53 protein-coding genes, 1 pseudogene and 2 riboswitches (1 of these 56 cut by a window edge) are annotated in these 56,347 nt (G+C 72.5%); of the genes and pseudogenes, 32 read left to right on the top strand and 22 right to left on the bottom strand.

What is annotated here, in order from left to right; genetic code table 11:
- Together ACYF6T_RS32285 and ACYF6T_RS32290 are read left to right on the top strand one after the other, a co-directional pair.
- Positions 1-592, top strand: a pseudogene (locus tag ACYF6T_RS32285) (anthranilate phosphoribosyltransferase); the annotation flags it as partial.
- Between the two features lie 75 nt (positions 593-667).
- Positions 668-784: riboswitch (SAM riboswitch) on the top strand.
- Positions 785-935: 151 nt separating this feature from the next.
- Positions 936-2,297, top strand: a complete 1,362-nt coding sequence (locus ACYF6T_RS32290; protein WP_461700915.1) for an aminotransferase class V-fold PLP-dependent enzyme — start codon at positions 936-938, stop codon at positions 2,295-2,297.
- 294 nt (positions 2,298-2,591) lie between these two features.
- On the opposite strand, the gene ACYF6T_RS32295 is transcribed toward ACYF6T_RS32290, so the two are convergent.
- Both ACYF6T_RS32295 and ACYF6T_RS32300 read right to left on the bottom strand, forming a co-directional pair.
- A complete protein-coding gene (locus tag ACYF6T_RS32295) occupies positions 2,592-2,873 on the bottom strand; it encodes an Lrp/AsnC family transcriptional regulator (protein WP_089101146.1) in 282 nt (93 codons plus the stop codon).
- Entirely contained in the window at positions 2,870-3,604 is a 735-nt protein-coding gene (locus tag ACYF6T_RS32300; RefSeq protein WP_461700916.1) for a rhomboid family intramembrane serine protease, read from the bottom strand. The genes ACYF6T_RS32295 and ACYF6T_RS32300 overlap by 4 nt, the downstream gene beginning before the upstream one ends.
- A 156-nt stretch (positions 3,605-3,760) precedes the next feature.
- Between ACYF6T_RS32300 and ACYF6T_RS32305 the strand changes: the two genes are divergently transcribed.
- The 5 genes from ACYF6T_RS32305 to ACYF6T_RS32325 all read left to right on the top strand — a co-directional run bounded on the left by ACYF6T_RS32305 (position 3,761) and on the right by ACYF6T_RS32325 (position 9,089).
- Positions 3,761-4,000 carry a hypothetical protein gene (locus ACYF6T_RS32305; RefSeq protein WP_037719539.1) on the top strand — a complete coding sequence of 80 codons (240 nt, stop codon included), beginning with the start codon at positions 3,761-3,763 and terminating at the stop codon, positions 3,998-4,000.
- 36 nt (positions 4,001-4,036) lie between these two features.
- Positions 4,037-5,380, top strand: coding sequence for an NYN domain-containing protein (locus ACYF6T_RS32310; RefSeq protein ID WP_461700919.1), 1,344 nt, complete (start codon positions 4,037-4,039; stop codon positions 5,378-5,380).
- A 209-nt stretch (positions 5,381-5,589) separates the two neighbouring features.
- Entirely contained in the window at positions 5,590-6,624 is a 1,035-nt protein-coding gene (locus tag ACYF6T_RS32315; RefSeq protein ID WP_461700920.1) for a C40 family peptidase, read from the top strand.
- 226 nt (positions 6,625-6,850) lie between these two features.
- Positions 6,851-7,867, top strand: coding sequence for a C40 family peptidase (locus ACYF6T_RS32320; protein ID WP_461700921.1), 1,017 nt, complete (start codon positions 6,851-6,853; stop codon positions 7,865-7,867).
- A gap of 31 nt (positions 7,868-7,898) precedes the next feature.
- Positions 7,899-9,089, top strand: a complete 1,191-nt coding sequence (locus ACYF6T_RS32325) for a hypothetical protein (RefSeq protein ID WP_461700923.1) — start codon at positions 7,899-7,901, stop codon at positions 9,087-9,089.
- Here the strand turns inward: ACYF6T_RS32325 and ACYF6T_RS32330 are convergent.
- On the bottom strand, positions 9,077-9,607 hold the full coding sequence (locus tag ACYF6T_RS32330; protein ID WP_461700924.1) for a PadR family transcriptional regulator: 531 nt from the start codon (positions 9,605-9,607) through the stop codon (positions 9,077-9,079). The genes ACYF6T_RS32325 and ACYF6T_RS32330 overlap by 13 nt on opposite strands.
- Before the next feature lie 87 nt (positions 9,608-9,694).
- Here ACYF6T_RS32330 and ACYF6T_RS32335 point away from each other — a divergent pair, with 87 nt between their 5' ends.
- Positions 9,695-10,999, top strand: a complete 1,305-nt coding sequence (locus ACYF6T_RS32335) for an MATE family efflux transporter (RefSeq protein WP_461700925.1) — start codon at positions 9,695-9,697, stop codon at positions 10,997-10,999.
- Here ACYF6T_RS32335 and ACYF6T_RS32340 read toward each other — a convergent pair.
- The gene (locus ACYF6T_RS32340) at positions 10,960-12,195 is read right to left on the bottom strand and encodes a glycosyltransferase 87 family protein (protein WP_461700926.1); all 1,236 of its coding nucleotides are present in this window, start codon (positions 12,193-12,195) and stop codon (positions 10,960-10,962) included. The two genes, ACYF6T_RS32335 and ACYF6T_RS32340, sit on opposite strands and share 40 nt — an antisense overlap.
- Before the next feature lie 119 nt (positions 12,196-12,314).
- Between ACYF6T_RS32340 and ACYF6T_RS32345 the strand changes: the two genes are divergently transcribed.
- Positions 12,315-13,457 carry a glycosyltransferase family 4 protein gene (locus ACYF6T_RS32345; protein WP_461700927.1) on the top strand — a complete coding sequence of 381 codons (1,143 nt, stop codon included), beginning with the start codon at positions 12,315-12,317 and terminating at the stop codon, positions 13,455-13,457.
- A 47-nt stretch (positions 13,458-13,504) separates the two neighbouring features.
- Positions 13,505-15,124 carry a GMC oxidoreductase gene (locus ACYF6T_RS32350; RefSeq protein ID WP_461701006.1) on the top strand — a complete coding sequence of 540 codons (1,620 nt, stop codon included), beginning with the start codon at positions 13,505-13,507 and terminating at the stop codon, positions 15,122-15,124.
- A 13-nt stretch (positions 15,125-15,137) separates the two neighbouring features.
- On the opposite strand, the gene ACYF6T_RS32355 is transcribed toward ACYF6T_RS32350, so the two are convergent.
- Entirely contained in the window at positions 15,138-16,934 is a 1,797-nt protein-coding gene (locus ACYF6T_RS32355) for an AMP-dependent synthetase/ligase (RefSeq protein WP_461700928.1), read from the bottom strand.
- A gap of 298 nt (positions 16,935-17,232) precedes the next feature.
- On the opposite strand from ACYF6T_RS32355, the gene ACYF6T_RS32360 reads away from it, so the two are divergent.
- The 6 genes from ACYF6T_RS32360 (at position 17,233) to ACYF6T_RS32385 (ending at position 22,140) form a co-directional block, all read left to right on the top strand.
- Entirely contained in the window at positions 17,233-18,030 is a 798-nt protein-coding gene (locus ACYF6T_RS32360) for a metallophosphoesterase family protein (protein ID WP_461700929.1), read from the top strand.
- An 83-nt stretch (positions 18,031-18,113) separates the two neighbouring features.
- Positions 18,114-18,557: an SRPBCC family protein gene (locus ACYF6T_RS32365; protein ID WP_461700930.1), complete on the top strand. Its 444-nt coding sequence runs from the start codon at positions 18,114-18,116 to the stop codon at positions 18,555-18,557.
- A gap of 55 nt (positions 18,558-18,612) precedes the next feature.
- Positions 18,613-19,770 (top strand): ArsA family ATPase, encoded by a 1,158-nt coding sequence (locus ACYF6T_RS32370; RefSeq protein ID WP_461700931.1) that lies wholly within the window; start codon positions 18,613-18,615, stop codon positions 19,768-19,770.
- Between the two features lie 57 nt (positions 19,771-19,827).
- A complete protein-coding gene (locus tag ACYF6T_RS32375) occupies positions 19,828-20,337 on the top strand; it encodes a DUF5304 domain-containing protein (RefSeq protein ID WP_461700933.1) in 510 nt (169 codons plus the stop codon).
- A 55-nt stretch (positions 20,338-20,392) separates the two neighbouring features.
- Positions 20,393-21,346 carry an ROK family glucokinase gene (locus ACYF6T_RS32380; protein ID WP_461700934.1) on the top strand — a complete coding sequence of 318 codons (954 nt, stop codon included), beginning with the start codon at positions 20,393-20,395 and terminating at the stop codon, positions 21,344-21,346.
- 86 nt (positions 21,347-21,432) lie between these two features.
- Complete coding sequence (locus tag ACYF6T_RS32385) at positions 21,433-22,140, top strand: endonuclease/exonuclease/phosphatase family protein (protein WP_461700935.1); 708 nt, start codon at positions 21,433-21,435, stop codon at positions 22,138-22,140.
- A gap of 10 nt (positions 22,141-22,150) precedes the next feature.
- Here the strand turns inward: ACYF6T_RS32385 and ACYF6T_RS32390 are convergent, their stop codons facing one another.
- Positions 22,151-22,774: a hypothetical protein gene (locus ACYF6T_RS32390; RefSeq protein WP_461700936.1), complete on the bottom strand. Its 624-nt coding sequence runs from the start codon at positions 22,772-22,774 to the stop codon at positions 22,151-22,153.
- Positions 22,767-23,546: an alpha/beta hydrolase gene (locus ACYF6T_RS32395; RefSeq protein ID WP_461700937.1), complete on the bottom strand. Its 780-nt coding sequence runs from the start codon at positions 23,544-23,546 to the stop codon at positions 22,767-22,769. The genes ACYF6T_RS32390 and ACYF6T_RS32395 overlap by 8 nt, the downstream gene beginning before the upstream one ends.
- A gap of 170 nt (positions 23,547-23,716) precedes the next feature.
- Between ACYF6T_RS32395 and ACYF6T_RS32400 the strand changes: the two genes are divergently transcribed.
- From ACYF6T_RS32400 to ACYF6T_RS32420, 5 genes are all read left to right on the top strand, one after another.
- Complete coding sequence (locus ACYF6T_RS32400; RefSeq protein ID WP_461700938.1) at positions 23,717-24,487, top strand: lysophospholipid acyltransferase family protein; 771 nt, start codon at positions 23,717-23,719, stop codon at positions 24,485-24,487.
- Positions 24,488-24,511: 24 nt separating this feature from the next.
- A complete protein-coding gene (gene macS / locus ACYF6T_RS32405; protein WP_461700940.1) occupies positions 24,512-25,720 on the top strand; it encodes a MacS family sensor histidine kinase in 1,209 nt (402 codons plus the stop codon).
- Positions 25,717-26,394 (top strand): response regulator, encoded by a 678-nt coding sequence (locus ACYF6T_RS32410; RefSeq protein ID WP_461700941.1) that lies wholly within the window; start codon positions 25,717-25,719, stop codon positions 26,392-26,394. The genes macS and ACYF6T_RS32410 overlap by 4 nt, the downstream gene beginning before the upstream one ends.
- Before the next feature lie 108 nt (positions 26,395-26,502).
- On the top strand, positions 26,503-27,531 hold the full coding sequence (locus ACYF6T_RS32415) for a 6-phosphofructokinase (RefSeq protein WP_461700942.1): 1,029 nt from the start codon (positions 26,503-26,505) through the stop codon (positions 27,529-27,531).
- A gap of 64 nt (positions 27,532-27,595) precedes the next feature.
- Positions 27,596-28,591, top strand: coding sequence for a 2-hydroxyacid dehydrogenase (locus tag ACYF6T_RS32420; RefSeq protein ID WP_461700944.1), 996 nt, complete (start codon positions 27,596-27,598; stop codon positions 28,589-28,591).
- On the opposite strand, the gene ACYF6T_RS32425 is transcribed toward ACYF6T_RS32420, so the two are convergent.
- Together ACYF6T_RS32425 and ACYF6T_RS32430 are read right to left on the bottom strand one after the other, a co-directional pair.
- Entirely contained in the window at positions 28,543-30,423 is a 1,881-nt protein-coding gene (locus ACYF6T_RS32425) for an anthranilate synthase family protein (RefSeq protein ID WP_461700945.1), read from the bottom strand. The two genes, ACYF6T_RS32420 and ACYF6T_RS32425, sit on opposite strands and share 49 nt — an antisense overlap.
- 98 nt (positions 30,424-30,521) lie before the next feature.
- A complete protein-coding gene (locus tag ACYF6T_RS32430) occupies positions 30,522-30,578 on the bottom strand; it encodes a trp operon leader peptide (RefSeq protein ID WP_076973970.1) in 57 nt (18 codons plus the stop codon).
- Between the two features lie 96 nt (positions 30,579-30,674).
- Here ACYF6T_RS32430 and ACYF6T_RS32435 point away from each other — a divergent pair, with 96 nt between their 5' ends.
- Both ACYF6T_RS32435 and ACYF6T_RS32440 read left to right on the top strand, forming a co-directional pair.
- Entirely contained in the window at positions 30,675-32,027 is a 1,353-nt protein-coding gene (locus tag ACYF6T_RS32435; RefSeq protein WP_461700947.1) for a class II 3-deoxy-7-phosphoheptulonate synthase, read from the top strand.
- 149 nt (positions 32,028-32,176) lie between these two features.
- On the top strand, positions 32,177-32,428 hold the full coding sequence (locus ACYF6T_RS32440) for a (2Fe-2S)-binding protein (protein ID WP_461700948.1): 252 nt from the start codon (positions 32,177-32,179) through the stop codon (positions 32,426-32,428).
- Here ACYF6T_RS32440 and bfr read toward each other — a convergent pair.
- On the bottom strand, positions 32,425-32,904 hold the full coding sequence (gene bfr / locus ACYF6T_RS32445; RefSeq protein ID WP_461700949.1) for a bacterioferritin: 480 nt from the start codon (positions 32,902-32,904) through the stop codon (positions 32,425-32,427). The genes ACYF6T_RS32440 and bfr overlap by 4 nt on opposite strands.
- Positions 32,905-33,060: 156 nt before the next feature.
- Here bfr and ACYF6T_RS32450 point away from each other — a divergent pair, with 156 nt between their 5' ends.
- The gene (locus ACYF6T_RS32450) at positions 33,061-33,702 is read left to right on the top strand and encodes a sulfite oxidase-like oxidoreductase (RefSeq protein WP_461700951.1); all 642 of its coding nucleotides are present in this window, start codon (positions 33,061-33,063) and stop codon (positions 33,700-33,702) included.
- A 21-nt stretch (positions 33,703-33,723) separates the two neighbouring features.
- Here the strand turns inward: ACYF6T_RS32450 and ACYF6T_RS32455 are convergent, their stop codons facing one another.
- From ACYF6T_RS32455 to thiO, 6 genes are all read right to left on the bottom strand, one after another.
- On the bottom strand, positions 33,724-34,218 hold the full coding sequence (locus ACYF6T_RS32455) for a DUF4396 domain-containing protein (protein WP_461700952.1): 495 nt from the start codon (positions 34,216-34,218) through the stop codon (positions 33,724-33,726).
- Between the two features lie 76 nt (positions 34,219-34,294).
- Positions 34,295-35,164: a deoxyribonuclease IV gene (locus ACYF6T_RS32460; RefSeq protein ID WP_461700953.1), complete on the bottom strand. Its 870-nt coding sequence runs from the start codon at positions 35,162-35,164 to the stop codon at positions 34,295-34,297.
- A 34-nt stretch (positions 35,165-35,198) separates the two neighbouring features.
- The gene (gene pknB / locus ACYF6T_RS32465; protein WP_461700955.1) at positions 35,199-37,124 is read right to left on the bottom strand and encodes a Stk1 family PASTA domain-containing Ser/Thr kinase; all 1,926 of its coding nucleotides are present in this window, start codon (positions 37,122-37,124) and stop codon (positions 35,199-35,201) included.
- Positions 37,125-37,225: 101 nt separating this feature from the next.
- Positions 37,226-38,023 carry a thiazole synthase gene (locus tag ACYF6T_RS32470; RefSeq protein ID WP_461700956.1) on the bottom strand — a complete coding sequence of 266 codons (798 nt, stop codon included), beginning with the start codon at positions 38,021-38,023 and terminating at the stop codon, positions 37,226-37,228.
- 3 nt (positions 38,024-38,026) lie between these two features.
- Positions 38,027-38,239 carry a sulfur carrier protein ThiS gene (gene thiS, locus ACYF6T_RS32475; protein WP_461700957.1) on the bottom strand — a complete coding sequence of 71 codons (213 nt, stop codon included), beginning with the start codon at positions 38,237-38,239 and terminating at the stop codon, positions 38,027-38,029.
- Complete coding sequence (gene thiO, locus ACYF6T_RS32480; protein ID WP_461700958.1) at positions 38,236-39,390, bottom strand: glycine oxidase ThiO; 1,155 nt, start codon at positions 39,388-39,390, stop codon at positions 38,236-38,238. Before thiO ends, thiS begins: the two co-directional genes overlap by 4 nt.
- A riboswitch (TPP riboswitch) is annotated at positions 39,388-39,499 on the bottom strand. (Overlaps the previous gene by 3 nt.)
- 136 nt (positions 39,500-39,635) lie before the next feature.
- Between thiO and ACYF6T_RS32485 the strand changes: the two genes are divergently transcribed.
- From ACYF6T_RS32485 to ACYF6T_RS32505, 5 genes are all read left to right on the top strand, one after another.
- The gene (locus tag ACYF6T_RS32485) at positions 39,636-40,865 is read left to right on the top strand and encodes an NAD(P)/FAD-dependent oxidoreductase (protein WP_461700960.1); all 1,230 of its coding nucleotides are present in this window, start codon (positions 39,636-39,638) and stop codon (positions 40,863-40,865) included.
- Between the two features lie 64 nt (positions 40,866-40,929).
- Positions 40,930-41,295 carry an Rv2175c family DNA-binding protein gene (locus ACYF6T_RS32490; protein ID WP_086171562.1) on the top strand — a complete coding sequence of 122 codons (366 nt, stop codon included), beginning with the start codon at positions 40,930-40,932 and terminating at the stop codon, positions 41,293-41,295.
- A gap of 234 nt (positions 41,296-41,529) precedes the next feature.
- The gene (gene thiE, locus ACYF6T_RS32495; RefSeq protein ID WP_461700962.1) at positions 41,530-42,180 is read left to right on the top strand and encodes a thiamine phosphate synthase; all 651 of its coding nucleotides are present in this window, start codon (positions 41,530-41,532) and stop codon (positions 42,178-42,180) included.
- Between the two features lie 101 nt (positions 42,181-42,281).
- Positions 42,282-43,205 carry a methylenetetrahydrofolate reductase [NAD(P)H] gene (metF, locus tag ACYF6T_RS32500; protein WP_461700964.1) on the top strand — a complete coding sequence of 308 codons (924 nt, stop codon included), beginning with the start codon at positions 42,282-42,284 and terminating at the stop codon, positions 43,203-43,205.
- 56 nt (positions 43,206-43,261) lie between these two features.
- A complete protein-coding gene (locus ACYF6T_RS32505; RefSeq protein WP_461700966.1) occupies positions 43,262-44,224 on the top strand; it encodes an SCO2102 family sporulation regulator in 963 nt (320 codons plus the stop codon).
- 30 nt (positions 44,225-44,254) lie between these two features.
- Here the strand turns inward: ACYF6T_RS32505 and ACYF6T_RS32510 are convergent, their stop codons facing one another.
- The 5 genes from ACYF6T_RS32510 to ACYF6T_RS32530 form a co-directional block, all read right to left on the bottom strand.
- Positions 44,255-45,757, bottom strand: coding sequence for a phytoene desaturase family protein (locus ACYF6T_RS32510; RefSeq protein ID WP_461700967.1), 1,503 nt, complete (start codon positions 45,755-45,757; stop codon positions 44,255-44,257).
- Positions 45,758-45,787: 30 nt separating this feature from the next.
- On the bottom strand, positions 45,788-46,405 hold the full coding sequence (locus ACYF6T_RS32515) for a DUF4126 domain-containing protein (RefSeq protein WP_461700968.1): 618 nt from the start codon (positions 46,403-46,405) through the stop codon (positions 45,788-45,790).
- A gap of 416 nt (positions 46,406-46,821) precedes the next feature.
- Positions 46,822-47,457: a TetR/AcrR family transcriptional regulator gene (locus ACYF6T_RS32520; protein ID WP_461700970.1), complete on the bottom strand. Its 636-nt coding sequence runs from the start codon at positions 47,455-47,457 to the stop codon at positions 46,822-46,824.
- A 47-nt stretch (positions 47,458-47,504) separates the two neighbouring features.
- Complete coding sequence (locus ACYF6T_RS32525; protein WP_461700971.1) at positions 47,505-49,589, bottom strand: YhgE/Pip family protein; 2,085 nt, start codon at positions 49,587-49,589, stop codon at positions 47,505-47,507.
- The gene (locus tag ACYF6T_RS32530; protein WP_461700973.1) at positions 49,561-50,298 is read right to left on the bottom strand and encodes an ATP-binding cassette domain-containing protein; all 738 of its coding nucleotides are present in this window, start codon (positions 50,296-50,298) and stop codon (positions 49,561-49,563) included. The genes ACYF6T_RS32525 and ACYF6T_RS32530 overlap by 29 nt, the downstream gene beginning before the upstream one ends.
- A gap of 184 nt (positions 50,299-50,482) precedes the next feature.
- Here ACYF6T_RS32530 and ACYF6T_RS32535 point away from each other — a divergent pair, with 184 nt between their 5' ends.
- From ACYF6T_RS32535 to ACYF6T_RS32545, 3 genes are all read left to right on the top strand, one after another.
- Complete coding sequence (locus ACYF6T_RS32535; RefSeq protein WP_461700974.1) at positions 50,483-51,049, top strand: SAV_6107 family HEPN domain-containing protein; 567 nt, start codon at positions 50,483-50,485, stop codon at positions 51,047-51,049.
- Positions 51,050-51,661: 612 nt separating this feature from the next.
- Entirely contained in the window at positions 51,662-52,432 is a 771-nt protein-coding gene (locus tag ACYF6T_RS32540) for a methyltransferase (RefSeq protein ID WP_461700975.1), read from the top strand.
- A gap of 275 nt (positions 52,433-52,707) precedes the next feature.
- Positions 52,708-53,097, top strand: coding sequence for a DUF3040 domain-containing protein (locus ACYF6T_RS32545; RefSeq protein WP_461700976.1), 390 nt, complete (start codon positions 52,708-52,710; stop codon positions 53,095-53,097).
- 804 nt (positions 53,098-53,901) lie between these two features.
- On the opposite strand, the gene ACYF6T_RS32550 is transcribed toward ACYF6T_RS32545, so the two are convergent.
- Positions 53,902-56,347 carry the 3' portion of a transglutaminase TgpA family protein gene (locus tag ACYF6T_RS32550; RefSeq protein ID WP_461700978.1) on the bottom strand. Its footprint extends 53 nt past the window's final position, so the window shows 2,446 of its 2,499 coding nt (coding positions 54-2,499); its start codon lies off the right edge, out of view — the gene reads right to left on this strand; the stop codon is at positions 53,902-53,904.

Below are 56,347 nucleotides of genomic sequence, written 5' to 3' on the forward strand. Positions count from 1 at the left end.
GGCCGGGATCACCTTCTGCTTCGCCATCAAGTTCCACCCGGCGCTGCGTCATGTCGGCGCCGCGCGCGGCCAGTTGGGCATCCGCACGGTGTTCAACGCGCTCGGCCCGCTCACCAACCCGGCCAAGGTGCGCGCGCAGGCGGTCGGTGTCGCCGACCCGCGCATGGCGCCGATCGTGGCCGGCGTCTTCGCCGAACGCGGCAACTCCTCCCTCGTCTTCCGCGGCGACGACGGCCTCGACGAACTGACGACCACCGCCACCTCCCGGGTCTGGGTCGTGCGCGACGGCAAGGTCACCGAGGAGACCTTCGACCCCCGCGACGTCGGCCTCGACCTCGTCCCGGTGGAGGCCCTGCGCGGCGGCGACCCGTCGTACAACGCGGAGGTCGCCCGCCGCCTCCTGGACGGCGAGCCGGGCCCCGTCCGGGACGCCGTCCTGCTGAACTCGGCGGCGGCCCTGGTCGCCCTGGAGCCGACCGGGGCCCCGCTCGCCGAGCAGATCCGCGCCGGCATGGCGAAGGCGGCCCACTCCATCGACTCCGGCGCGGCCAAGCGGGCGCTGGAACGCTGGGTCGCGGCCAGCAACGCGTGATTCGAAGGCAGCGCGGTCCCGTCATCCGGACACGGGTTGCGGGACCGCGATCACTTCACGTACGTTCCTGTACCAGGTCATGAGTGACAGTCATGAGGCCCCGGCCGACTGTCCGGCAACCCTCCGTCCGTGGCGGGGTGCCCCGGGTGAAGACCAGGCCGTAGGCAGCGAGGTCCACGGCAAGCGCGGATCCCTCACCACCAGGGATCCTGGTCATCGAGGGAGCCTTCCGTGAGCAAGCGAATGCGATAGGGCCGCAGAGCCCCGCCTCCGCACACCCCTTTTCTCTCTTCTTTTCTCTCTTCCCGCATGCACGCGCATGCCCTCTCACGGGAGTTCCGTCATGTCCGTCTCCACCGCTGCCTCCGCCCGGACCGTTTGTGCCCCGCTGCCCGTTCTGGGCCGGGATGTCACCGTCCCGCTCGTGACGGGCGGCGAGGTCACCTACGCGGCCCTCGACTACGCGGCCAGCGCCCCCGCCCTCCAGCGCGTCTGGGACGACGTGGCGGCGTACGCGCCCTACTACGGCAGCGTCCACCGCGGCGCCGGCTACCTCTCCCAGCTGTCCACGGACCTCTTCGAGAACGCCCGCGGGACGGTCGCCGAGTTCCTCGACTGCCGCCCCGAGGACCAGCTCGTCTTCACCCGCTCGACCACCGACTCGCTCAACCTCCTCGCCCGCGCCCTGCCCGCCGGCTGCGAGGTCTTCGTCTTCGAGACCGAGCACCACGCGAGCCTGCTGCCCTGGACCGGCGCCCGGGTCACCTACCTCGACGCCCCGCGCACCCCGCGGCAGGCCGTCGAGACCCTGGAGCGCGCCCTCGCCGACCGGGACCCGCACGGGCCCGCGCTGGTCTGCGTCACCGGCGCCTCCAACGTCACCGGCGAGCTCTGGCCGGTCCGTGAGCTCGCCGCCACCGCCCACGCCCACGGCGCCCGCATCGTCCTCGACGCCGCCCAGCTCGCCCCGCACCACCCGGTCTCGGTGCGCGACCTGGACGTCGACTGGGTCGCCTTCTCCGGCCACAAGCTGTACGCCCCCTTCGGCTCCGGCGTCCTGGCCGGCCGCGCCGACTGGCTGCGCGCGGCCGACCCGTACCTGGCCGGCGGCGGCGCCAGCCGCAAGGTCACCCGGCGCGAGGACGGGGGAGTGGACGTGGAGTGGCACGACGGCGCCGCCCGCCACGAGGCCGGCTCCCCGAACGTGATCGGCGCCTACTCCATCGCCTCCGCCTGCAAGGCCCTCACGGAGGCCGGCTGGGACACGCTGGTCGCCCGCGAGCGGTACCTGATCGAGAAGGTGCGGGCGGGCCTGGCCGGGGTCCCGCAGGTGCGCGTGCTGTCCCTGTTCGGCGACGACGCCCCCCGCGTGGGCGTGCTCAGCTTCGTCGTCGAGGGCTGGAACAGCTCCCACTTCGCCGCCGCCCTCTCCGCCGAGTACGGCATCGGCGTGCGCGACGGCCTGTTCTGCGCCCACCCCCTGGTCCGCACCCTCCTGGGCTCCGACCCGCAGACCCAGGGCGAGTGCGGCGCCCCCGAGGCCGCGCCCGGCGAGAAGTCCCTCAACGCCATCCGCGTCAGCTTCGGCGCGGGCACCCCGGACGAGCACGTCGAGCGCTTCGTGACCGCCGTCAGGGAGCTGGTGAGCAACGGCGCGAAGTGGAACTACCGCACCCAGGACGGCCGTTGCGTCCCGGCCGTGTAACCGTCCGGCGCGCCTCCCGGCCGCGCCCGGTGAGCCGACGTCGTCCGGTCCCCTCGGGCAACTCCTCACGGCGCCCGCCGGACGCCCCCGTCCGCGCCTGCTCGGTGGGGCGCCGGTGTATCCGTACGAGAGGGGGCTGCCGACCGCGCCGGCCGCCCGGTCCCGCCGCCGGGAGCAGCCGACGTGCCGGTGCTCCATCCTGGACCTGACCCTACGGCGGACGAGGAGGACGGCTGGGGCGCGCTGGTCACCCTGGGGGAGAGGGTGCGCCCGGCTGGTCCGTAGGGTGGGACGTCAGGAGTCCAGGCCGATGGCGAAGGCCGCCTCCAGGTCGTGCTGCGAGTAGGTGCGGAAGGCGACGTGCGTGTCCGTGGCCTCGACCCCGGGGATCTTGCTGATCGAGCCGGGGATGACCTCCGCCAGGTCCTCGTGCTGCTTGACCCGCACCATGGCGATCAGGTCGTAGGTGCCCGTGACCGAGAAGACCTCGCTCACGGAGTCCAGGGCGGCGATCCGCTCGGCGATCTCCGGGATCCGGTCCACGCTGGTCTTGATCAGAACGATCGCGGTGATCACGGCTGGTTCTCTCCCTCGGTGGCCGCAGCTGGGGCGGCCCTCACTCTAGTCGTACGGCGGAAACGGGCCCACGCGCAGCCGAAGCCCAGCCCGAAGCCCACCAGGTGCGCCAGGTACGCCACCCCCGGCCCCTCGGTCGCCCGGCCCGCCGCCAGCCACTGCAACGCCGCCCAGAAGGGCAGCACGACCCACGCCGGGAAGCGCAGCGGCAGGAAGAACAGGAACGGCAGGAGACTGGTCACCCGCGCGCCGGGGAAAAGGTAGAGAAAGGCCCCCAGGACGGCCGAGATGGCCCCGGACGCGCCGACCAGGGACTGCTCGGAGGCGGAGTTGGCGGCCGCGTACCCCAGCAGGGCCAGGTAGCCGCAGCCGACGTAGAAGAGCGTGAACTGCACGCGGCCCATCCGCTCCTCGGCCATCACCCCGAACACGTAGAGGAAGAGCATGTTGCCCAGCAGGTGCACCCAGCTGCCGTGCACGAACAGGGCGGTGGCCGGGGTCAGCGCGGCCCGTGGCGAGCCCTGGAAGAGCTCGGCCGGGACCACGCCCCAGCGGTGGAAGTAGGCGCGTTGCGCGGCGAGCAGCGCGTCTCCGGAGCCGTAGGCCGGATTCAGCCCCGCCGCGGGGCCGGCCACGAAGAGCAGACAGCACAGGCCGATCAGCCCGTACGTCACCGGTGCCGACGGTTGCCGCAGCACTCTGCCGACGGTCACGTTCCAGTTGCCGATCATGAACACAGAGCATGACGTAACGGGACGCAGCCGCCCAGACCGCCTCGCCGCCGTGGACGGACCAGCGAGGGGCCGTCGGCAGGCCGTAGGGTTACGGCCACACGCTCCAGGGAAGCTGGGGCGTCACGGAGACTAGAAGGAAAGCGAACAGTCACGATGACGGTTCCCCTGCCGACCGCCTCGACGCGGTGGCGCTGCACGCTCTGCGGCAACCTCACCCGGTTCGACGTGACCCGCTCGTCGAAGGTCGTCGAGTACGTCCACCTCGACCTGGCCGGTGAGCCGAAGGTCGAGGAGCGCGAGGTGGTCAGTGAGACCATCGAGTCGGTGCGCTGCCGGTGGTGCAACGCCGTGGACCAGGTGGAACTCGTCGACAGGCCGGGCGCCGGTTCCTGACCGGGAGCGGCCCCGCACAGTGATGGGGTGTGACGGATGGTGGAGACACAAGGCGGGGGGCCGGGCGACGGCGCCGCCGAGGTGCTCGACCGTCCGCTGCCCGACGGGGTGCGCCGCCGGGTCGTGCAGATCGTCTCGGACGGGTTCGGCGGGCTGACCGTCGGGGAGCTGCCCGCCCAGCTCAGGCAGTACGCGCGGTTCGCGCCGAACCGGCGGGCCAAGTTCGCCGGGAACGCGATGGCGGCGGCGCTGGAGACCGATCCGCTGTTCCGCCAGCGGATCGGGGAGAAGCTGAGAGAGGCCCAGCCGGAGCTCGCCGGCGCTCTGGACGCCGGCTCCCCGCCCCCGGCCGCGGACCCGCTCGACGTGGCGGCCGCGGCCTATGTTCTGCGACCCACCGGCTGGGTCAAGCTCGTCACCGCGGCCGGCGAGGAGGCCCAGCGGGCGGATGCCGAACGGGCCGACGAGGAGAGCCGGGCGGAGCTGGAGCGGCTGCGCGAGGAACTCGCCGCCGCCCGCGACCAGACCCGCGCCGAGACCGAACGGCTGCGCGCGGAGCTGGACACCGCCAGGAAGGAAGCCGAATCGCTTCACCGCAAGCTGCGCGCCGCCCTCAGCGACGTCAAGCGCGGCGAGGCCGCCCTGCGCAAGGTCCAGGGCGAGATGGAGGCCGTACGCGCCGAGGGACAGGCGCAGGTCTCCGCCGCCGAGAGCGAGGCGCGGCGGCTTAAGGCGCGGCTCGGGGAGGCCGAGGCCGCCCTCGAAGCCACGCGCAGAGCAGCGCGGGAGGGGCGCAGTGTCGAGGACATGCGCGTGCGTCTGCTTCTGGACACCGTTCTGGACGCCGCCCAGGGGCTGCGCCGCGAACTGGCGCTGCCGCCCGTGTCCGTGCGGCCCGCGGAAACGGTCGATGCGGTCGAACCGGGACGGATGACCCCGAAGGACATCGCCGCGCGGGCCCTGTCCGAGCACGATCCGGCCATCCTGGACCAGCTTCTCGCCCTGCCCCAGGCGCACCTGGTGGTCGACGGCTACAACGTCACCAAGACCGGCTATCCCCAGATGCCCCTGGAGAAGCAGCGGCTGCGGCTGCTCGGGCAGCTCTCGCAGCTCGCCGCGCAGACCGGCGCCGAGGTGACCTGTGTCTTCGACGGGGCCGAGCTGGCCGCGCCGGTGCTGCTGGCGCCGCCGCGCGGGGTGCGGGTGCTGTTCTCCAAACCGGGCGTGACCGCCGACGAGTTGATCCGCCAGCTGGTGCGCGCCGAGCCGCCCGGCCGGCCGGTGATCGTCGCCTCCACCGACCGCGAGGTCGCCGACGGGGTGGCCCGGGCGGGTGCCCGGCCGGTGGCTTCTGCGGTGCTTCTCAAGCGGCTGTCCTAAACATCAAAGTCCAGGTTTAATGCCCGAATTGGCGGTATCGTCACGCAACGTAGCGTCAACCGGGCATCACGGCACGTGAGTTGTGTGTAAAGAATGCATGGCGTGACGGGATTTTGCTTCCGAGGATTTGAACTGATCACAGGAAGGTCACTAGGGTCTGGGCTCGAACCTCCGAGCGGGTGATCACTCAAAAGAAGGAGTTCACCTCCGTGGCGTCCCACCGTCGACCCAAGCAGCCGAGCCGAGCCCGCGTGACCGTGCTCACCACCGCTGCTGCCGCCGCCGTCGCCTTCAGCGCCCAGGCCGCCAGTGCCGCGCCGAGCGAGAAGCCCACCAAGGACGAGGTCAAGGCGAAGGTCGACAAGCTCTACGAGGAGGCCGAGCAGGCCACCGAGAAGCTGGACGGCGCCAAGGAGAAGCAGCAGAAGCTGCAGAAGGAGATCTCCACCATCCAGGACAACGTCGCCCGCGGCCAGGAGGAGCTCAACGAGCTGCGCGACTCCATAGGCCTGGCGGCGGCCGCCCAGTACCGCACCGGCACCATCGACTCCTCCGTCCAGCTGTTCCTGTCGTCCGACCCGGACGACTACCTGGACAAGGCGTCCACCATGGACCAGCTCAGCGCCCAGCAGGTGGAGGCGCTGAAGAAGATCCAGGAGAAGCAGCGCGAACTGGCCCAGGAGCGCGCCGAGGCCTCCGAGAAGCTCAAGGACCTCGCCTCCACCCGCACCGAGCTGGCCAAGAAGAAGAAGGAAGTCCAGGGCAAGCTCGCCGAGGCGCAGAAGCTGCTCAACTCCCTGACCGCCGCCGAGAAGGCGGCCCTCGCCGCCGAGCAGGAGCGCGCCAGCCGCAGCTCCAGCGCCCGCGTCGACCTCGGCAACTCCACCTCCGCCTCCAGCCGTGCCGCCGCCGCCTTCGCCGCCGCGCAGAGCAAGCTCGGCTCGCCCTACGTCTACGGCGCCTCCGGCCCCTCCTCCTTCGACTGCTCGGGCCTGACCTCCTGGGCCTACGCCCAGGCCGGCGTCACCATCCCGCGCACCTCCCAGGCGCAGGCCAACGCCGGCACCCGCATCTACAGCCAGAGCGACCTCAAGGTCGGCGACCTCGTCATCTTCTACGGCGACTACCACCACGTCGGCCTGTACGCGGGCAACGGCCAGGTGCTGCACGCCCCGTACACCGGCGCCGTCGTCCGCTACGAGTCGATCGGCAACATGCCCTTCCAGTTCGGCGTCCGCATCTGACGCTCCGGCGTCCGCGGCCGACACCACGGCTCCGCCCGAACGGGCGAATTCCGCCGACGCGAACTGACCCCACGCCCCGCCGATGACCTGCGTCAGAGGCGGGGCGTCACTGTGCGTGCCCGTGGAGGTCTTTGGCCGGGGCCCCGCCGCGCGGCTACTGTCTGCCGCGTTTCCCCGCCGTCCGGGGAGGCAGTCCCTGTCGCCAACGGAGGGAGCGCGGGTTCGCGTGGGGTCCCATCGCCGCCTTGCACCGTCGTCCGGGTTCAACCGGGGCGCCGGCGCCGCCCTGTGCGTGCTGTCCGCCGCGACCGCCGCCCTCGGCGCCGTACCGGCGACCGCCGCGCCGCACACCGACACCAGGGCCGAGGTGGACCGCCTCTACGAGGAGGCCGAGCAGGCGACCCAGGCCTTCGACAAGGCCGACGAGCGCGCCGACGCCCTGCGCCGGCAGGTGAGCACCGCCCAGGACCGGATCGCCCGGCAGCAGGAGCGCATCAACGACATGCGGGAGGCGCTGGGCGAGCTCGCCGGCGCCCAGTACCGCTCCGGCGGCATCGACCCCTCCCTCGCGCTGCTGTTCTCCGACGACCCCGACGACTACCTCGACAAGGCCGCCGCCCTCGACCGGATCGGCGCCCACCAGGCCGGCCAGCTCAAGGAGTTGCAGTCGGCCATGCGCGAGCTCGCCCAGGAGCGGGCCGAGGCGGCCGGGAAACTCGCCGAGCTGGAGCGCAGCCGCAGGGCCGTCGTCCGGCACAAGAAGACGGTCGAGAAGAAGCTCGCCAAGGCCCGCGCGCTGCTCAACTCCCTGTCGTACGCGGAGCGCGCCGCCTACGACCGCGCCTCCCGTTACGGCCGCGCCGACATCCCCGACCTCGGCGGCGCCGTCCCGCCCGACGCCCGCGCGGCCGCCGCCCTCGCCGCCGCCCGCTCCGCCCTCGGCAAGCCCTACGTGTGGGGTGCCAACGGCCCCTCCGGCTTCGACTGTTCGGGCCTGATGCAGTGGTCGTACGCCCACGCCGGCGTCCATCTGCCGCGCACCTCGCAGGCCCAGCGGTTCGCCGGCCGCCAGGTCCCGCTCTCCCAGGCGCAGCCCGGCGACCTGGTCACCTACCGCTCCGACGCCAGCCACGTCGCCATGTACGTGGGCAACGGCCAGGTCATCCACGCCCCCTATCCCGGCGCGCCGGTGCGCTACGACCGGGTCGACATGATGCCGGTGTCCTCCGTCACGAGGGTCTGACCGCACGCCCTCGCGGCCTTACGATCGGGAAGTGGCTGGTCGAGGGCGGGCGTGGGGATGTCAGGTCGTCGCGCTCGTTCTGCTGCTCGTCTCCCTGGTGGCCTGCGGCGGCCGGCCCGCCACCGACAGCGCCCGCTCCGACCTGCAACGGCTGCTGGACCGGCGGGCCACCGCCGTCCTCGACCGGGACCGGGCCGCGTTCACCCGGACGGGTGCCCTGAGCTGGTTCGAGAACCTGCGCGGGGTGCCCCTGTCGACCTGGTCCTACAAGGTCACCGCCCTGCACGGCACGGGCGGCGAGGCCACCGCCGACGTCGAGCTGCGCTACGGCCTCCTCGGCTACGACAGGGCCCCGGTCGTCGCCGGCCGCACCCTGACGCTGTCCCGCACGGCCGGCGGGCAGTGGTACGTCGACGCCGAGACGCCCGCCGAGAAGTCCGCCCAGCAGCTGTGGGACCAGGGCGAGGTGACCGTCGTGCGCGGCAGGCGGGACATCGTGCTGGGCGTCGGCCAGTCCAGCGAGGCACTGCACCGCTACGCCGACCTCGCCGACCGCGCGGTGCCGGCCGTGACGGGGGTCTGGGGCACCGGCTGGGCCCGGCACGTGGTCGTCCTGGTGCCCAGGTCGCTGCAGGGCATGGCGGGCCTGCTCGGCTCGCCCGCCTCCTCCTACCGCGGGATCGCGGCGGTCACCACGGGCGAGGTGGGCGGTCCCCCGGACGCGCCCGCGGACCGGATCATCGTCAACCCGGACGCGTACGCCCTCCTCGGCGACGTCGGCAAACAGGTCGTGCTCACCCACGAGACCACCCATGTCGCCACCCGCGCCCACACCACCGCCGCCACCCCGCTGTGGCTGTCGGAGGGGTACGCCGACTGGATCGGCTACCACGGCACCGGCCGCACCCCGCAGCAGGCCGCGCCCGAGCTGGCGCGCTCGGTGGCCGACGGGGACGTGCCGCGGGAGCTGCCGGCGGACAAGGACTTCGGCTTCAGCGGTGACGCGAACGAGCTCGCGCAGGCCTACGAGGGCGGCTGGATGGCGTGCCGGCTGATCGCCGAGCGGTGGGGCGAGGCGAAGCTCGGCGCGTTCTACCGGGCCGTGGGCGACCACCGGACGCGGGCGGGCTCGGTCGAGGGCGCGATGAAGACGGTTCTGGGGACCACGCCGCAGGAGTTCACCGCCGACTGGCGGGACTACCTGAAGGCTCAACTCGCCTGATCCAGCAGGGCGATGGCCTCCCGCAGCCAGGCCCGCTCCGCCTCGCCGGTCGCCCGCGCGACCCGCAGCATCCCCTGCCGGAACAGGTCCGGCTCCTGCTCCGCGCGCACCGGCTGCCCGCCGTCGTAGAAGAAGCTCGTCGGCGTCTCCAGGAACTCCAGGCGGCGGCGGAGCACGGCGACCTGCTCGCGGCGGTCGGGCAGGTGCCGCAGGAAGGCCAGGACCGTGTTGAAGCGCACGTGGTCGGTGATGTCGGCCTGTCCGGGCCGGCGCAGCCGCTCCAGCAGGTCCTCGCGGCCGAGGTCGGTCAGGGACAGGATCCGGCGCGGGGCCGCGCTCGCGCCCGGCTCGGTGCGCTGGTCCAGCTTGCCGGCGGCGACCAGGCGGGTGAGGGCCGGGTAGAGGGCGCCGTCGCTGACCGGGCGGACGTGACCGCTGAGCGCCTTGATGCGTTCCTTCAACTCGTAGCCGTGCAGCGGCTCGTCGGCCAGGAACCCCAGGATCGACAGCTCCAGCACTGGTCCTCCCTTGCGGATGTGATGAGCCGATGGTACCTCTTATCAAGCTACATCTAATCGAGGTAGCTCGTTTCGAGGGGAGATCCCGTGAACGCCCACCGCAGACAGCTCGTCGCGCTCGCCCGCCCCGTCTACTTCTCGCTTCTGGCCTCGGTGGCCGCCGGCGTCATCAACACCGTCTGGGTCTCCCGGCTCGGCGGCCCGGCGGTGGCGGCCGTCGCCGTGGCCACCAACGCCGAGAACGTGCTGCTCGGCGTCGCCCTGGTCTTCGCCTCCGGTACGACCGTGCGGGTCGCCCACGCCCGGGGCGCGCGTGATCCCGGGGCGCTGCGGGCGGCCGTGCGCGGCGGCTGGACGGTGTTCGGGGTGATCACGCCGGTGGTGGTGGCGGCCGGGTACCTGCTGCGCGAGCCGCTGGCCCGGCTGGTGCTGGGCGACGGCGAGGAGGCCGCGCTGCCGCTCGCGACCGGCTACTTCGCCCTCTCCATGCCCGGCATCGCCGTCTTCTTCGCCCAGCAGCTCGTCGACGCGATCCTCAAGGGTCTCGGCGACACCAGGACGCCGATGCGGCTCGCGCTGCTCGCCAACGGGCTGATCCTCGGCTGCGACCCGCTCCTCATCCACGTCTACGGTGTCCGCGGCGCCGCCGCCTCGACGGTGCTGTGCCGCTGCGTCGCCCTGGCGGCCGGTCTGGTCGCCCTGCGCAGGAGCGCGCTGCCGCCCGCGGTCGCCGGGGCCGGGGTCGCCTTCCGGCGGGTGCTGCGCACCGGGCTGCCCATGTCCGCCGACTTCACCGTGCGCCAGACCGGCGCGCTGGCGCTGGTCGCCGTCGTGGCGCGGCTCGGGGTGACGGCGGTGGCCGCGTACGCGATCGCCTACAAGGTCATGTACGTCGCCACCATGGCGTTCTACTCGGTGCGCCAGGCGGCCTCGATCCACACCGCGCACACCCGGGGCGCGGGACGGGACGCCCGGCGGGCGATCGGGCGGGAGGCGGTGCTGGTGTCCGGGGCGGTCGCGGTGGCGGCCGTCGCGCTGCTGGCCGGCACCGCCCCGTGGATCATGGCCGCCTTCGGCGCCGGACCCGACGTCGCCCGCGCGGGAGTGCTGTTCCTGCGCTGCATCGGCCCCTACCTGCTGCTGATGGCCTGCTTCATCGCCCTCGGCGGAGTCTTCGAGGGCAGCGGGGGAGCGCCGGCCCTGCTGCGGGTGACGCTGCTCGGCACGGCGGTCCAGCTCCCGCTGGCGTACGCCCTGTCGGGGCTCGGCCTGCCGGGGGTGTGCCTGGCGCTGGCGCTCGCGATGGCGGTGCAGTGCGCGGCGGTGGCGGTGCTGTTCCGGCGTCGGGCGTCCTACGAGGAGGCCGAGGTCTCCCTGGTGCGGGCGGCCTGAGGCGGGACGGCCGGGACGGGCTCGGGGGCGACCGCCGACCGCCACACCTCCAGGGCGGCGAGCACGGCGGCGACCACCAGGAGGCCGTTGCGCAGCAGCAGGAGGCAGACGCCGAGGGTGTCGCCGGCGACCACGTGGGCGAACCAGACCGGGAACTCCAGCACCGTCACGAAGGAGGCGGCCAGCACCAGGCCGGCCGGCAGGCCCATCCGGCTGCCGCGGAAGCACAGGCAGACCGCGGCCGTGCCGATCAGCCACACCAGGTACTGGGGGCTGATCACGCGACTGGTCGTGGTGAACAGCAGCACCGCCGTGAAGGCCGCCTCGGCGAGCGTGTGCGGCAGGAAGCGGTTGGCCATCAGCCGCCACAGCAGCAGCCAGCCGAAGGCGACGCCGGTGAGGAACAGGGCCGCCGAGCTGACGTAGTGCACGTACGGGCCGAGGAACTCCACCGAGCCGTAGTTCAGCAGGACCTCGCCCCGCCAGCCGAAGTGCCGGGCCACGTGGAAGACGAGCGAGCCCAGCGACTCCACCTCGGTGCCGCGGTCGCGCTGGAAGGTCAGGAAGGCGAAGGCGCCCGGCATCGCCACCGCGAACACGGCCGCCAGCGCCCCCACGGTCACCGCCGCCGCGCCCCAGGCCCGCCGCTTGCGGGCGCCGGCCAGCAGCAGCACCGGCCACACCTTGAGCATCGCCCCGAGGCCGACCAGCGTGCCCATCACCCGCGGATGCCGGGCGCCCGCGAGCAGCGCGGCCACCGCGACCGCCGTCACCATCAGGTCGTAGCGGGCGTACACGGTCGGCCCGAGCAGCGGCACGCCCGCCACCCACACCCACGCCCCGCGCAGCCGCTTGCCGGGGCGCAGACCGGCGTACAGCAGCAGGCACAGCACGGCCAGGTCGGCGAGGCAGGCGAGGACGAAGAAGGCGGAGGCGTAGTCGAGGAAGCCCAGCAGCGCGGGGGAGAGGATCGCCAGGGCGGCGGCGGGCGGGTACTGCCAGGTGACGTCGTCCAGCGGGAAGGCGCCGTGGCGCAGCACCTCGTACCAGCCCTGGTAGATGACGGAGACGTCGGTGGTGACGTCCGGGCCCGGGAAGACCCACACCCCGAACACGAACAGCAGCAGCACCAGCCGGGTCAGACCCCAGGTCCCCAGCAGCCCGGCCAGGGACCGCCTCGCGCCCGTAATGTCCACGTGAGCCCCTGTTCGCCCGTTCCTCCTTGAGGGGGCCATGATGACCTGCCGAGCTGTGTGCGTGCCATCAACGCGGCCGTGCCGAGCTGTGCGGCCACCCTTCGGTAGGGTCGGCGGCGATGCACAAGACCCTGATCGTGACCAACGACTTCCCGCCCCGCCCGGGCGGCATCCAGGCGTTCCTGCACAACATGGCGCTGCGCCTGGACCCCGAGCGCCTGGTCGTCTACGCCTCCACCTGGAAGCGTGGCCGCGAGGGCACCGAGGCCACCGCCGCCTTCGACGCCGAGCAGCCCTTCACCGTCGTACGCGACCGTACGACGATGCTGCTGCCGACGCCCGCCGCCACCCGTACGGCCGTACGACTGCTGCGGGAGCACGGGTGTACGTCGGTGTGGTTCGGGGCGGCGGCGCCGCTCGGGCTGATGGCGCCGGCGCTGCGCAGGGCCGGCGCCGAGCGGCTGGTGGCCACCACCCACGGACACGAGGCGGGGTGGGCGCAGCTGCCCGCCGCGCGGCAGCTGCTGCGCCGGATCGGGGAGGCGACGGACACGGTCACCTACCTCGGCGAGTACACCCGCTCGCGGATCGCCGGCGCGCTGACGCCGGAGGCGGCCGGGCGGATGGTGCAGCTGCCGCCGGGGGTCGACGAGAAGACGTTCCATCCGGGCTCGGGCGGCGACGCGGTGCGGGCGCGGCTGGGGCTGACCGACCGGCCGGTGGTGGTGTGCGTCTCCCGGCTGGTGCCGCGCAAGGGGCAGGACACGCTCATCCGCGCCATGCCCCGCATCCTCGCCGCCGAGCCGGAGGCGGTGCTGCTGATCGTCGGCGGCGGCCCGTACGAGGGCGACCTGCGCCGGCTCGCCCGCGAGACCGGCGTGGCCGGCTCGGTGCGCTTCACCGGCGCCGTGCCCTGGTCCGAGCTGCCCGCGCACTACGGCGCCGGGGACGTGTTCGCCATGCCGTGCCGGACCCGCCGGGGCGGGCTGGACGTGGAGGGCCTCGGGATCGTCTACCTGGAGGCCTCGGCGACCGGGCTGCCGGTCGTCGCGGGCGACTCCGGCGGCGCGCCGGACGCCGTGCTCGACGGCGAGACCGGCTGGGTGGTGCGCGGCGGCTCGCCCGAGGAGGCCGCCGAGCGCGTCACCGTCCTGCTCGGCGACGCGGCACTGCGGCGGCGGATGGGGGAGCGGGGACGGGAGTGGGTGGAGGAGAAGTGGCGGTGGGACTTGTTGGCGGAAAAGTTGAAGACGCTGCTATAGCCGGAACCCGATAATCCGCCCATGCTGCGCGCATGACAGCAAAACTGATGCAGCGTCAGCTGACGAGACGTCAAATCCTGGGCATGGCAGCCCTCCAGACCGCCGCAGCGGCCGGTCTCACCCGCATCGGTCTCCAGTCCGCCCACGCCGCCGAGGAGGCGGCCGCCGTCGACAACGCCCCCGCGATCGTGGTCGGTTCGGGCTACGGCGGCGCCGTCGCCGCCCTCCGCCTCGGCCAGGCCGGCATCCGCACCCTGGTGCTGGAGATGGGCCGGCTGTGGAACACCCCCGGCGCCGACGGCAAGGTGTTCTGCAACACCGCCAACCCGGACCAGCGCTCCATGTGGTTCCGCTCCCGCACCGAGGCCCCGCTGGCCACCTTCCTGTGGCTGGACGTCGTCAACAAGGACATCACCCCGTACCCCGGCGTCCTCGACCGCGTCCACTACGACGCCATGTCCGTCTACGTCGGCCGCGGCGTCGGCGGCGGCTCCCTGGTCAACGGCGGCATGGCGGTCACCCCGCTCCAGTCGTACTTCACCGAGCAGTTCCCCACCGTGGACGCGACGGAGATGTACGGCACGTACTTCCCGCGCGCCCGCTCCATGCTCGGCGTCAACACGATCGACGCGAGCTGGTTCGAGTCGACCGAGTGGTACCAGTTCACCCGGACCTCCCGGAAGGCCGCCGGCAACACCGGACTGAAGACCACCTTCGTGCCCAACGTCTACGACTTCGGCTACATGCAGCGCGAGGCGGCCGGCACGGCGACCAGGTCCGCACTCGCACAGGAGGTCATCTACGGCAACAACTACGGCAAGCGCAGCCTGGACAAGACCTACCTGGCCTCCGCGCTCGGCACCGGGAACGTCACCATCAACACCCTGGAGCGGGTGAAGGCCATCAGCCGGGCGGGCGACGGGAGCTGGCTGCTGACCGCCGACCGCATCGACACCACCGGCGCGGTCGTCGCGACCAAGCAGTACAGCTGCACGTACCTCTTCCTCGGCGGCGGCAGCCTCGGCACCACCGAACTGCTCGTCCGGGCGCGGGAGACGGGCGCGCTGCCCGCGCTGAACTCCAGCGTGGGCGCGGGCTGGGGCACCAACGGCAACACCATGCTGGGGCGCGCCAACCACATCTGGGACACCACCGGCGCCAACCAGTCGACCATGCCCGTGATGGGCATCGACGACTGGGCCAACACCGACAACCCGGTCTTCGCCGAGATCGCCCCGCTGCCCATCGGCTTCGAGACCTGGGTCAGCCTCTACCTGGCGATCACCAAGAACCCGGAACGGGCGAGCTTCACGTACGACTCCGCCACCGGCGGGGTCAAGCTGGGCTGGACGGCGGCCCAGAGCGCGGTCTCGGTGGCCATGGCCAAGAAGCTGTTCGACCGGATCAACGCGGCCAACGCCACCATCTACCGCTACGACCTGTTCGGGTCGTCCGGCAAGGTCTTCGCCGACGACTTCTGCTACCACCCGCTGGGCGGCTGCGTGCTGGGCAAGGCGACCGACGACTACGGCCGGGTGAAGGGGTACCCGAAGCTGTACGTCACCGACGGCTCGCTCGTGCCCGGATCCATCGGGGTGAACCCGTTCGTCACCATCACCGCGCTCGCCGAACGCACGATGGCACGGGTCCTCGCCGAGGACACCTGAGCCGCCGCGCCGTCTACTTCCGGTAGATGGCCTCGATCTCGTCCGCGTAGTCCTTCGCCACCACGTTCCGCTTCAGCTTCAGCGACGGCGTCAGGTGGCCCGACTCCTCCGTGAACTGGGAGGACAGAATGCGGAACTTCCGCACCGATTCCGCCTTCGACACCGCGGCGTTGCCGTCGTCGACCGCCGCCTGGATCGCCGCGATCAGATCCGGGTCCTGACGCAGCGACGCCGCGGTGGAACCCGCCGGCTTGCCGTGCTCCGCGCACCAGCGGCCCAGGAACTCCTCGTCGATGGTGACCAGCGCGCCCACGAACGGCCGCCCGTCACCGACCACCATGCACTCCGCGACCAGCGCGTGCGCCCGGATGCGGTCCTCGATCACGGCCGGGGCGACGTTCTTGCCGCCCGCGGTGACGATGATCTCCTTCTTCCGGCCGGTGATCCGCAGGTAGCCGTCCTCGTCGAGGGTGCCGATGTCACCGGTGTGGAACCAGCCGTCGGCCAGCGCCTCCGCGGTCGCCGCCTCGTTGTTCCAGTACCCCTTGAACAGGTGCTCGCCGTGCAGCAGCACCTCGCCGTCGTCCGCGATCCGGATCACCGAGCCGGGCAGCGGCTGGCCGACCGTGCCGATCTTCTGCCGGTCCCAGGGGTTGAACGCGGTCGCCGCGCAGGACTCGGTCAGGCCGTAGCCCTCCAGCACCGTGAAGCCGATGCCGCGGAAGAAGTGGCCCAGGCGCTCGCCCAGCGGGGCGCCGCCGGAGATGGCGTACTCGCCCCGGCCGCCGAGCACCGCGCGCAGCTTGCTGTAGACGAGCTTGTCGAACGTCCGGTGCTTGATCTTCAGGCCCAGCGACGGGCCCGAGGGGGTGTCCAGCGCCTTGCTGTACGCGATCGCGGTGTCCGCCGCCTTGTCGAAGATCCTGCCCTTGCCGTCCGCCTGCGCCTTGGCGCGCGCCGAGTTGTAGACCTTCTCGAAGACCCGCGGGACGCCCAGGATCAACGTCGGCCGGTAGGCGGCCAGTTCGTCGGTGAGGTTCTTGATGTCCGGGACGTTGCCCAGCTTGATCGGGGCCATCATCGGCGCGATCTGCACCAGACGGCCGAAGACGTGGGCCAGCGGGAGGAAGAGCAGGACGGAGCACTCGCCGGTCCTGAACAGCGGACGCAGCCGCTCCACGATGTTCCCGCACTCCGCGAAGAAGCTGCGGTGGGTGAGCACACAGCCCTTGGGCCGGCCGGTGGTGCCGGACGTGTAGACGATGGTCGCCGGGTCGTCGGCCTTCGCCAGCGAGCTGCGGTCCTCGACCATCGCGTCGGTGACGTCCCCGCCGAGGTCGCGCAGCTCCTCCAGCGCGCCCGCCTCGATCTGCCAGACGTGCTTGAGGGCGGGCAGCCGGTCCCGCACCGACTCGACGGCGGCGGCGTGGTTGCCGAGCTCCACGACGCACGCCGTGGCGCCCGAGTCGCTCAGGATCCACTCCACCTGCTCCGGCGAGCTGGTCTCGTACACCGGCACGGTGATCGCGCCCGCGCTCCAGATCGCGAAGTCCAGCAGCGTCCACTCGTAGCGCGTGCGGGACATCAGGCCGACCCGGTCGCCCGGCTGGACGCCGGCGGCGATGAAGCCCTTGGCGGCGGCGTGCACCTCGGCCAGGAAGGCCCGCGCCGTCACGTCCTGCCAGGTGCCGCCCACCTTGCGGGCGATGACGGCGACGTCGGGATGCTGCGCGGCGTTTCTGCGGACGATGTCGGTCAGATTGCCGTCCGCAGGGACCTCGTACAAAGCCGGAAGGCTGAACTCGCGCAAGACTGCTGCTCCTCATAGGGCGCCGGCGCCACGACGTTGTGTGATGCGACGGTGCGGTCCAAGGCTCGGGCAGGTGCCCGGGCAACCTCGCTGGTTGAAATTCCGAGCACGACTGGACTGCCCGGACGTTACCCGCCGGTATGGCTTCTTCGACAGGGGGTCCCGGCGAGATGTTCGCTGCGTCACACAGATGGGTGTTCCTTCGCGTACGGTAGTCCACCCCCTTCCTGACTGGCCAGTAACCGCAGGTCCCGACGGCACTGTTCACGTTTGCCGCACACGCCTACCCTTGATCGTCATGGCACCCACACCGGCCGGAAACCGAAGGCACCGCGTTCACGTGGTCAGTGACGTGCACGGCAACGCCCGCGACCTGGCCCGCGCCGGCGAGGGCGCGGACGCCCTGATCTGCCTGGGCGACCTGGTCCTCTTCCTCGACTACGCCGACCACTCGCGCGGCATCTTCCCCGACCTGTTCGGCAAGGAGAACGCCGACCGCATCGTGGAGCTGCGCACCGCCCGCCGCTACGAGGAGGCGCGGGAGTTCGGGGCCCGGCTGTGGGGCGGCATCGGCACGGACCGGGCGGCGGCCATCGAGAAGGCGGTGCGCAGACAGTACGCCGAGATGTTCGCCGCGTTCCCGACGCCGACGTACGCCACCTACGGCAATGTCGACATGCCGCCGCTGTGGCCGGAGTACGCCGGGCCGGGCACCACCGTGCTCGACGGCGAGCGCGTCGAGATCGGCGGCTGGACCTTCGGCTTCGTCGGCGGCGGCCTGAAGTCGCCGATGCGGACGCCGTACGAGATCAGCGACGAGGAGTACGCGGCGAAGCTCGAAGCGGTCGGCGAGGTCGACGTGCTGTGCACGCACATCCCGCCGGAGGTGCCGGAGCTGGTGTACGACACCGTGGCGCGGCGCTTCGAGCGGGGGAGCGTGGCACTGCTGGAGACGATCCGGCGGACGCGGCCCCGGTACGCGCTCTTCGGCCACGTCCACCAGCCGCTGGTGCGCAGGATGCGGATCGGGGCGACGGAGTGCGTGAACGTGGGGCACTTCGCGGGAACCGGCAAGCCATGGGCGCTTCAGTGGTGACCCCGCCCGCGCGGTAGCCTTCACGCTGCACAGACGTGCGTACCACCCTTCCTCACCGGACCGTACCTGGAGGAGCCACGGCGATGGCGGAACACACCAGTTCGAGCATCACGATCGAAGCTGCGCCGGCCGACGTCATGGCCGTGATCGCCGACTTCGCCCGCTACCCGGACTGGACGGGCGAGGTGAAGCAGGCCGAGGTGCTGACCACGGACGCCGCCGGGCGGGCCGAGCAGGTGCGGCTCGTGATGGACGCGGGGGCGATCAAGGACGACCAGGTGCTGGGCTACACCTGGACCGGGGACAACGAGGTGTCCTGGACGCTGGTGAAGTCCCAGATGCTGCGCTCCCTGGACGGCTCGTACCTGCTGAAGCCGGCGGGCGAGAAGGCCACCGAGGTCACCTACCAGCTGACCGTGGACGTCAAGATCCCGATGCTCGGGATGATCAAGCGCAAGGCCGAGAAGGTCATCATCGACCGGGCGCTGGCCGGACTGAAGAAGCGGGTGGAGTCCGGGGAGAAGTAGGGGGAGAAGCAGCGGCGGCGTTTGGGACAAGCGCACGAAGGTACCGTTCACCCTCATGCGCACCCTCCTGATCACCGGGCCCGGCGGGGCCGGCCGTACGACCGTCGCGGCCGCCACCGCCCTCGCCGCCGCCCGCGAGGGCCACCGCACCCTCGTCCTCAGCGCCGACCGCACGGACACGCTCGGCGCCGTGCTGGGGACCGCGACGGGCGGTGCCCCCGTCGAGGCCGCCGCCCATCTCGTCGCCTGGCGCCCCGACGCCGCCGCCGGGTTCCGCGACGACCTCGCCGCCTTCCAGGAGCGCGCCGCCAACGTGCTGGACCTTCTCGGGGCCGCGCGACTGGACGCGGAGGAGGTCACACCGCTTCCCGGGGCCGAGGAACTGACCGTGCTGCGGGCGGTGCGGGACGCCGTGCTGTCGGAGCGGTTCGACGTGCTCGTCGTCGACCTGCCGCCCGTCCCGCAGGCCCTCGCCCTGCTCTCGCTGCCCGAGGAACTGCGCCGCTACCTGCGCCGGCTCCTGCCGCCCGAACGGCAGGCGGCCCGCGCCCTGCGCCCGGTCCTGGGACGGCTGGCCGGCGTGCCCATGCCCTCGGAGTGGCTGTACGAGACCGCCGCCCGCTGGGACACCGAACTGGCCGCCGTCGAGGCCGTCCTCGCCGACCCCGGCACCGTCGTACGGCTGGTCGCCGAACCCGGACCGGCCGGCGCCGACGCCGTGCGCACCGCCGCCCTCGGCCTCGCCCTGCGCGGACTGCGCCCCGACGTCCTGCTCGCCAGCCGCGCCGTACCGGAGGACTGGCCGGCCCCCCTCGTCGCCCAGCAGCGCAAGACCCTGGAGGAGTGGCGGGAGTCGTACGACGTCCTCGCCGTCCCCCACCTCGGCCGCGACCCGCGCGGCACCGACGACCTCGCCGCCCTGCCCGTCCCCGGCGTCAACGGCGCGACCTCCACCGTCGAGTGGCCCGTCACCGACCGGCTCGCCGACGACGGCGTCCTCGTCTGGCACCTCCCGCTGCCCGGCGCCCTGCGCGACGACCTCGACCTGATCCGGCGCGGCGACGAACTCGTCCTCGCGGCGGGCCCGTTCCGCCGGATCGTGCCCCTGCCCTCGGCCCTGCGCCGCTGCACCGTCGACGGGGCCGGACTGCGCGAGGGCGAGCTGCGCATCCGGTTCACGCCGGATCCGGATCTCTGGCCCGACAGGCCGTGAACGACGTACGCCCATTCGGGTAACGTCGTAGGGACGAACCGTAGTCAGGAGTCCGTCATGAGCGAAGAGCTCCCCCCGTCGGATGCCGGTGACCGCGAGGCCGTCGACGAGGTGCGGGCCACCGACGCCGACGCCTGGGCGACGGCGTGCGCCGAGGACCTCGCGGCGGAGAAGGCCCGCCGCCGCGCCCAGTACGGCCCGCCCGCGGGCTCGGCCGCCGAGGAACTGCGCAAGCTCGTCGACGCGGTGTCGGAGAAGCTGTCGTCGTTCCAGTCGCCGCTGCTCGGCGCGGTCGCGGGGCCGGCCGCCCAGCAGGTGGTCCGGCAGGTCGTGCAGCAGGCGAAGGCCGCCGTCGAGCCGGTCATCGAGCGCAACCCGGACGTCTTCGACCACCTGGCCGCGGCCGGCGGCGAACTCCTCGCCGCGTACCGCTCCGCGGTCCAGGCCCAGGAACAGCGCTGGACCACCCGCACCAGGGACCTGGACGAGGGCCGTGGCGAGGGGCGCGGCGAGGGCCGGGACAAGGACGAGGGCACCGGCCCCGGCGAACGCATCGACTTGGACTGACGGCCCCCTCGGGTACGGTTGGCCGTAGCGGGGCTCGACCGAAACTGAGGGATTCATGGGACTCACCATCGGCGTCGACATCGGCGGCACGAAGATCGCGGCCGGCGTGGTCGACGAGGAAGGCAACATCCTCTCGACCTTCAAGGTGCCGACCCCGGGCACGCCCGACGGCATCGTGGACGCCATCGCCTCCGCCGTCGAGGGCGCACGCGCCGGGCACGAGATCGTCGGCGTGGGCATCGGTGCCGCCGGTTACGTCAACCGGCAGCGCTCCATGGTGTACTTCGCGCCGAACATCGACTGGCGCCAGGAGCCGCTGAAGGAGAAGGTCGAGGGCCGCGTCGGCCTCCCGGTCGTCGTGGAGAACGACGCCAACGCGGCCGCGTGGGGCGAGTACAAGTTCGGCGCCGGCAAGGGCCACCGCAACGTCATCTGCATCACGCTCGGCACCGGCCTGGGCGGCGGCATCATCATCGGCAACAAGCTGCGCCGCGGCCACTTCGGCGTCGCCGCCGAGTTCGGCCACATCCGGATGGTCCCGGACGGGCTGCTGTGCGGCTGCGGCTCGCAGGGCTGCTGGGAGCAGTACGCCTCCGGGCGCGCCCTCGTCAGATACGCCAAGCAGCGCGCCAACGCCACCCCCGAGCGGGCCGACACCCTGCTCGCGCTCGGCGACGGCACCCCCGACGGCATCGAGGGCAAGCACATCTCCATCGCCGCCCGCCAGGGCGACCCGGTGGCCGTCGACTCCTACCGCGAGCTGGCCCGCTGGGTCGGCGCCGGCCTCGCCGACCTCGCCTCGCTCTTCGACCCCTCCGCCTTCATCGTCGGCGGCGGACTCTCCGACGAGGGCGAGCTGGTCCTCGACCCGATCCGCAAGTCCTACAAGCGCTGGCTGGTGGGCGGCAACTGGCGCCCCGTGGCCGACGTCATCGCCGCCCAACTGGGCAACAAGGCGGGCCTGGTGGGCGCGGCGGACCTGGCGCGGGAGCCCGACCCGATCATGTAGCCGACGTGCCGTGGACGCCTTCAGGGGCGCGGGGCCGTGCCCGTGCACGCCTCGCGCCCCGGGCTCCTGGGCGTACATTGATCCACATGGCCCTCGTCAGAGTCCTGAGCTACAACATCCGCTCGATGCGGGACGACACAGCCGCGCTCGCCCGGGTCATCACGGCCTGCGCCCCCGACCTGGTCCTGATCCAGGAAGCCCCCCGCTTCTTCCGCTGGCGCAAGAAGCTGGCCCGCCTGGCCAGTGCGACGGACCTCGTCATCCTCACCGGCGGCGGCACCGCCGCGGGCCCCGCCATCCTCTGCGACCTCCGCGTCACCGTCGAGCGCACCGAGGACGTCCTGCTCCCCCTCACCCCGGGACAGCACCGCCGCGGTTTCGCCACCGCCGTGGTCCGCGTCGGCGGCGCCCGCGTGGGCGTCCTGTCCTGCCACCTCAGCCTGCACAAGGACGAGCGCTACGACCAGGCGGGCATGCTCCTGGACCGGCTGGCCGGCCTGGGTGTGGAGCACGCGATCGCCGGCGGCGACCTCAACGACCGCCCGGACGGCGCCGCCTTCACCCGGATCGCGGCCGGCCTCCAGGACTGCTGGGCCGTGGCCCCCGCGGGCGGCGAGCACACCTGGACCCGCGACGAGCCCCACCGCCGTATCGACGCGATCTTCGCCACGAAGGGCATCAAGGTGCTCGGCTGCGGAGTCCCCCTCGACCAGCCGGGCATCACGCCGGCGGACCTGGGAGCGGCCACGGACCACCTCCCGGTCCTGGCCACCCTCGACGTACCCGCCGCCTAGCACCCGTCGGTCAGACGACCGCGCCCCGCCCCGGGTCGCCCTCGTCCTCGTCGTCCGTGCGCATCCGCATCACCAGCGTGGCGAAGCCGCCGAGGAAGCCGCCGATGCCCAGCGTCGCCAGCCACCAGGTCATGTCCCAGCCCAGGACCACGGCGAGCAGCAGCAGGACCGGGCCGCCGACCACCGCCAGCCAGGCGAACTTCGCGGTCGTGTCGGCGGTGGGCAGCGGCGGCGGCTCCGGCGGCACGAAGTGGCCCTCGTCGTCCTCGTCGAAGTCGTCCTCGGAGGGCTCGGGGGCGGTGTAGTCCCGCGGGCCCACGCCCGGCGCGAAGGAGACCGAGCCGCCCAGCGGCTTGGCCGGCTTCGTCCTGCCCGGCTTCGGCGGCGCGTCGCCGGCGTTCCCGTCGTCCGCCTTGCCGTCGCCGGTCTTGCCGTCGGCCGTCTTCTCGTCGTTCGTCTCGAAGGACTCCAGCAGGGCCAGGTCCTCGATCGACTTGAACGGCTTGGTGCCCGGCGGGTCCGGCGGCTCCTCGCCGTACCCGGCGACGATCGCGGCCCAGGCGGCCTCCTCGTCGAACGGCACACCCTGCTCGTCCGGCTCGCGGTCCTCCCGGTCGGAGTCGTGCTCAGCCACCTGCGGCCGTCCCTTCTTTGCCGAGACTGGGTGCGAGCCGGCCGATGAACGCGAGGCTCTCCTCGAAGATCCGGTCCGCGTCGTAGTCCAACGTCGCGACGTGGTGGCTCTGTTCCAGCACGACCTCCCGTACGTCCGTGGAGGACACCCGGCTCAACACGCGCGCGGAGTCGACCGCCGGCACGACATGGTCCTCGGCGCTGCGCAGCACCAGCAGTGGCTGGGTGACCTGCGGCAGCTCACCGTCGACCCGGCGGAAGAAGGTGCGCAGGGAGTGGGCCGCGTGCAGCGGCACCCGGTCGTAGCCCACCTCGGCGGCGCCGGGCTTGGCGATGTCGCTGGCGATGCCCTTCGTCGTGCGCACGAGGTGCCGGGCCACGGGGAGGGCGTACGCCGACAGGCCGTGCACCTTGTTCGCCGGGTTGACGACCACCACACCGGCGACGGCGTCCCCGTGCTTGGCGGCCAGCCGCAGGGCCAGCGAGCCGCCCATGGACAGCCCGGCCACGAACACCGGGGAGCAGCGCTCGGTGAGGGCGCGCAGCTCGCGGTCCACCTCCGCGTACCAGTCCTGCCAGCCGGTGAGCTGCATGTCCTCCCAGCGGGTGCCGTGCCCGGGCAGCAGCGGCAGCGAGACGGTCAGGCCGCGGGCGGCCAGGTACTCCGCCCAGGGGCGCAGCGACTGGGGGGAACCGGTGAAGCCGTGGCAGAGGAGGACCCCGACCTCCCCGCCTTCGTGGCGGTACGGCTCGGCTCCAGGAAGGACCGGCACCTTTCGGTCTCCTGTTCGTGAGAGGGACGGATCGTGAGAGACGGTCGTGAGAGTGACGTTCATGAGAACCGCGTGAAGCCCAGGAGCCTCACCGTACGCGACCGCACTGACACCGACCAGGGTCGTCGGCGCCTTTGACGGCGCTCCGGGTTAAGGTCTGATCGACGGACATGGGAGGCACTGGGTTGTTGTACGGCGCGATGAAGGTGGCTATCGGGGGACCGCTGAAGGTCACCTTCAGGCCCTGGGTGGAGGGACTGGAGAACGTCCCGGCCGAGGGTCCCGCGATCCTGGCCAGCAACCACCTCTCCTTCTCCGACTCCTTCTTCCTGCCGGCGGTGCTGGACCGCAAGGTCACCTTCATCGCCAAGGCGGAGTACTTCACCACCCCCGGCGTCAAGGGCCGCCTGACGGCCGCCTTCTTCAAGGGCGTCGGCCAGCTCCCGGTGGACCGCTCCGGCGCGCGCGGCGCGGGCGAGGCGGCGGTCAAGAGCGGCATCGAGGTGCTGGAGCGCGGCGAGCTGTTCGGGATCTACCCGGAGGGCACGCGCTCGCCCGACGGCCGGCTCTACCGCGGCAAGCCCGGCGGTCTGGCGCGCGTGGCGCTCGCCACCGGCGCCCCGGTCGTCCCGGTCGCCATGATCGACACGGAGAAGATCCAGCCGCCGGGCAAGGTGATGCCGAAGCTCATGCGGCCCGGCATCCGCATCGGCAGGGCCCTGGACTTCAGCCGCTACCAGGGCATGGAGCACGACCGGTTCGTGCTGCGCGCGGTGACCGACGAGGTCATGTACGAGATCATGAAGCTCTCCGGCCAGGAGTACGTCGACATGTACGCGACGGCCGCCAAGCGGCGGATCGCCGACGCGGCGAAGGCCGAGAAGGAGCACGCGAAGGAACAGGCCCGGGAACAGGCCAAGAAGGAGAAGTCCGGGGCCTAGGCTGTCGGGCGAGGGGGTGGGGGCATGCCCGAGCGCGAGCGTGTCATGAGGATGTCGGTCGAGCAGCCGCTGTGGCGCGCGCTCACCGCCTACCGGGTGCTGACCATGCTGTACGCGGTCGGCCTGTTCGCCACGGCGTACGACGAGTACGACCACGCGGGCATCGCCGTCGGCTACTACGCCGTCCTGTTCGTGTGGACGCTCGCCACCCTGCCCCGCGTCCAGAACGCGGCCGCCTGCACCAAGCGCTTCCTCGCCGTCGACCTCTCCATCGCCCTGACCGGCATCCTGCTGACCCCGCTGGCCGTCAACGACCAGCACATCCAGAGCGGCGGCCCCACGCTGCCCTCCATATGGACCGCCGGCTCGGTCCTCGCGTACGCCATCAAGGGCGGCTGGCGCTGGGCCGCCTTCGCCTCCACGCCGGTCGCGGTCGCCAACCTCATCGAGCGGGGCGCCCCGGCCCGCGACACCGTGCACAACGTGATCCTGGTCTGGGTCGCCTCCATCGCCATCGGCTACGTCGTCGAGGTCGCCCGGGCCTCCGAGCGCACCCTCGCCCGCGCCCTGGAGATCGAGGCGGCGACCAGGGAGCGGGAGCGGCTCGCCCGGGACATCCACGACAGCGTCCTACAGGTGCTGGCGATGGTGCAGCGCCGGGGCGCGGTGCTCGGCGGCGAGGCGGCCGAGCTCGGCCGGATGGCGGGTGAGCAGGAGGTCGCGCTGCGCACGCTGGTCTCCGGCGGCCTGGTGCCCCTCTCGCGGGCGTCCGAGGACGCGGCCGAGGGCGCGGTCGTACGGGCCGTCGAGGAGCCGGCGGACGACGGTCCCGTCGATCTGCGGGCCCTGCTCGCCCCGTACGCGGCCGCCCGGGTCAGCCTCGCCGAGCCCGGCGCGCCCGTGCCGCTGCCGCCGGCCGCCGCGCGGGAGCTGGCCTCGGCCGTCGGGGCCGCCCTGGACAACGTCCGCCAGCACGCCGGCCAGGACGCGCGCGCGTGGATCCTCGTGGAGGACGAGCCCGACGAGGTCGTGGTGACCGTACGGGACGACGGACCCGGCATCCCCGAGGGGCGGCTCGACCAGGCCGAGGGCGAGGGGCGGCTCGGGGTGGCCCAGTCGATCCGCGGCCGGCTGCGCGACCTCGGCGGCAGCGCCGAGCTGGTCTCGACGCCGGGGCAGGGCACGGAAGTCGAGCTGAAGGTACCGAAGAACCAGAAGGCGGGGCATCGATGAGCGAGCGGCAGGGCCCGATCAAGGTCATGGTGGTCGACGACCATCCCATGTGGCGCGACGCCGTCGCCCGCGACCTGACCGAGTCCGGCTTCGAGGTGGTGGCCACCGCGGGCGACGGCGACCAGGCCGTGCGCCGCGCCAAGGCCGCCGCCCCCGACGTCCTCGTCCTCGACCTGAACCTGCCGGCCAAGCCCGGCGTCCAGGTGTGCAAGGAACTCGTCGGCCACAACCCGGCGTTGCGCGTGCTGGTGCTGTCGGCCAGCGGCGAGCACGCCGACGTCCTGGAGGCCGTGAAGTCGGGCGCGACCGGCTACCTGCTGAAGTCGGCCTCGACCGAGGAGCTGCTGGACGCGGTGCGCCGTACGGCCGTCGGCGACCCGGTGTTCACGCCGGGCCTGGCCGGTCTCGTCCTCGGCGAGTACCGCCGCCTGGCCTCCGAGCCCGCCCCGGCGCCGGGCGCCGACGAGCCGAGGGCCCCGCAGCTGACCGACCGTGAGACGGAGGTGCTGCGGCTGGTCGCCAAGGGACTGAGCTACAAGCAGATCGCCGAACGCCTGGTCATCTCCCACCGCACGGTCCAGAACCACGTCCAGAACACCCTCGGCAAGCTCCAGCTGCACAACCGGGTGGAGCTCGTCCGGTACGCCATAGAACGCGGACTTGACGACGAGTAAACCAACCGCCCGGTGATTCACCGGAATTGCCGCTCCGACCCATCCCTGTGTGACCTGGATCACCATTAGCGTGGCTGCACCAGGCAACCGCGGCGAAGGGACATTTCCATGCGGGTCGGAGTACTGACCGGAGGCGGCGACTGCCCCGGGCTCAACGCCGTCATCCGGGGCATCGTCCGCAAGGGCGTGCAGGAGTACGGCTACGACTTCGTCGGCTACCGGGACGGCTGGCGCGGTCCGCTCGAAGGCGACACCGTCCCCCTCGACATCCCCGCCGTGCGTGGCATCCTGCCCCGCGGCGGCACCATCCTCGGCTCCTCGCGCACCAACCCCCTCAAGCAGGAGAACGGCATCCGGCGCATCAAGGACAACCTCGCCAAGCAGGAGGTGGAGGCGCTCATCACCATCGGCGGCGAGGACACCCTCGGCGTCGCCGCCCGGCTGTCCGACGAGTACGGCGTGCCGTGCGTCGGCGTGCCGAAGACTATCGACAACGACCTGTCGGCGACCGACTACACCTTCGGCTTCGACACCGCGGTCGGCATCGCCACCGAGGCCATCGACCGCCTGCACACCACCGCCGAGTCCCACATGCGCGTCCTGGTCTGCGAGGTGATGGGCCGGCACGCCGGCTGGATCGCCCTGCACTCCGGGCTGGCCGGCGGCGCCAACGTCATCCTCATCCCGGAGCAGCGCTTCGACCTGGAGCAGGTGTGCGCCTGGATCACCTCCCGCTTCAAGGCCTCGTACGCCCCCATCGTGGTCGTCGCCGAGGGCGCCATGCCCAAGGACGGTGACGTGGTCCTCAAGGACGAGTCGCTGGACTCCTTCGGGCACGTCCGGCTGTCCGGCGTCGGGGAGTGGCTGGCCAAGGAGATCGAGAAGCGCACCGGCAAGGAGGCCCGCACCACCGTGCTGGGCCACATCCAGCGCGGCGGCACGCCCAGCGCCTTCGACCGCTGGCTCGCCACCCGCTTCGGCCTGCACGCCATCGACGCCGTCCGCGAGGGCGACTTCGGCAAGATGGTCGCCCTGCGCGGCACGGACATCGTCCGGGTCCCGATCCACGAGGCGACGGCGAAACTGAAGACGGTGGATCCGAAGCTGTACGAAGAGGTCGGCGTCTTCTTCGGCTGATCCGGCACCCTGGGGTTGTGGGCCGTATATTCGGCCCATAACCCACCAGAACGGGAGCCGTTTCGTGGAAATCCTGGCCTTCGGAGTGCAGGCGGACGAGAAGCCCCTCCTGGAGCGGGCCTTCGCGGGGCAGCACGAGATCCGCTGTCTCGACGTCTTCCTCAACGAGGACACCGCCCCCATCGCCGCCGGCTACGAGGTGATCTGCACCAGCGTCAACTGCGGTCTCGGCAACCGGGTCCTGCAGACCCTCGCCGTCGGCGGCACGCAGATGATCGCCCAGCGTTCCACCGGCTTCAACAACATCGACCTCAAGGTCGCCGAACGGCTCGGCATGACGGTGGCCCGCGTCTCGCACTACTCCCCGTACTCGGTCGCCGAGTTCGCCTGGACCCTCGCCATGGCGGTCAACCGCCGTATCGTGCGCGCCTCCACCCGCACTCGCGACTTCGACTTCCGCCTCGACGGGCTGATGGGCCGCGACATGCACGGCCGCACCGCCGGCGTCCTGGGCACCGGCAAGATCGGCGAGGCGTTCACCCGGATCGCGCACGGCTTCGGCATGCGGCTGCTGGGCTGGGACGTCGCCGAGAACCCCGCCTGTGTGGAACTCGGCATGAAGTACGTGCCCAAGGAGCAGCTCCTCGCCGAGTCCGACCTGGTCACCCTGCACGTCCCGCTGATGCCCGAGACGCAGCACCTGATCGACGCCGCCGCCCTGAAGGCGATGCGGGACGACGCGATCCTGGTCAACTCCAGCCGCGGCGGCCTGATCGACACCGCGGCCCTCGTCGCCGAACTGCGCGAGGGCCGCTTCACGGGTGTCGGCCTGGACGTGTACGAGGCGGAGGCGGGCCTGTTCTTCCTGGACAAGTCCCTGCAGGCCATCGCGGACGACACGCTGGCCCGCCTGGTCACCTTCCCGAACGTCCTGGTCACCTCGCACCAGGCGTACTACACCGAGGACGCCGTCGGTCAGATCATCGAGGCCACCGTGAAGAACGTCCTCGACTACAAGGCCGGCCGCCGCTCGGGGAACGTGCTGGTGCCGCGCAGCTGAGCCACCAGCTCCCGGACGATCGCGGCGCCGTCGAGGGTGAGGACCGACTCCGGGTGGAACTGCACGCCGGCGAAGCCCGGGCCCCTGACGGCGTGGACCTCCGTGGTGGCGGCCCGGCTCACCTCGATGCCGTGCGCGGCGAGCTCCTCGGCCACCTCGTCGTCGCAGCGCGCCACGAAGCTGTTGTAGAAGCCGACGGTCTCGGTCCGCCCGAACAGGTCGATCACCGTCTGCGCGCCCTGGTGGGGCACCTCCTTGCGGACGATCTCCAGCCCCAGCTCGGCCGCGATCAGCTCGTGGCCCAGGCAGACGCCGAGCACCCCGTGCCGGTGCTCCCGGACGACCCGCGCGGTCAGCTCCCTGAGGAACCGCATCTTCGGATCGCCCAGGTCGGACGGGTCGCCGGGGCCGGGGCCCAGGACGACGGGACCCTCGTGCGCGAGCACCGCCTCCCGCAGGCCCTCCTCGTCGTAGCGCCGCACGGTCACCTCCAGGCCGCCGGCGCGCAGCACGTGCGCGAGCATCGCCGTGAAGGTGTCCTCGCCGTCGACCACGAAGGCGTGCCCCTGGAGGTCGCAGGACCGCTCCTGCATCCGCAGCCAGAACGGCGCGAGCGAGGCGCGGCGGCCGTCGAGGGCGGCACGCACGCGCGGGTCGTCGGCGAGCCGCACGCGCGTGTGCTCCCCGCGCGGCCGGGCCGGGCGCACGCCCAGGGCCGCCAGCACGCCCGCGGCCTTCGCGTGCGTCTCCGCGACCTCGCCCGCCGGGTCCGAGCCGCGCACCAGGGTGGCACCGACCGGAACGCGCAGGCGGCCGTCGGCGTCGATGTCGGCGGTGCGGATGAGGATGGGGGAGTCGAGGGTCTGGGCGCCGCCCGGGTCGCGGCCGAGCAGCGCCAGGGCGCCCGCGTAGTAGCCGCGTCCGCCGGTCTCGTGCCGCTCGATGACCCGGCAGGCGTTCTGCACCGGGGAGCCGGTGACGGTGGCGGCGAACATCGTCTCCTTCAGCACCTCCCGCACGTCCAGCGAGGACTTCCCGCGCAACTCGTACTCGGTGTGCGCGAGATGGGCCATCTCCTTCAGGCGCGGGCCGATCACGACCCCGCCCATGTCGCCGACGGTGCACATCATCTTGAGCTCCTCGTCGACCACCATCGACAGCTCCTCGATCTCCTTGCCGTCGGCGAGGAAGCCGAGCAGGTGCTCGGGGGTGGGGCCCTCGGCGGGGTAGCGGTACGTGCCGCTGATCGGGTTCATCACGACCGTGCCGCCGGACATCCGCACGTGCACCTCGGGGCTGGCGCCGACCAGCGTGCGTGTGCCCGTGTGCACGACGAAGGTCCAGTACGCGCCCCGCTCGCCCGCCAGCAGCCGCCGGAACAGCGCGAGCGCGTCGGCGCGGGAGAACCCCGGGATCTCACCCTCGTACGTCCGCCGGATCACGAAGTTGGCGCCCTCGCCCCGTCCGATCTCCTCGCGCAGCACGCGCCCGACGATCTCGCCGTACTCCTCGTCGTCGACGTCGAAGCCGCCGCGCTCCACGCGCACCGGGTGCGCCGGGAGCTGCTCCAGGGCCGCGGCGAGCGGGATCTCGTAGGACTCCTCGGGGGTCAGGACCGCGAGCGGGGTGCCGTCGTCGCGGACGTCGAAGCCGCGTTCGCGGATCTGCCGGAAGGGCACCAGGGCGAGCCCCTCGTCGGGGAGGCCGGCGAGGGTCTCGCAGGTGCGGACCGGGCCCAGGAACACCTCCACCGTGTTCTCGTCGTGCCCCGGCGTGCGGCGGCGCAGCAGGGCGAACGGGCGGGGATCGTCGAGCAGGTCGAGCAGCTGCATGGTCCGTGTCCTTCTCACTGGGAGGAACGGCCGGGCCCGAACACACCGAAGGCCGCCCCTCGGGCGGCCTTCGCGAAGTCAGTCGTGCGTACGCGCAGTCAGTGGGCCGCCGGATGAGCGGTCCACCACCAGTTCTGGATCGAGTGCGCGAACATGCCAGGCACCCTACCCCATGTCCGTACCGCGTATCCCGTGTCTCATTTGCTGGGCATGGCGCGGGAGCCACGACACGACCCCGTAATGTTGAGGACGTGACCGTGAACGCTAAGACCAGCGCCTCCGCTGGCAACACCTGGCGAGACCTGCCCGCGGCGCAGCAGCCCGAGTACCCCGACCCCGAGGCTCTGCGCGCAGTCGTCGCGGAGCTGGAGTCGTATCCGCCGCTCGTCTTCGCGGGCGAGTGCGACCAGCTGCGCGCCCGGATGGCGGCCGTCGCCAAGGGAGAGGCGTTCCTCCTCCAGGGCGGCGACTGCGCCGAGGCCTTCGACGCGGTGTCCGCGGACCACATCCGCAACAAGCTCAAGACGCTGCTCCAGATGGGCGCCGTGCTGACGTACGCCGCCTCGGTGCCGGTGGTCAAGGTCGGCCGGATCGCCGGCCAGTACTCCAAGCCGCGCTCCAAGCCGACCGAGACGCGCGACGGCGTGACGCTGCCGACCTACCGCGGCGACTCCGTCAACGGCTTCGAGTTCACCGAGGCCGCGCGCGTGCCGGACCCGGAGCGGCTGAAGCGGATGTACCACGCCTCCGCCTCCACGCTGAACCTGGTGCGCGCCTTCACCACCGGCGGCTACGCCGACCTGCGCCAGGTGCACGCCTGGAACCAGGACTTCGTGAAGTCGTCCCCGTCCGGCCAGCGCTACGAGCAGCTCGCCCGCGAGATCGACAACGCGCTGAACTTCATGCACGCCTGCGGGGCCGACCCGGAGGAGTTCAAGACCGTCGAGTTCTACTCCTCGCACGAGGCGCTGCTGCTCGACTACGAGTCCGCGCTCACCCGTGTCGACTCGCGCACCGGGCAGCTGTACGACGTCTCCGCGCACATGGTGTGGATCGGCGAGCGCACCCGGCAGCTGGACCACGCGCACATCGAGTTCGCCTCCAGGATCCGCAACCCGATCGGCATCAAGCTCGGCCCGACCACGACGGCCGAGGACGCGCTGCAGTACATCGAGCGCCTCGACCCCGACCGGGAGCCGGGCCGGCTGACCTTCATCGTCCGCATGGGCGCCGACAAGGTCCGTGACAAGCTGCCCGAGCTGGTCGAGAAGGTCACCGCCTCCGGTGCGACCGTGGCCTGGGTGACCGACCCGATGCACGGCAACACCTTCGAGGCGGCCTCCGGGCACAAGACCCGCCGCTTCGACGACGTGCTGGACGAGGTCAAGGGCTTCTTCGAGGTCCACAAGAGCCTCGGCACCCATCCGGGCGGCATCCACGTGGAGCTCACCGGCGACGACGTCACCGAGTGCGTGGGCGGCGGCGACGAGATCTTCGTCGACGACCTGCACCAGCGCTACGAGACGGCCTGCGACCCCCGGCTGAACCGCAGCCAGTCGCTGGACCTGGCGTTCCTCGTGGCGGAGATGTACAGGGACCAGTGACGGGGTCGCCTGTTACAGGGGCGTGAATGGGGCGCGGATCACATACGATCCGCGCCCCGCTCCACTTTTGCGGCCCTCGGACGACGGGTAAGGTTAGGTTTGCCTCACCGATCAATCGGGACGGCACCCCCTATCGATCCCGGCGGGAGGTGAACCGCGTGTACGTCTGCAGTTGCTTCGGCATCACCGAGCAGCAGGTCAAGCAGCACGCGGAGGACGGCGCCTGCACCCCTCGCCAGATAGCGTCCGCCTGCAAGGCGGGCACGGACTGCGGTTCGTGCGTACGCCGCATCCAGGCCCTGCTGGGCCGCGGAGCCTGCCCGCGCCGCGAACTCGCCGAACAGGGCAGCCCGGTACTCGCACCGGTCGCCGACCTGGCGACACTCGACGAGGCCGCCTAGCTCTCCGGCTGTTCGATGAGCTGTGCGATGTAGAGCGCCTCGCCGAGCTTGTCCACCAGTTCCAGCTGGGTGTCGAGGTAGTCGATGTGGTGCTCCTCGTCGGCGAGGATGTCCTCGAAGATGTTCGCGGACGTGATGTCGCCCTTGTCCCGCATGACCTTGATGCCGCGCCGCAGCCGGTCGATCGCCTCGACCTCGATCTGCCGGTCGGCCTCGAACATCTCCCTGACGGTCTGGCCCACCCGCACGTGGAACAGCCGCTGGTAGTTGGGCAGCCCCTCCAGGAAGAGGATCCGGTCGGTCAGCACCTCCGCGTGCTTCATCTCGTCGAACGACTCGTGCCGGGTGTACTTCGCGAGCTTCGTCCAACCGAAGTTCTCCTGCATCTTCGCGTGCAGGAAGTACTGGTTGATCGCGGTCAGCTCGCCGGTGAGCTGCTCGTTGAGGAACTCGATGACCTCGGGGTCGCCCTGCATCGCAGAGGCTCCTTCCACACCGGGGGGACTGGCAGGTTGCGCCGCATGATTGCACTGGCGCATCAGGCCGTCCAGTAAGTTCACGCTTAGTAGGAGTTGCCCGAATCGGGACAAGCGTGGTCATGGGCACTGCTTCGGGTCTGTCAGGATGGAGTCATGGGTCAGCCGGTGGAACGTGGATCAGGAGAAACCGGAGAATCCGTGCACCCCGATCTGCCGCCGGGACAGCGCCTGCAGCGCGGCTGGCCGGTCACGCACTACGGGCCGGTGCCCAAGTTCCGGCCCGAGCGCTGGGAGTTCCGGGTCTTCGGCGCCACCGCGGACGGCGAGAAGCACTGCTGGACCCACGAGGAGTTCACGGCCCTGCCGTACACCACCGTCGTCGCCGATCTGCACTGCGTGACGAAGTTCAGCATGCTCGGCGCCGAATGGGGCGGCATCCCGGCCCGTACGATCCTGGAGCTGGCCCCGCCCGCGCCGACCGTCACCCATGTGATGGTCTGGGCCGAGTACGGCTTCAGCTCCAACCTGCGCCTGTCGGACTTCGCCTCCGAGCGCACCCTCTTCGCCACCCACAAGGACGGCGAGCTGCTGACCGCCGAGCACGGCTTCCCGCTCCGCCTCGTCGTCCCCCACCTCTACGCCTGGAAGGGCCCCAAGTGGGTGCGCGGCGTGGAGTACATGACCGCCGACCGCCGCGGCTTCTGGGAGGAGCGCGGCTATCACAACATCGGCGACCCGTGGAAGGAGCAGCGCTACTCCTACCAGGAGGAGCCCGGGGAGGGCCCCGAGCTCTGACTCCCGGTCTCCCTCGCCGCCTCAGTGGTACTGGTGCACCACCGCGTGGCCCTTGCCGCGGCCGATCATCCACTTGTTGACGGGCGTGGTGACCACGAAGGCGATCACCAGCGAGATCACCAGCGAGCCCCAGAACAGCAGGTCGCCCAGGGTGGCGTCCATGGCGTCCGGCCACAGCACGATCACGCCGTTGTCGATGAGCTCCATCACGGCGATGGACAGGGTGTCCGCGGCCAGCGCCACCCGGAAGGCGGCCCGGAAGCCGACCCCCGCCTTCAGCACCCCGCGCAGGGTGAGCGAGTAGCCGAAGAAGAAGGCCAGGACGATCGCCAGGACGGTGGTCGGGAGGTTGCCCCAGCCCAGCGCGGTGCCGATCACCATGCCGAGCACCTCGCCGATGGCGCACCCGGTGAGGCAGTGCAGGGTGGCCTGGGCGGCCATGGACCAGGTGGCCGCGGCGTGATGGTGCTCGTGTCCGTGCGTGTGGTGCCGGTCCACGTGCGTCTCGTGCTGCATGTGTGCCCCCAATGCCAGGTGACGGTTCCTGTACCAGACAGGAACCGTATACCCCCTGGGGGTATTCCCGTGCGGGTTATCCGTCCCGCAGTTTCTTCAGCCGCTCCACGTCCGCCGCGTGTCCCTCCTTGCCGCCGGGCGTCTCGATGACCAGCGGGACGCCCTCGGTCGCGGGATGGGTCATCAGCGCGCGGAACGGGTCCTCGCCGATGTGGCCGGCGCCGATGTTCTCGTGCCGGTCCTTGTGCGCGCCGACGACGTCCTTGGAGTCGTTGGCGTGGACCAGCTTCAGCCGGCCCGCGCCGACCGTGTCCACCAGCAGGTCCAGCGTCTGGTGCATGCCGGCCGGGCCGGTCAGGTCGTGCCCGGCGGCGAAGACGTGGCAGGTGTCCAGGCAGACCCCGAGCTTCGGGTGGGCGTCCAGCGCCTCGAAGTAGGGCCCGAAGTCCCAGGTCCGCGAGCACAGCGAGGCCCCCTGCCCGGCCGTCGACTCCAGCAGCAGGAACGGGTCGTCGTCGTGCGTGAGCTCGTCCAGCAGCGGCAGCAGACGCTCGCGCACCTGCCGCAGGGCCACCGACCGCTCCCGCCCTCCGGTCGCGCTGCCGGTGTGCACGACCACGCCGAGCGCCCCGATCTCCCGCCCCCGCCGCAGGGAGTGCCGCAGCGACTCCACCGACCTCTCCACGGTCGCCTCGGTGTGCGAGCCGAAGTTGATCAGGTACGGGGCATGCACGTACGCCGGGATCGACTCGGCCTCGCACACCGCCCGGAACGCCTCGTCCTGCCGGGGATTCCCGGCGGGCGTGGCCCAGCCGCGCGGATTGGCGACGAAGACCTGCACCGCCTCGGCGCCGAGGTCACGGGCGTAGGACAGACCGACGGAGTGCAGACCGCCGGCCACGGGCACATGCCCGCCGACGGGGTTGCGGGACTGCTGGTTCTTCACCGATTCAGGGTGTCATGCCCCGCGAACCGCCCGGTCACCGGATCTTGATCGTGATCGTCGACCCCTTCGGCGCGGCCCTGCCGCCCTTCACCGACTGGCCCTTGACCGTGTCGCCGAACAGGCCCAGCAGACCGCGGTCCTCGTCGACCTTGAACCCGGCCCCCTCCAGCTCCTGGTGCGCCTCGTCCACGCTGTCGCCGACCACGTCCGGGACCTCGATCATCTCCGGGCCCTTGGAGAGCGTCAGCGTCACCGTGTCGCCTTCGGCCGCCTGGCTGTCGGCCGCCGGCGTCTGCGCGGCGACCTGGCCCGCGTCGTACTCGGAGTTGACCCGCTGTGCGGCCACCTTCACCGTCAGGCCCTGCTCCTCCAGGTCGGCCCTGGCATCGGCCAGGTCCTCGCCCGTGACGTCCGGGACGTCCACCGGGCTGCCCTTGCTGACGGTCAGCGCGATCGCCGAACCGGCGTGCCGCTTGGTGCCCGCCGCCGGGTCGGTGGAGATCACGGAGCCCTTGGGGACGTCGTCGCTGAACTCCCGGGTCACCATGCCCGGTTCCAGCCCCTGCTGCTTCAGCCGGGTCCGGGCCTGGGCCAGCCCGTCACCCGTCACGTCGGGCACGCGCACGGTCTCCGGGCCGTCGGAGACGGTCAGCGACACGGAGGCGTTGTCCCGGATCCGGGTGCCCGGCGCCGGGTCGGAGCTGATCACCGCGCCCCGGGGCACGGTGTCGCTGTAGGCGTGCCGGACCGAACCGAGGTCCAGCCCGGCCTTCTGCAGCTGCTGCGTGGCCTGCGTCTGCGTCTTCGCCAGCACCGGCGGGACCTTGGTGAACTGGCCCGAGTTGATGTACCACACGCCCGTGCCGACGCCGAGCACCAGCAGGACGGCGACCACGATCGCGAGCGGGCCGCGCCGGGGCGCGCGCGAACGGCGGCGCGGCGGCGGCGGCGGGGGCGACTCCAGGCGGCTGGTCTGGTGCAGCGGGGGCTCGTCCTCGTCGACCGGGAGGAGGCGGGGGACCGTGAGCGAGCGCGGGATGACGCTCGTACGGTCCTCGGAGATGTCCCGGTGCCCGGCGTCCACCGCCCGCGGCGGCAGCGCGTCCAGCTCGTCCGCGCCCAGCGTGCCGCGCGCCTCGCGGACCTGCGCCAGGAACGCCACCGCGTCGTGCGGGCGCACCTCGGGGGTGCGGGCGGTCCCGGAGGCGACCAGCTCGTCCAGCTCGTACGGCAGCCCCGGCACCACCGCCGAGGGCGGCGGGACGTCCTCGTGCAGGTGCTTGTAGAGGATCGCGGCGGGGGAGTCGCCCTCGTGCGGCCGGTCGCCGGTCAGCATCTCGTACAGCACGACACCGCACGCGTACACGTCCACCCGCGGGTCGGCCGTGCCGTGCTCGATCTGCTCGGGCGCCAGGTAGGAGACCGTGCCCAGGACCGCGCCGGTGGTGTTGGTGACCGTGTCCACGGAGCGCACCAGACCGAAGTCGGCGACCTTCACCCGGCCGTCGTCCCCTATGAGGACGTTCTCCGGCTTCATGTCCCGGTGCACGAACCCGGCGCGGTGCGCCGCGCCCAGCGCCGCGAGCACCGGCTCCAAGATGTCCAGGGCGGCGCGCGGTTGCAGCGCCCCGCGCTCGCGCAGCACGTCGCGCAGGGTGCAGCCGGCGACGTACTCCATGGCCAGGTAGACGTACGACCCGTCGGTGCCCTGGTCGAAGACCTGCACCACGTTCGGATGCGCCAGGCGCGCGACCGACTTCGCCTCCCGGATGAACCGCTCGACGAAGGTGCCGTCGGCCGCGAGCGTCGGGTGCATCACCTTGAGCGCGAGGACCCGGTCCAGGCGGGTGTCCAGGGCCCGGTAGACCGTGGCCATGCCGCCGACCGCGATCCGCGCGTCCACGCGATAGCGCCCGTCGAGCACCTGCCCGACCAAAGGGTCCTGAAGGGTCGTATCCACGCAGGTGAGTGTACGAGCAGCGACTGACACGACCGTGGTTCACGGGCGGATCGGGTCGGGACTGCAGCCGACCTGTGACGCTTCGCACACCCCGAAAGCGCTCACCGGAACGCGGGCCGCTCTGGGTCCAGGTCGGCCCGGCCCTCGGTGGGCGAGGACGCCTGGGCGAAGTGCCGGCGCGGGATCCGGCCCGCCCGGTACGCCAGCCGGCCCGCCTCCACCGCGTGCCGCATCGCCTCCGCCATCAGCTGCGGCTGCCGCGCCCGCGTCACCGCCGAGGCGAGCATCACGCCCGCGCACCCCAGCTCCATCGCCAGCGCCGCGTCCGAGGCGGTGCCGGCGCCCGCGTCCAGGATCACCGGCACGCGCGCGTGCTCGACGATCAGCTGGAAGTTGTGCGGATTGCGGATGCCCAGACCGGAGCCGATGGGCGAGCCGAGCGGCATGATCGCCGCGCAGCCGACGTCCTCCAGCTTCCGGGCGAGCACCGGGTCGTCGTTCGTGTACGGCAGCACGGTGAAGCCGTCGTCGACCAGGGTCTCCGCGGCGTCGAGCAGCTCGACCGGGTCGGGCAGGAGGGTGCGCTCGTCGGCGATGACCTCCAGCTTGACCAGGTCCGTGCCGAGCGCCTCGCGCGCCAGGCGGGCCGTGAGCACCGCCTCGCCGGCGGTGAAGCAGCCGGCCGTGTTGGGCAGCACCCGGATGCCGAGCCGGGTCAGCACCGACAGCACGGAGCCGTGCACCGACGGGTCCACCCGGCGCATCGCGACCGTGGTCAGCTCCGTGCCGGAGGCGACCAGCGCGCGCTCCAGCACCTCCAGGCTCGGGGCACCGCCGGTGCCCATGATCAGACGGGACGTGAAGGACGTACCGCCGAGGACGAAGGGGTCGTCGGCCATGGGTCAGCCTCCTTGGACGGCGGTGAGGACCTCGACGCGGTCGCCCTCGGTCAGGGGCGTCGACGGCCACTGCGCGCGCGGGACGACGGTTTCGTTGAGGGCGGCGGCCACTCCGGAGGGGGCCGGGGCGAGGGCGCGGACGACGGCCTCGAGAACTGTGCCGGGGGCGATCTCGCGCCGCTCCCCGTTGACGGAGATGGTGACGGGGACGTTCATGCGGGCTGCTCCGTGAGCGTGAAGCGCTTCGGGGTGAACGGGCGGGCCTCCTCCGGCAGTTCACCGGTGGTCAGGGCGTGCGCCAGGACGTCGCCGGTGACCGGCGTGAGCAGCACGCCGTTGCGGTGGTGGCCGGTCGCCAGCAGGAGCCCGGGGAGCTGGGTGGGGCCGAGCAGCGGGGCGTTGTCGGGGGAGCCGGGGCGCAGTCCCGCGCGCGTCTCGGTCAGCGGCAGCTCGGTCAGCCCGGGGACCAGCTCGTGCGCGTCGCGCAGCAGCTCGTACACCCCGCCCGCGGTGACCGTCGTGTCCCAGCCGAGCTCCTCGCTGGTCGCGCCGATCACCAGCTCGCCGCTCTCGCGCGGCACCAGGTAGACGCTGCCGCCGCGCACCACGGCCCGCACGGTACGGCTCAGGAAGGGCGCGTGGCGCTTCGGCACGGTCAGCCGCAGCACCTGCCCCTTCACCGGCCGCACGGGCGGCAGCACGTCGTCCGGCACGCCCGGCAGCCGCCCGCTGAGACTGCCGGCCGCCAGCACCACCTGGCCCGCGCCCAGCTCGGTGCCGTCGCTCGTGGTGATGCCGGCGGCCCGGTCGCCCGCGACCCGGAAGCGCTCGGCCCAGGTGCGGTGGAAGACCACGCCCGCCCGCTCGCACGCCGCGACCAGTGCGCCTGCCAGCCGCCGGGGATCGATCTGGTGGTCGCCGTCGACTCTGAGCCCCCCGCGCACGCCGGGCGCGAGCATCGGCTCAAGGCGCCGGCACTCGCGCCCCGACAGCCACTCCGACTCCAGCCCCGACTCCCGTTGCAGGGCGTGCAGTTCGCGCAGGTGGGCGCGGTCGTCGGCGTCGAGGGCGACGGCGAGCGTGCCGCAGCGGCGGTAGCCGAGGTCGTGGCCGGTGAGGTCGGTGAGCTCGGCCGCGAAGTCCGGATAGCGGTGGGCCGAGGCCAGGTTCAGGCCGAGCAGTGTCTGCTCGCCGTGGTACAGCTCCGTGACCGCGGCCAGCATCCCGGCGGCCACCTGGGCGGCCCCGCCGCCCGGCTCGGGGTCCACGACGGCCGTGGCCAGACCGCGCTGCGCGGCCCGCCAGGCCGTGACCAGCCCGATGATTCCGCCCCCGATGACGAGGACGTCTGACGTACGTGACGACATGGGCGTCCAGCCCCTCCCTTCGCCGGCATGACCCGGATCAGGTTCGTACGGTCGGAGGCCGCCAGCCTCCCTCTCAGCCCGGTGCGTCCGGGCTCCCGCGAGTGCGTGTACGTCGGCCACCCTAGCCCGAGCCCGCGCGCGCCGGTAAGGGAGCCTCCCTCGGCGAGGGCCTCCGCCGCCGCTGTGCAGGAGGTCACTCGCCATGACCGCTGACTGAATTTTCGGCGGGTGACTATGGTGATCAGGTGAGCGAGCAGACGCAGGGAGTGAGCACGTCACAGGCGCGGCGCGTGGTCGTCGTCGGCGCGGGCATGGCCGGGGTGCAGACCGCCGTCGCCCTGCGCGAGAGGGGCTTCACCGGCACCGTGACCCTGATCGGCGCCGAGCCCCACCAGCCCTACGACCGGCCGCCCCTGTCCAAGGCCGTGCTGCTCGGCAAGTCCGAGGGCTCCGCCTTCGACGTCGACTTCGAAGCGCTCGGCATCGACCTTCGGCTCGGCCGCGAGGCCCTCGGCGTCCGCCCCGCCGACCACGAACTCGACACCGGCGCCGGCCCGGTGCCGTACGACGTCCTGGTCCTCGCCACCGGCGCCGAACCGATCACCCTGCCCGGCGCCGAGGGCGTGCCCGGCGTGCATCTGCTGCGCACCCTCGACGACGCCGAGCGGCTGCGCCCGGTGCTGGCCCGGCAGCACGACATCGTGGTCGTCGGCGCGGGCTGGATCGGCGCGGAGTTCGCCACCGCCGCGCGCGAGGCGGGCTGCGCGGTGACCGTCGTCGAGGCCGCCGACCGGCCGCTGGCGGGCGCGCTGCCCGCCGAGGTGGCCGCGCCCATGGCCGCCTGGTACGCCGACTCCGGCACCGAACTGCGCACCCACGCGCGCGTGGAGCGCGTCGAGCCCGGCGCGGTCCTCCTGGACGACGGCTCACGGCTGCCCGCCGGCGCGGTCGTCGTCGGCATCGGCGCCCGCCCGGCCACCGGCTGGCTCACCGGCTCCGGCATCGAACTGGGCGCGCACCGGGAGGTCGTGGCCGACGCGCACCTGCGCACCTCGGCACCGGACGTCTACGCCGTCGGCGACTGCGCCTCCTTCCCCTCCGGGCGCTACGGACAGCGCCTGCTCGTCCACCACTGGGACAACGCCCTCCAGGGCCCGCGCACGGTCGCCGCGAACATCATCGGCGAGACGCCCGCGGTCTACGACCCCGTCCCGTACTTCTGGTCCGAGCAGTTCGGCCGCTTCGTCCAGTACGCCGGCCACCACGAGGGCGCCGACACGACCCTGTGGCGCGGCGACCCCGCCGGGCCCGCCTGGTCCGTCTGCTGGCTGCGCGAGCACCGTCTGGTGGCGCTGCTCGCGGTCGGCAGGCCCCGCGACCTGGCCCAGGGGCGGCGGCTGATCGAGGCGGGCACACCGATGGACCCGCGGCTGCTCGCGGACCCGGCGAGGCCGCTGAAGGCGGCGACCGCGTAGCCCGGACGCCCTGCTCGGGCGGGCCCGACTTCCGACTGTCAGTCCTGGATGGCAGGCTGGTGGCGTGACCGAGATTGACGCAAAGATCGATGCTCTCGTCCCCGCCTGGCTCACCCTGCCCGACATCGCCGAGATGCTCGGCGTCGAGGTGACGCGCGTGCGGCAGCTGGTCAAGGAGGGCCAGCTCATCGCCGTACGCCGGGGTGAGAACCGCGCGCTGCACGTCCCCGCCGCCTTCATCGACGGGGACAAGGTCGTCAAGGGCCTGTCCGGGACCCTGACGCTCCTGCGGGACGACGGCTTCACGGACGAAGAGATGCTGGAGTGGCTCTTCACCCCCGACGACAGCCTGCCCGGCACCCCCGCACAGGCGCTCAGCGAGAATCGCGGCACGGAGGTGAAGCGCCGGGCCCAGGCGCTCGCCGTCTGACCAGCCCGGGCTGACCGGAACCGCACAGCCGAACACCGTCCGGCGTACGGGCCGGGGCCGACCGAGGCCACGGCCCCGGACCACTGCGGCCCACGGCCCGTACGCCACCGCTCCGCACATCACACACGCCACCGACGTGACGTCGACCATCCCGTACGCCGTCGGCCGGAAACCCGCCCGCCGAGCCGGTGCCCACGCCGTCGGCCGGGCACGACACCCCGGGGGGACGCCCAGATGCCCGACACCACCGCCCGCGCCCGGCTCGCCGACGCGCGGGTCTACCTGTGCACCGACGCCCGCAAGCGCCAGGGCGACCTGCCGGAGTTCCTGGACACCGTGCTCGCCGGCGGCGTCGACATCGTGCAGCTGCGGGACAAGGGCATGGAGGCGGCCGAGGAGCTGGAGCACCTGCGCGTGTTCGCCGAGGCCTGCGCCCGGCACGGCAGGCTGCTGGCGGTCAACGACCGCGCGGACGTCGCCCACGCCGCCGGCGCGGACGTCCTCCACCTCGGCCAGGGCGACCTCCCGGTCCCCGCGGCCCGCGCGATCCTCGGCGACGACGTCCTCATCGGCCGCTCCACGCACGCGGAGGCCGAAGCCGAGGCCGCCGCCGTCCAGGAGGGCGTCGACTACTTCTGCACCGGCCCCTGCTGGCCCACCCCCACCAAGCCCGGCCGGCACGCCCCGGGTCTCGGCCTGGTCCGGCACACCGCCGCCCTCGGCACCGACCGCCCCTGGTTCGCCATCGGCGGCATCGATCTCGGCAACCTCGACGAGGTGCTGGAGGCGGGCGCCCGCCGGGTCGTGGTCGTGCGCGCGATCACGGAGGCCGACGACCCGGGCGCCGCGGCGGCGGAGTTCGCCAAGCGGCTGCGGCAGCCGTGAGGAACGGGCCCGATGTCCAAGGGGTGGACATCGGGCTGACAAATCGGGCGAATTCCCGCCACTCGGTTGGGGGACCGCGCCCCCCTGGTTAACCTGCGAGTATGGCCCTCGGAACCGCATCCACCAGGACTGATCGCGCACGCACCGTGCGCGACATGCTCGCCACGGGCAAGACGACGTACTCCTTCGAGTTCTCGGCGCCCAAGACTCCCAAGGGCGAGCGGAACCTGTGGAGCGCGCTCAGGAGGGTCGAGGCGGTCGCCCCGGACTTCGTCTCCGTGACCTACGGAGCCGGCGGCTCCACCCGCGCGGGCACCGTCAAGGAGACCCAGCAGATCGTCGCGGACACCACGCTCACCCCGGTCGCCCACCTCACCGCGGTCAACCACTCCATCGCCGAGCTGCGCAACATCATCGGCCAGTACGCCGACGCCGGCATCCGCAACATGCTCGCCGTGCGCGGCGACCCGCCCGGCGACCCCATGGGCGACTGGGTGCCGCACCCGCGGGGCCTGACCTACGCCGCCGAGCTCGTCCAACTCATCAAGGAGTCCGGCGACTTCTGCGTCGGCGTCGCCGCCTTCCCCGAGATGCACCCGCGCTCCGCCGACTGGGAGACGGACGTCACCCACTTCGTGGACAAGTGCCGGGCCGGCGCCGACTACGCCATCACGCAGATGTTCTTCCAGCCGGAGTCCTATCTGCGGCTGCGTGACCGGGTCGCCGCGGCCGGCTGCGCGACCCCCGTCATCCCCGAGGTCATGCCGGTGACCAGCGTGCGGATGCTGGAACGCCTGCCGCAGCTGAGCAACGCCCACATCCCCGCCGCCCTGAAAGAGCGGATCCTCACAGCAAAAGACGATCCGGCCGCTGTACGCTCCATTGGGATCGAATTCGCCACGGAGTTCTGCGCGCGGCTGCTGGCCGAGGGAGTGCCCGGACTGCACTTCATCACGCTCAACAACTCCACGGCGACGCTGGAAATCTACGAGAACCTGGGCCTGCACCACCCCCCGCAGGCCTAGACCGGCCGCACGGATATACGACACACTGCGTAGCGGCCACTGGGAGAGGGGCGTACATGGGCTATACGGTCCTCTACATCGCGTTCGGAATCGTCGCGCTCTGGCTGCTCGGTGAGGTGCTGCTGCAGTACAAGGCGCGCCTGCGCTGGCGGCTGGTCGCGTTCGTCGGCTTCCTCGGCGTCGTCGTCGGGGTGCTGATCCCGTCCGTCGTCGTCATCGGGCTGGGCGCGGCCGCGTTCGCGGTCGGCCAGACCTACGTCACGCTGTCGTTCCGCCGCGGCTTCTCCGCGGGCTGGGCGGTCAAGCGCCCCGACACGGACGACGGCGCCGTCGCCGGCAAGCGCCGCCGCGGCCGGGCGGACCACGAGGACCCGGTCCTGGGCGCCGCCGACCCGGAGCAGGGCGAGGCCGGCTACGACGACGAGGGCGCCGCCTACGCACCCGCCGGTGCCGCCTACGGCCAGGGCCAGGACGACGACTACGACCGCGACGACGTCTTCACCCCCGCCCGCGCCGCCACCGCCGCCGAGACCACCGCCGTGTACGAGCCGCAGCCCCTGCCGGAGGACACCGGTTCCTACGGCATATACAACGGCGACCCGGCCTACGCCTCGGCCGGCGACCAGACCTACGCCGCCGCCGGCCAGCCCCAGGACCAGTACGCCACGGCCGACCAGGGCTACGGCTACGACGGCTACTCCGGCTACGACCAGCAGCAGTACGGCTACGACGCCAACGGCCAGCAGCAGTACGCCGCCTACTCCGACCCGTACATCGGCACCCAGACCTACGGCGGCGGGTACGACGCCGGCTACGGCCAGTACGGCCAGCAGTCCTACGGCCAGGACCAGTACGCCACCGGCGGCTACGGCACCGAGACCCCGCCCGGCGGCGTCTGGGTCCCGCAGCAGCGCAACGACGAGACCTACGGCGGGGAGCTCCCGCCGGAGCAGCAGTACCCGTACCAGGGCAACGGCCAGGGGCAGGGCAACGGGTACGACGAGCAGTACCGTTTCTGAGCCCGCCGACCGCCACCGCGTCGCCGACCCCTACTGCGAGCCCCTGAACTCCGGTCCCTCCACGATCAGTCCGGCCACCAGCGCACCCGACATGCCCGCGTGCGGGAGGCCGCCGCCCGGGTGGGACCAGCCGCCGACGCGGTACAGGCCCGGCAGGCGGGTGGTGTTGGCCGGGTGCAGGAAACGGCCGTCGCCCGCGGCCAGGGCGGGGGCGGGGACGCCGTCGCAGCCGGTCTCCTCCTCCTGGCGGTCCGGTGTCCGCACCTCGCGCCAGAGCAGGCGCTCCCGCAGCCCCGGTATCGCCGACCCGGCCGCCTCGACGAGCAGGTCGGCGACCCGCGCACCGGTCTCGGGCCGGTGCCAGTCGGCCCCGGTCGGCACCGCGGCCGACAGCACCACGGACTCATGGCCCGCGTCCGGCCGCAGCGCCGGGTCGTCCGGGCGCAGCACGGTCACCGTGGGCCGTACCGGCTCCTCGGACCGGCCGCTCAGGAAGTCCAACTCGGCCTCGCGGGCGGGTGCGTGGACGATCGTGCGGTGCGCCGCGCCGGTCTCGCGCGCACCGCGCAGCGCCAGCAGCACATGGAGCCGCCCGACACCCGGTGACGCCTCGTCAGGGCGTACGTCGCCCTCGTCGTCGAGGTGATGCCCCGTCAGCCGGCGCAGCACCCCGGGGTGCACCCCCGCGACCACGTGATCGGCCTCCGCCACCGACCCGTCGGCCAGCTCCACGCCCGCCGCCCGGCCGTCCTTCTCCACGATCGCGGTGACCTCGGCGCCGAAGACGAACTCCACCCGCCGCGCCACGCACCGCTCGTACACGGCCCGCGCCAACTCCCGTAGCCCGCCGCGCACATACCAGGTGCCGAAGGCGTGCTCCATGTACGGCAGCACGGCCGCGCTCGCCGGAGTGACGCGCGGATCAAGGCCGTACGCGAGCGCGTGGCTCTCCAGGACGGCCGCCAGACGCTCGTCCCGCAGCTCCCAGGCGCCGACCTCGGCGAGCGTGGCCGCCCGCCGGGTGCGCAGCAGCCGCTTGTGCGGCACGGCCGGATACGGCTCACGCCCGGCCAGCACCGGCCAGTTGGGCCACAGCGGCTCCTCCAGGAGCGGGCGGCGGGTGCGGTCCCAGGACTCGCGGGCCCGCACCAGGAAGTCGCCCCAGCGCTGCCCGGCCCCCGCGCCCAGCGCCTCGTCCAGGGCGGCGACCACTCCCGCACGCGAGGCGTTCGGCAGCGTCACCCGCGTGCCGTCCGCGAAGACGTGCCGCGCGGACGGGTCGACCTGGACCAGCTCGACGCACGCCTCCAGCGGCTCCTTGCCGGTCTTGACGAACAGGTCACGCCAGACCGCGGGCAGGGTCAGCAGCCCGGGACCGGTGTCGAAGGCGAAGCCGTCCCGCTCGAAGCGGCGCACCGCCCCGCCGTACGTCTCCGTACGCTCGTACACCGCCACCCGGTGGCCCGCGACGGCCAGCCGGGCGGCGGCCGCCAGCGCGCCCATCCCGGCGCCGATCACCGCAATCCGTCCCATGCCTGCGACCTTATCGGCCGCCACTGACAGTCACCGTCCGGGTGGCCGTCCGTCCCGCCCCGCTAGCCGCCGCTCCTCGCGTCGCTGCGCCCTGCGCCGCAGGAACCGCCGGATCCGGGAGACCAGGAAGACCAGCACCACCAGCCCGGTCACCAGCAGCACACCCGAGACGACCGCCGCGGCCACCGGATGGAACATCGCGAACGTGACGACGCCGCCGACCCCGAGATCCTCCGCGAGGCTCACGATCACGTTGCTGAACGGCTCCGGGGAGGTGTTGACCGCCATCCGCGTCCCCGCCTTGACGGTGTGGCTGGCCAGCGCGGTGGAGCCGCCCACCAGACCCGCCACGACGTCGTTGAGGGAACCGCTGTGCCCGGCGAGCAGCGCGCCCACCCAGGCGCCCGCGACCGGCCGGATCACCGTGTGCACCGAGTCCCACACCGAGTCGACGTACGGGATCTTGTCGGCGACGGCCTCGCACAGGAACAGCACGCCCGCTGTGACGAGCACCTCGGGGCGCTGGAGCGTCTGCGGGACGTCGTCGCTCAGTCCCGTCGCGCCGAAGACGCCCAGCAGCAGCACCACGGCGTAGGCGTTGACGCCGCTGGCCCAGCCGCTGGTGAAGACGAGAGGGAGTACCGACACGGGGGCGATCGTAACCAGTGGGCAACGGAGCGTCCTGGGCCTGAGCGCCCACGGCTGAGTATCCGTACCTAGCCGGTGAGATGAGTACGCGCGCGGATGGGGCCCGACCTGCGCGAACGAGACAGTGGAGACACGGAAAGGGGCACGGCTCCGGCACCGGCGACACGGGGCGCCGGAACGGAGCGGCCCGCGATCCGCTCCTTCCGCCGGCTGCCGTCGGCGGGAGCGAGGCACGGGGGAACCCGGGGGAAACGACCGAAACGGGTGCCCAACGGGGGAAGCACCATCGGGGGGACCGACAAAAGAAGAAAAACAGAAAACAGGGAAACGGGGGAGCACGAGGAGGCGCCGGTTCGAGGTGGCCCGCGGGGGACGCGGCCACATCGGACCGGCGCTTTCGTGCGGTCGCGGCGCGGTCAGGGCCGGCGCGAGCCGCTCACCCGGCCCTGGAGCAGGCGGGACAGCGCCGCGTGCACGTCGTCCAGGGAGCGCTCCGGCTGGAAGGACTGCCAGTCCAGCGCGGCCACCAGCACCATGCCGACCAGCGCCGACGCGGTCAGCGACACGTCGATCTCCTCGCTGAACTCGCCGCCCGCCACGCCCTCGCGCAGCACGTCCTCCACGACGGCGACCGCCTGCTGCCGGACCACCATCAGGGTGGACTGCCAGGCCCGGTTGGTGCGCCACAGCTCGGCCACGTAGAGCTGGGTGAAGGCCGGGTAGCGCTCGATGAAGACGAGACCGGCCCGGATCATCGCGTCCAGGGCGTCCACCCGGCTGCCCCCGTCGCGGGCCGTCCGCTCCGCCGCCTCCCGCAGGGAGGCGGTCAGGAGGCCCACGCCGTGCCGCAGCAGCTCCTCGAAGAGGACGGACTTGCTCGCGAAGTTGTAGTAGACCGTGCCCTTCGCGACCCCGGCGCGCTCGGCGATCTCGTCCACCGTGGTGGCGGAGAAGCCCTGCTCGGCGATGAGCGTGACGGCCGCCTCGTAGAGCTTCTGCCGGGTAGCCTCGCGGCGGGTGCTGCCGCCCGGCGTGGTGCTGCTGCTTTCCATGGCCCTGATTGTCACAGGAACAGGGCCGCTCGCGGTCCCGTTGCGGATCACAGGCTCAGCTCCGGGTGCAGCCGGTCCAGGGTCCACACCTGCCGGCGACGGGCCGACAGCGCGGTCAGCGCGAGGGCGCCCGCGGTGAAGGCGACGAGCACCACGCACGCGTGCCACACCGGACCCAGGCCACCGCCCGTGATGAGCCTCCTGAGGGCCTCCACGATGTAACTCATCGGCAGGAAGGGGTGGATCGCGTTGAAGAAGCCCGGACTGGTCTGCACCGGGTAGGTGCCGCCCGCGGACGTCAGCTGGAGCATCAGCAGAGCCAGGACCAGAATGCGGCCCGCCGCCCCGAAGCGCGCGTTCAGCCACTGCACCAGCGCCGCGAAACACGCCGTCACCAGGAACAGGAACCCGACCGTGCCCGCCGCGCGGACCATCCGCAGGCCGATCGCCCAGTGCAGCACGGACATCAGCGCCACCGTCTGCAGCACCCCGACCGCCACCACCGGCAGCCAGCCGGCCAGCGCGATCCGCCACGCCGAGGCACCCGCGGCGAGCGCGCGCCGGTTCATCGGCGGGATCAGCATGTAGGCCACCATCGCGCCCACCCACAGCGACAGCGGGATGAAGTAGGGAGCGAAACCGGTGCCGTAGTTGGGCGCCTTGTGTAGGTCCTTGGAGACCAGCTGGACGGGGTCCGCCATCACCCCGGTGCGCCGGTCGCGGTCCTTCTTGTCGTAGTCGGGGATCTTGCCCGCGCCGTCGTGCAGCCCGCCGGCGAGCTTCCCGGAGCCGTCGGCGAGCTTGTACATGCCGCCGTTCAGCGTCTCGGCGCCGGTCTTCAGCTTGCCGACGCCCTCGTCCAGGTCGGACGCGCCGTCCTTGGCCGTACCGAGCCCCTTGTGCAGCTTCGCGGCGCCCGCGGCGACCTTCGCGGCGCCGTCGTTGAGCTGGTTGATCTTCTTGACGGCGGTGGCGAGGTCCGCGGAGAGGTGCGGGGCGCGGTCGGCGAGGGCCTGGGCCTGCTCCTGCAGGGTGGCCAGGTTGCCGTCCAGCTTCTTCAGGTCGCCGTTCTGGTCGCCGACCAGCGTGTTGACGTCGTCCGCGACCGTGGCCACGTCGGCGGCCGCGTCCTTGGCCTTCTTCAGGTCCGCGCAGGCGGCGTCGGGCAGGACGGGCCTCTCGCAGCGCGCCCGGTAGACCTCGTTCAGCGTGTCGGAGGCCGTGTGGGCGCCCTTGGCCGCGATCGGGGCCGTCTTCACCAGGGTGGCGAGGTGGGCGCGGACCACCTTCGTGGAGTCGGCGACGAGCCGGGCGGTGTCCCCGATGGTCTTCTCGTTGTCCCGCAGATACGGACCCACCTTCCCGTCGACCGCGTTGACCTTGTCGGCGAGGGCCTGTGTGCCGTCGGCGACCTGCTGCGAGCCGTCCTCCAGGGCGCCCGCGCCCGAGTCGAGCTTCTTCAGCCCCTTGGCGAGCCGGCCGCTGCCGTTCTTGGCGTCCTTCAGCCCGTCGGCGAGGTCCTTGGAGCCCTTCTCCGCCTTCCCGATGCCGCCCGTGAGCCGGTCGGCCCCCTTCGCGGCCTGCACGGTCGCTCCGTGGATGTCGGAGAAGGACACGAAGATCCTGTCGAGGAAGGACCGCGAGGTCTTCGTCGAGGCGGCCGTACGGATCTCGCTGAAGACCGTCCGCGAGATCTGCCCGACGATGTAGTTGTTCGCGTCGTTCGTACGGACCTGGAGCGCGCCCGTCTCGGGGGAGTCGTCGGCACTGGAGGCGATCCGCCGGCTGAAGTCGGCCGGCATGGTCAGCGACAGGTAGTACGTGCCGTCCTCCACGCCCGCGCGTGCCTCGGCGGCACTGACCTCGTGCCACTCGAAGGTGTCGCTCCGGCGCAGCCCCTCGGTGATGTCGTCGCCCGCCGTGATCCGCTTGCCGTCGGCGGTCGCTCCCTTGTCGTCGTTCACGAGCGCCACGGGGATGCGGTCGAGGCGGCCGTAGGGGTCCCAGAACGACCACAGGTACAGCGCGCCGTACAGCAGCGGCAGCAGCAGCAGCGCGACCAGGGCGGCCCGCGGCAGCCTGCCCCGGCCGAAGCGCCTGAGCTCAAGCGCGGCCAGTCTCGGCGAGCGCATCGGCCTGCTCCTCTCCCTCGGGGGTCTGCGTGGTGGACACGACGACGGTGTCGGCCGGCGCCTCGCTGCACACCGCCACGACGGTGGTCCCGGCCTCGGCCAGCGAGCGCAACAGCGCCCAGACCTCGGCCCGTTCGGCCTCCGAGAGCTTGAGGTCGGTGTCGTCGACGCCGAGCAGGCGCGGACGGCCGATCAGGGCCAGGGCGATGGACAGGCGCAGCGCCTCCAGCCGCTCCAGGTCGCGTACGGCCGTGCGGGAGCCCTTGGGCAGGGACTCCCGGTCGAGGCCGGCAGCGGCCAGGGCGGCGTCGATGCGCAGCATGGCCTCCAGCACCCGCTCCCGGCGCGGCTGCACGAGGGCGCGCAGCGAGTCGCCGAACCGCCGTTGCAGCAGCGCCCGTTCCCGCAGGTGCTCGCCGACGGTGAGGGCCGGGTCGAGGTCGGTGACCCCGGCGACGTTGGCGACGGCGCTGATCCGCCGTACGGCCGCCAGCTGCTTGGGCAGCCGTGCCTCACCCACTGTCGCCGTCCCCTCGGTCGGCTTCATCCGGCCCGTGAGCGACAGCAGCAGGCAGGTGCGGCCGGAGCCGGACGGTCCCTCGACCGCGATCAGCGAGCCGGGCTCCGCGTCGAAGGTGACGGCGCGGAAGGCCCAGCCGCGTGGCCCCTTGAGCCCGAGTCCCCGGGCCGCGACACCGATTCCGGGCACGGTTCCCCCAATCCTCCGTTGTACGCCGACTTTTGAACTGACTGGTCAGTGCAAAAACTATCCCGAACCTTCGATCGAAGCAAAAGCGCAGGTCAGATCGGATTGTCAGTGGCATACCGCACGATGGGCACATACGGCACCCCGTTTGAGGGCATGCCGTCACGCAGACGACAGGAGGTTCGTCATGGCCAGCTATCACGCAGCAGCCGCCCGCCGGCGCCGCGCCACCGGCCCTGCCCCCTCACTGACCGGCCCGGCGAGCGACGTGCACCCCGTGCTGCGCCGGGCCGCCGCCCCGCCGGCCGCGCTCGACCTGCTCGCCCAGGCCCGCGCGGGACTGGACGAGGCGGCCGTCCTCGAAACGCCCAACGAGCGCTACGCCACGGCTCATCTCGCCGCCCTGCGCACGGCCGCCGCGGTGCTCGCGGCGCGCGGCCGGCCCGAGACCAGTCCCCGACGCCGGGCCCGGATCCGGAGCGCCTGGGAAGTGCTCCCCGAGATCGCGCCCGAACTGACCGAGTGGAGCGCGCTGTTCGCCTCCGGAGCCCGGCGCCGCGCCCGGGCCGAGGCCGGCATCCGGGGCGCGGCCAGCCGCCGGGACGCCGACGACCTGATACGCGACGTGGCGATGTTCCTGCGCCTCGTCGAGCGCATGCTCGTCCTCCAGCCCGTCCTGCCCCAGCCCCGCCCGGACACCGACCAGCCGGACCCCACCCGCCCGGCCGACCGGGACTTCCCGGACACCGGGTGAACGGGGGTGCGGCGCCACTTCGACCGAGACGGATGCCGGGTGCCGGGTGAGGACGGAATGCCGGGTGCCGGGTGAGGATGCCGATGCCGGGGTGGCGGATGAAGCCGGATGCCGGACGCCGGGTGAGGGTCGGATGCCGGATGCCGGGTGAGGGTGCCGGATGCCGGGCGGTGGAGAAAGCCGGATGCCGGGCGCATGCGCGAAGCGGGCGGGCGCCTGGGGCGGTTGTCGGGTGCGGGTTGGACTCGGGATGCCGGATCCGGGATGCCGATTCGGGTCGGACGGCGGGATGTGGCATGCCGGATGCCGGATGCCGGATGCCGGATGCGGGTGGCGGATGCCGGGGCGTGTGCGCGTAGCGGGCGGGCGCCTGGGGCGGTTGTCGGGTGCGGTCCGAGGTCGGCCGTGGGCCGGATCGGCCGGATCGGTATGCAGGGTGTCTGGTCCGTGGTGCGGGACGTTCCGGGGGCGCGGGCCCGGAGTGACCAGGTGGGCCGGTGGAGGCAATAGGGTGGAGGACGCCTGAAGCCTTCCCTCCGTACCCCCGGCCGGGAGGGCACCCCGTTCGCTCCGCCGTGCAGACAGGCGGTGCCGCGCCGAGGAGTCATTGCCGTGTCGGACCCGATGCGACCCCGCGCCTCCCTTCGTACCGCCGTGGTCTGGGAGGTCCTCCAGGACGCCCTTGAGCGCCGGGTGAAGGCCACCGGACGGCAGACCCTGGACGTCCTCGACACCGGCGGCGGCAGCGGCAACTTCGCCGTGCCCGTCGCCCGCCTCGGCCACCAGGTCACCGTCGTCGACCCCAGCCCCAACGCCCTGTTCGCCCTGGAGCGCCGGGCCGCCGAAGCCGGTGTCGCCGAGCGCGTCCGGGGCGTCCAGGGCGACGCGCACGGCCTCTTCGACGTGGTCGAGCGCGGCGGCTACGACGCGGTGCTGTGCCACGGCGTCCTGGAGTACGTCGACGACCCGGCCGAGGGCGTCCGCAACGCGGTCGCCGCCCTGCGTCCCGAGGGCGTCCTCAGCCTCCTCGCGGCCGGCCTCGGCGGCGCCGTGCTCGCCCGGGCGCTCGCCGGCCACTTCAAGGAGGCCCGCCAGGCCCTCGCCGACCCGGACGGCCGCTGGGGCGCCGGCGACCCGGTGCCGCGGCGCTTCACCGCCGAACAGCTCACCGCACTGGTCGAGGGCGCGGGCCTCACGGTCGCCGCCGTGCACGGCGTGCGCGTCTTCGCCGACCTCGTCCCCGGGGTGCTCGTGGACACCGAGCCCGGCGCCCTGGAGGCGCTGCTGAAGCTGGAGGAGGCGGCGGCCGAGCTTCCCGCCTTCCACTCCGTGGCCACCCAGCTCCATGTGCTCGGCGAGACGCAGGGGGCCACCGGGGCCTGAGTCACCGCCGTGACGCGCCGCTGATCAGCGGCTTGGCTGCGCATGGAGTACGCCACAGGACCCCCGAACGGAGGCCTGGCGCCGTATGATCGAGGGAGACCACCCGGCATGACGGGTCGGCCGCTGGGGAATGCAGGATTCAGCGAGCCGGGACGTCCATGGCGGATTCCGGTTGGCCAATTGGCGCAGAGGGGCGGGTTTCACGGGGGCGATTCCCTGCCTATCCTGAAGGGACCCCCGGGTCGCCCCGGCGACTGCACGATGAGGAGGACTCCGTGCCGCTCTCGGAGCACGAGCAGCGCATGCTCGAGCAGATGGAGCGAGCGCTGTACGCCGAAGATCCCAAGTTCGCGTCGGCGCTCGAGGGAAGCGGGCTGCGTACGTACACCCGGCGGCGGGTCTACCAGGCGGTCGCGGGCTTCCTCGTGGGTATCGCGCTCCTCATGGCTGGAATGGTCGCCAAGCAGGTGTGGCTCAGCGTGGTGGGCTTCCTCGTCATGCTGGGGTGTGCGGTGCTCGCCGTGACCGGTTGGCGCAAGGCCCCCAAGCCGGGTGAGCAGCCCGCGGGCGGTCCGCAAGCGCGGCGTCAGGCTCGGCCGAAGCGCTCCATGATGGACCGCATCGAACAGCGCTGGCAGCGGCGCCGTGACGAGCAGGGCCATTAGCGGCGCGACTGCCGGCTCTCGCAGACATTGCGGAGGGGGTGACCACCTACGGATGGTCACCCCCTCCCACATGCCCTCGGGCCTCCGCCCCTCGAACACGTCCCCCGGCCCCTCACACATGCCCTCCGTGCCGCAAACGCCCCCGGCCGGTCGACAGGCCCCGGCTCGTCTGCGTAAGCCCGCGGTTGGTCGCAACAGCCCCTCGGTTGGTTGACAGGCCCTGGCTCGTCGGTGCCACCCCAAGGCCCGTCGGTACAAGCCCACGGCTGGCCGGTACAAGGCCCTGGTTGGTGGATAGGCCACGGCTCGTGGGCGCCACCGCCACCCCGAGGCCCGTCCGTGCAAGCCCGCGGCTGGCCGATACAAGGCCCCAGTCCGTTGATGGGCCCTGGCCCGCCCGTGCAAGCCGCGGCCACCCCGTACACGCTCCTGGTTGGTGGACAGGACACCGCCTCGTCGGTACAAGCCCGCAGCCGACCGCTCCCAAGGCCCCGGCTCGTCGGCATAAACCCCCGACTGTCTGCCCAAGCCCTCGACCTCTGGGCCCAGCCCTCGACCTCTGGGCCCAGCCCCGATCCCTCGGCATAAGCCCCCGACCCCTGTCCAGCCCTGCCCCAGCGGCCCAGCCCCGGCCCTTCGGCATAAGGCCCCGACCCCTGTCGAGCCCTGACCCAGCCCCGACCTCTCGGCATAAGCCCCCGACCCCCGGCCAGTCCTGACCCAGCGGCCTAGCTCCGCCCCCTCGGCATGGACCCCCGGCCGGTCGGCCCAAGGCTCGCCGTCGGTTGGTCGGTCGCGTCGGGGTCAGCCGGTCTGTTGGCCCGAGGGGCGGCGGAGCAGGGTTGGCCGGCGGTCTGCCCAGCGGGCCTTCGTGGTTGTCCAGCGGTCGTTGAGGTCCCACAGTGCGCGGACGGCCGAGCGGGGTGCGACCACCGCGCGTACCCGGGTGGGCCAGCTGACCCGGGAGCGCAGTGCGGCCCGCAGCCGGCGGACGTCCTGGGCGAGGCCGGGCACGGCCCGCGGCCGGGGCGCGTACAGCACCTGCTCCACGGCGTGCGCCACCCGGTGCACCGACTCGGCCGTCACCGGGTCGAGCTCGCCCAGCCGCACGATCCGTGCCGCCGCCTTCCGCGGGGTCAGCGCGTCGTCCGGCACGATGCCGTAGTCCCACGCCGTGTCCGTGAGTTCGCGCCAGACCGCCAGGACATGGTGCGCGGCCGCCTGCGCGGCGTACTCCGGCTCCGCCTCGACGGGCAGGACGCTCACCTCGACGTCGCTCGCGCCCCCCGGACCCCGTCCCTTGCCGCGTCCGCCGGGCAGGGCCGGGCCCGAGGCCGCGTACCGGCCCGAGGCCAGGCGCACCGAGCGCCGCCGCAGCCGCCACAGCATGGGCAGCAGCGGCACCGCGACCGCGAGCAGGCCCAGCACGACCCAGCCCGCCGTCTCGTACCACGGCGGCCCGGAGTCGTCCTTCGCCGTCGGGTTCGTCGGCAGCAGGCCGCTGCACGCCTCCAGCTTCTTGTTCGTGGCGGCGCAGCTCGCGCTCGACGAGGGCGCCGTCGACGGGGAGGTGCCCGCGGACTGCGAGGGCCGCGCCACGTCGGGAAGGCTGCTGCCCGGCGTGTCCGACTGGGTGTAGGAGGGCGTCGTCCCCCGGTTGGGGGTGGGCTCGAAGCGGGTCCAGCCCACGCCCTCGAAGTACAGCTCGGGCCAGGCGTGCGCGTCCTTGAGGCCCACCGCCACCGAACCGTCGGCCTGCGGGGACCCGGGCGCGAAGCCGACCGCGACCCGGGCCGGGATGCCCAGGCTGCGGGCCATCTCCGCCATCGCGAAGGAGAAGTGGACGCAGAAGCCCTGCTTGTCCTTCAGGAACCGGGCGATCGCCTGCGGGCCACTGCCGACCTGCACCTGGGTGTCGTACTGGAAGCCGCCCGTGACCGCGAAGTAGTCCTGGAGCTTGACCGCCTGCTCGTAGTGGCTGGCGGAGCCCGCGGTGACCTCGCGGGCGGTCCTGCCGACCACGTCCGGCACCGAGTCCGGCAGCTTGGTGTACTCGCGCTTCAGGGCCGCCGACGGCTCCGGGGCGTCCGCCAGCTGCTCCGCCGTCGGCTGCACGTCCAGGCTCTTGACCAGGTACGTCTTGCCGCGGGTGGTCTCGCCGTGGTCGCCGACCAGGGTCATGCCCACCGGTTCGTAACGCCACTTGCCGCCGACGTCGACCCCGCTGGGCGGGTACGGCATCGGCAGCCAGTCCTGGGCGTACCAGTCGGCCGCCGAGACACGGGTCTGGATCTCCGTGCGCTTGATGTCCGCGCCGAGGCCGGGCGGGGTGGGGAAGTCGTCCGGCACGCCGACGATCTTCCGCTTGGCGGGCTTCCAGGTGCTGCCGTCGAAGTCGTCCAGGGAGACGATGCGCAGGTACAGGTCGGAGATGTCCTGGCTGTTGGTCTTCAGGGACAGCACCTGGCGGTCCTCGTCCACGTTCAGGCTGTCGCGCAGCGACACCAGGGGGTTGACCGCGGAGATCGTGCCCCCGCTGCCCGTGCCGGAGCCGATGCCCGTGCCCGCGCCGTCCAGCAGGCCGCCGTCCATCGCCGGCAGGGCCAGCGGCACCACGAGGGCGATGCCCAGGGCGACCATGCCGATACGCCGTCCGGTGCGCACCGGCGCCACCGCGCCCGGCTCCCCGCCCGGGGTGCGTGGCGACCCGGCGAAGACCCGGCCCCACTGCGAGAGCCGGTCGCGGCCCTCGGCCAGCAGCAGCATCAGATAGCCGCCCGCCGCGACCAGGAACCACAGCCAGTCCGCGCCGCCGTCGGACAGCCCGGCGGCCACCGAGTACAGCGCGAGCAGGGGCAGTCCGGCCGGGGCGGCGCTGCGGAAGGTCACCGCGAGGGTGTCCACCGCGAGACCGATGATCAGGACGCCGCCCAGGAGCATCAGGCGGATGCCGTCCGCCTCCAGGGGCGCCGGGATCGCGTACCGCGCGATGTCGTCGCCGCCCTCCTGGAGCAGGTCGGCGAAGTGCTGGAAGGCCTGCGGTCCGGGGATGAACCCGGCGACGGCCTGCTGCCGGGCAAAGACCAGGGTCAGCAGCAACAAGGTGACGACCGCCTGCGCCGCCACCGTCAGCGGCCGGGCCAGCGGCACCCGGCGGGTGGCCGCGCCCACGCCCGCCTGGACCGCCAGCAGGAAGGCCGCCTGCAGGATCCAGGTGCCCGGCGTGACCAGGGGCAGCAGGGCGCAGGAC

Source organism: Streptomyces sp. 7R007, assembly GCF_054850255.1.

Excerpts from the sequence above, each read along its gene's own strand:
- ACYF6T_RS32290 (WP_461700915.1), top strand. The coding sequence starts at position 936 with ATGTCCGTCTCCACCGCTGCCTCCGCCCGGACCGTTTGTGCCCCGCTG.
- ACYF6T_RS32300 (WP_461700916.1), bottom strand. The coding sequence starts at position 3,604 with ATGATCGGCAACTGGAACGTGACCGTCGGCAGAGTGCTGCGGCAACCG.
- ACYF6T_RS32305 (WP_037719539.1), top strand. The coding sequence starts at position 3,761 with ATGACGGTTCCCCTGCCGACCGCCTCGACGCGGTGGCGCTGCACGCTC.
- ACYF6T_RS32310 (WP_461700919.1), top strand. The coding sequence starts at position 4,037 with ATGGTGGAGACACAAGGCGGGGGGCCGGGCGACGGCGCCGCCGAGGTG.
- ACYF6T_RS32345 (WP_461700927.1), top strand. The coding sequence starts at position 12,315 with ATGCACAAGACCCTGATCGTGACCAACGACTTCCCGCCCCGCCCGGGC.
- ACYF6T_RS32350 (WP_461701006.1), top strand. The coding sequence starts at position 13,505 with ATGCAGCGTCAGCTGACGAGACGTCAAATCCTGGGCATGGCAGCCCTC.
- ACYF6T_RS32360 (WP_461700929.1), top strand. The coding sequence starts at position 17,233 with ATGGCACCCACACCGGCCGGAAACCGAAGGCACCGCGTTCACGTGGTC.
- ACYF6T_RS32365 (WP_461700930.1), top strand. The coding sequence starts at position 18,114 with ATGGCGGAACACACCAGTTCGAGCATCACGATCGAAGCTGCGCCGGCC.
- ACYF6T_RS32370 (WP_461700931.1), top strand. The coding sequence starts at position 18,613 with ATGCGCACCCTCCTGATCACCGGGCCCGGCGGGGCCGGCCGTACGACC.
- ACYF6T_RS32375 (WP_461700933.1), top strand. The coding sequence starts at position 19,828 with ATGAGCGAAGAGCTCCCCCCGTCGGATGCCGGTGACCGCGAGGCCGTC.
- ACYF6T_RS32380 (WP_461700934.1), top strand. The coding sequence starts at position 20,393 with ATGGGACTCACCATCGGCGTCGACATCGGCGGCACGAAGATCGCGGCC.
- ACYF6T_RS32385 (WP_461700935.1), top strand. The coding sequence starts at position 21,433 with ATGGCCCTCGTCAGAGTCCTGAGCTACAACATCCGCTCGATGCGGGAC.
- ACYF6T_RS32400 (WP_461700938.1), top strand. The coding sequence starts at position 23,717 with ATGGGAGGCACTGGGTTGTTGTACGGCGCGATGAAGGTGGCTATCGGG.
- macS (WP_461700940.1), top strand. The coding sequence starts at position 24,512 with ATGCCCGAGCGCGAGCGTGTCATGAGGATGTCGGTCGAGCAGCCGCTG.
- ACYF6T_RS32410 (WP_461700941.1), top strand. The coding sequence starts at position 25,717 with ATGAGCGAGCGGCAGGGCCCGATCAAGGTCATGGTGGTCGACGACCAT.
- ACYF6T_RS32415 (WP_461700942.1), top strand. The coding sequence starts at position 26,503 with ATGCGGGTCGGAGTACTGACCGGAGGCGGCGACTGCCCCGGGCTCAAC.
- ACYF6T_RS32425 (WP_461700945.1), bottom strand. The coding sequence starts at position 30,423 with ATGCAGCTGCTCGACCTGCTCGACGATCCCCGCCCGTTCGCCCTGCTG.
- bfr (WP_461700949.1), bottom strand. The coding sequence starts at position 32,904 with ATGCAGGGCGACCCCGAGGTCATCGAGTTCCTCAACGAGCAGCTCACC.
- ACYF6T_RS32450 (WP_461700951.1), top strand. The coding sequence starts at position 33,061 with ATGGGTCAGCCGGTGGAACGTGGATCAGGAGAAACCGGAGAATCCGTG.
- ACYF6T_RS32455 (WP_461700952.1), bottom strand. The coding sequence starts at position 34,218 with ATGCAGCACGAGACGCACGTGGACCGGCACCACACGCACGGACACGAG.
- ACYF6T_RS32470 (WP_461700956.1), bottom strand. The coding sequence starts at position 38,023 with ATGGCCGACGACCCCTTCGTCCTCGGCGGTACGTCCTTCACGTCCCGT.
- thiS (WP_461700957.1), bottom strand. The coding sequence starts at position 38,239 with ATGAACGTCCCCGTCACCATCTCCGTCAACGGGGAGCGGCGCGAGATC.
- thiO (WP_461700958.1), bottom strand. The coding sequence starts at position 39,390 with ATGTCGTCACGTACGTCAGACGTCCTCGTCATCGGGGGCGGAATCATC.
- thiE (WP_461700962.1), top strand. The coding sequence starts at position 41,530 with ATGCCCGACACCACCGCCCGCGCCCGGCTCGCCGACGCGCGGGTCTAC.
- metF (WP_461700964.1), top strand. The coding sequence starts at position 42,282 with ATGGCCCTCGGAACCGCATCCACCAGGACTGATCGCGCACGCACCGTG.
- ACYF6T_RS32505 (WP_461700966.1), top strand. The coding sequence starts at position 43,262 with ATGGGCTATACGGTCCTCTACATCGCGTTCGGAATCGTCGCGCTCTGG.
- ACYF6T_RS32510 (WP_461700967.1), bottom strand. The coding sequence starts at position 45,757 with ATGGGACGGATTGCGGTGATCGGCGCCGGGATGGGCGCGCTGGCGGCC.
- ACYF6T_RS32520 (WP_461700970.1), bottom strand. The coding sequence starts at position 47,457 with ATGGAAAGCAGCAGCACCACGCCGGGCGGCAGCACCCGCCGCGAGGCT.
- ACYF6T_RS32525 (WP_461700971.1), bottom strand. The coding sequence starts at position 49,589 with ATGCGCTCGCCGAGACTGGCCGCGCTTGAGCTCAGGCGCTTCGGCCGG.
- ACYF6T_RS32535 (WP_461700974.1), top strand. The coding sequence starts at position 50,483 with ATGGCCAGCTATCACGCAGCAGCCGCCCGCCGGCGCCGCGCCACCGGC.